Source organism: Zavarzinella formosa DSM 19928 (assembly GCF_000255705.1).
Classification (GTDB): domain Bacteria; phylum Planctomycetota; class Planctomycetia; order Gemmatales; family Gemmataceae; genus Zavarzinella; species Zavarzinella formosa.
On the sequence record NZ_JH636439.1, the window covers coordinates 1,063,731 to 1,121,401 of the forward strand.

Annotated in this window: 47 protein-coding genes (2 of these 47 cut by a window edge); 24 read left to right on the forward strand and 23 right to left on the reverse strand. The window is 57.7% G+C overall.

The genetic code is table 11. The features are described 5' to 3' along the window. Positions 1–56: the 5' end (the start) of a type VI secretion system baseplate subunit TssK gene (tssK, locus tag BGIM_RS48765; RefSeq protein ID WP_020468744.1), read on the reverse strand. The gene continues 1,375 nt to the left of window position 1, outside the view; 56 of the gene's 1,431 nt are visible here — the first part of the coding sequence; it begins with the start codon at positions 54–56; its stop codon lies off the left edge, out of view. A gap of 128 nt (positions 57–184) precedes the next feature. Here tssK and BGIM_RS56965 point away from each other — a divergent pair, with 128 nt between their 5' ends. Beyond that, positions 185–841, forward strand: coding sequence for a DotU family type IV/VI secretion system protein (locus tag BGIM_RS56965; protein WP_029629756.1), 657 nt, complete (start codon positions 185–187; stop codon positions 839–841). A 7-nt stretch (positions 842–848) separates the two neighbouring features. Continuing rightward, positions 849–2,441 carry a type VI secretion protein IcmF/TssM N-terminal domain-containing protein gene (locus BGIM_RS0105245; RefSeq protein ID WP_020468746.1) on the forward strand — a complete coding sequence of 531 codons (1,593 nt, stop codon included), beginning with the start codon at positions 849–851 and terminating at the stop codon, positions 2,439–2,441. A 13-nt stretch (positions 2,442–2,454) separates the two neighbouring features. On the opposite strand, the gene BGIM_RS0105250 is transcribed toward BGIM_RS0105245, so the two are convergent. Further along, positions 2,455–3,561: an acyltransferase family protein gene (locus BGIM_RS0105250; protein WP_020468747.1), complete on the reverse strand. Its 1,107-nt coding sequence runs from the start codon at positions 3,559–3,561 to the stop codon at positions 2,455–2,457. A 105-nt stretch (positions 3,562–3,666) separates the two neighbouring features. On the opposite strand from BGIM_RS0105250, the gene BGIM_RS0105255 reads away from it, so the two are divergent. After that, complete coding sequence (locus tag BGIM_RS0105255) at positions 3,667–4,101, forward strand: DUF6428 family protein (RefSeq protein ID WP_020468748.1); 435 nt, start codon at positions 3,667–3,669, stop codon at positions 4,099–4,101. Between the two features lie 78 nt (positions 4,102–4,179). On the opposite strand, the gene pfp is transcribed toward BGIM_RS0105255, so the two are convergent. Next, positions 4,180–5,511: a diphosphate--fructose-6-phosphate 1-phosphotransferase gene (gene pfp / locus BGIM_RS0105260; protein ID WP_020468749.1), complete on the reverse strand. Its 1,332-nt coding sequence runs from the start codon at positions 5,509–5,511 to the stop codon at positions 4,180–4,182. A gap of 143 nt (positions 5,512–5,654) precedes the next feature. Then, positions 5,655–6,011, reverse strand: a complete 357-nt coding sequence (locus BGIM_RS0105265) for a hypothetical protein (protein WP_020468750.1) — start codon at positions 6,009–6,011, stop codon at positions 5,655–5,657. A 177-nt stretch (positions 6,012–6,188) separates the two neighbouring features. Here BGIM_RS0105265 and BGIM_RS0105270 point away from each other — a divergent pair, with 177 nt between their 5' ends. Together BGIM_RS0105270 and BGIM_RS0105275 are read left to right on the forward strand one after the other, a co-directional pair. Continuing rightward, a complete protein-coding gene (locus tag BGIM_RS0105270) occupies positions 6,189–7,313 on the forward strand; it encodes a S1C family serine protease (protein WP_020468751.1) in 1,125 nt (374 codons plus the stop codon). 70 nt (positions 7,314–7,383) lie between these two features. After that, positions 7,384–8,301, forward strand: a complete 918-nt coding sequence (locus BGIM_RS0105275) for a cation diffusion facilitator family transporter (protein ID WP_020468752.1) — start codon at positions 7,384–7,386, stop codon at positions 8,299–8,301. 6 nt (positions 8,302–8,307) lie between these two features. Here BGIM_RS0105275 and BGIM_RS0105280 read toward each other — a convergent pair whose 3' ends face one another. Together BGIM_RS0105280 and BGIM_RS0105285 are read right to left on the reverse strand one after the other, a co-directional pair. Beyond that, positions 8,308–10,188 (reverse strand): cytochrome D1 domain-containing protein, encoded by a 1,881-nt coding sequence (locus BGIM_RS0105280; protein WP_020468753.1) that lies wholly within the window; start codon positions 10,186–10,188, stop codon positions 8,308–8,310. 199 nt (positions 10,189–10,387) lie between these two features. Continuing rightward, positions 10,388–11,449: a D-alanine--D-alanine ligase family protein gene (locus BGIM_RS0105285; RefSeq protein WP_020468754.1), complete on the reverse strand. Its 1,062-nt coding sequence runs from the start codon at positions 11,447–11,449 to the stop codon at positions 10,388–10,390. 252 nt (positions 11,450–11,701) lie between these two features. On the opposite strand from BGIM_RS0105285, the gene BGIM_RS0105290 reads away from it, so the two are divergent. Next, positions 11,702–14,194: a PSD1 and planctomycete cytochrome C domain-containing protein gene (locus tag BGIM_RS0105290; RefSeq protein WP_020468755.1), complete on the forward strand. Its 2,493-nt coding sequence runs from the start codon at positions 11,702–11,704 to the stop codon at positions 14,192–14,194. 33 nt (positions 14,195–14,227) lie between these two features. Here BGIM_RS0105290 and BGIM_RS56970 read toward each other — a convergent pair whose 3' ends face one another. Genes BGIM_RS56970 through BGIM_RS0105305 form a run of 3 tightly spaced genes read right to left on the reverse strand, consistent with a single transcriptional unit; the run spans position 14,228 to position 16,682 of the window. Beyond that, the gene (locus BGIM_RS56970; protein WP_020468756.1) at positions 14,228–14,866 is read right to left on the reverse strand and encodes a phosphatase PAP2 family protein; all 639 of its coding nucleotides are present in this window, start codon (positions 14,864–14,866) and stop codon (positions 14,228–14,230) included. Beyond that, a complete protein-coding gene (locus BGIM_RS0105300) occupies positions 14,866–15,636 on the reverse strand; it encodes an ABC transporter permease (protein ID WP_020468757.1) in 771 nt (256 codons plus the stop codon). The genes BGIM_RS56970 and BGIM_RS0105300 overlap by 1 nt, the downstream gene beginning before the upstream one ends. A 41-nt stretch (positions 15,637–15,677) precedes the next feature. After that, positions 15,678–16,682, reverse strand: a complete 1,005-nt coding sequence (locus tag BGIM_RS0105305) for an ABC transporter ATP-binding protein (RefSeq protein ID WP_020468758.1) — start codon at positions 16,680–16,682, stop codon at positions 15,678–15,680. A gap of 188 nt (positions 16,683–16,870) precedes the next feature. On the opposite strand from BGIM_RS0105305, the gene BGIM_RS0105310 reads away from it, so the two are divergent. Further along, positions 16,871–17,731 carry a dienelactone hydrolase family protein gene (locus BGIM_RS0105310; protein ID WP_029629757.1) on the forward strand — a complete coding sequence of 287 codons (861 nt, stop codon included), beginning with the start codon at positions 16,871–16,873 and terminating at the stop codon, positions 17,729–17,731. Positions 17,732–17,855: 124 nt separating this feature from the next. Then, positions 17,856–18,329 carry a GNAT family N-acetyltransferase gene (locus BGIM_RS0105315; protein ID WP_063607873.1) on the forward strand — a complete coding sequence of 158 codons (474 nt, stop codon included), beginning with the start codon at positions 17,856–17,858 and terminating at the stop codon, positions 18,327–18,329. 86 nt (positions 18,330–18,415) lie between these two features. On the opposite strand, the gene BGIM_RS0105320 is transcribed toward BGIM_RS0105315, so the two are convergent. Together BGIM_RS0105320 and BGIM_RS0105325 are read right to left on the reverse strand one after the other, a co-directional pair. Then, positions 18,416–18,820: a hypothetical protein gene (locus BGIM_RS0105320; RefSeq protein ID WP_020468761.1), complete on the reverse strand. Its 405-nt coding sequence runs from the start codon at positions 18,818–18,820 to the stop codon at positions 18,416–18,418. A gap of 21 nt (positions 18,821–18,841) precedes the next feature. Then, complete coding sequence (locus BGIM_RS0105325; protein ID WP_020468762.1) at positions 18,842–19,777, reverse strand: DUF1559 domain-containing protein; 936 nt, start codon at positions 19,775–19,777, stop codon at positions 18,842–18,844. Positions 19,778–19,925: 148 nt separating this feature from the next. Between BGIM_RS0105325 and BGIM_RS0105330 the strand changes: the two genes are divergently transcribed. After that, positions 19,926–21,188 (forward strand): amidohydrolase family protein, encoded by a 1,263-nt coding sequence (locus BGIM_RS0105330; protein ID WP_020468763.1) that lies wholly within the window; start codon positions 19,926–19,928, stop codon positions 21,186–21,188. A gap of 76 nt (positions 21,189–21,264) precedes the next feature. Here the strand turns inward: BGIM_RS0105330 and BGIM_RS56975 are convergent, their stop codons facing one another. Together BGIM_RS56975 and BGIM_RS0105340 are read right to left on the reverse strand one after the other, a co-directional pair. Continuing rightward, entirely contained in the window at positions 21,265–24,606 is a 3,342-nt protein-coding gene (locus BGIM_RS56975; RefSeq protein WP_020468764.1) for a serine/threonine-protein kinase, read from the reverse strand. 12 nt (positions 24,607–24,618) lie between these two features. Then, positions 24,619–25,242, reverse strand: coding sequence for a sigma-70 family RNA polymerase sigma factor (locus tag BGIM_RS0105340; RefSeq protein WP_020468765.1), 624 nt, complete (start codon positions 25,240–25,242; stop codon positions 24,619–24,621). Between the two features lie 264 nt (positions 25,243–25,506). Here BGIM_RS0105340 and BGIM_RS0105345 point away from each other — a divergent pair, with 264 nt between their 5' ends. From BGIM_RS0105345 to BGIM_RS0105355, 3 genes are all read left to right on the forward strand, one after another. Then, positions 25,507–25,938 (forward strand): OsmC family protein, encoded by a 432-nt coding sequence (locus BGIM_RS0105345; RefSeq protein WP_020468766.1) that lies wholly within the window; start codon positions 25,507–25,509, stop codon positions 25,936–25,938. A 36-nt stretch (positions 25,939–25,974) separates the two neighbouring features. Beyond that, positions 25,975–26,718, forward strand: a complete 744-nt coding sequence (locus tag BGIM_RS0105350; RefSeq protein WP_020468767.1) for a 3-oxoacyl-ACP reductase family protein — start codon at positions 25,975–25,977, stop codon at positions 26,716–26,718. A 112-nt stretch (positions 26,719–26,830) separates the two neighbouring features. Further along, positions 26,831–27,439 (forward strand): DUF4058 family protein, encoded by a 609-nt coding sequence (locus BGIM_RS0105355; RefSeq protein WP_020468768.1) that lies wholly within the window; start codon positions 26,831–26,833, stop codon positions 27,437–27,439. Between the two features lie 33 nt (positions 27,440–27,472). Here BGIM_RS0105355 and BGIM_RS0105360 read toward each other — a convergent pair whose 3' ends face one another. From BGIM_RS0105360 to BGIM_RS0105380, 4 genes are all read right to left on the reverse strand, one after another. Beyond that, entirely contained in the window at positions 27,473–28,774 is a 1,302-nt protein-coding gene (locus BGIM_RS0105360) for an MFS transporter (RefSeq protein WP_020468769.1), read from the reverse strand. After that, a complete protein-coding gene (locus BGIM_RS0105365; RefSeq protein ID WP_020468770.1) occupies positions 28,771–30,258 on the reverse strand; it encodes a M81 family metallopeptidase in 1,488 nt (495 codons plus the stop codon). Before BGIM_RS0105365 ends, BGIM_RS0105360 begins: the two co-directional genes overlap by 4 nt. Before the next feature lie 11 nt (positions 30,259–30,269). Beyond that, positions 30,270–31,586 (reverse strand): aspartate aminotransferase family protein, encoded by a 1,317-nt coding sequence (locus tag BGIM_RS48785; RefSeq protein WP_020468771.1) that lies wholly within the window; start codon positions 31,584–31,586, stop codon positions 30,270–30,272. A 236-nt stretch (positions 31,587–31,822) separates the two neighbouring features. Beyond that, on the reverse strand, positions 31,823–32,827 hold the full coding sequence (locus BGIM_RS0105380) for a D-2-hydroxyacid dehydrogenase (protein WP_020468773.1): 1,005 nt from the start codon (positions 32,825–32,827) through the stop codon (positions 31,823–31,825). 1,384 nt (positions 32,828–34,211) lie between these two features. Here BGIM_RS0105380 and BGIM_RS0105390 point away from each other — a divergent pair. Both BGIM_RS0105390 and BGIM_RS48790 read left to right on the forward strand, forming a co-directional pair. Then, the gene (locus tag BGIM_RS0105390) at positions 34,212–35,309 is read left to right on the forward strand and encodes an efflux RND transporter periplasmic adaptor subunit (protein ID WP_020468774.1); all 1,098 of its coding nucleotides are present in this window, start codon (positions 34,212–34,214) and stop codon (positions 35,307–35,309) included. Between the two features lie 68 nt (positions 35,310–35,377). Continuing rightward, positions 35,378–38,884, forward strand: coding sequence for an efflux RND transporter permease subunit (locus tag BGIM_RS48790; protein WP_020468775.1), 3,507 nt, complete (start codon positions 35,378–35,380; stop codon positions 38,882–38,884). 536 nt (positions 38,885–39,420) lie between these two features. Here BGIM_RS48790 and BGIM_RS66955 read toward each other — a convergent pair. Beyond that, positions 39,421–40,032 (reverse strand): hypothetical protein, encoded by a 612-nt coding sequence (locus tag BGIM_RS66955; protein ID WP_238537591.1) that lies wholly within the window; start codon positions 40,030–40,032, stop codon positions 39,421–39,423. Here BGIM_RS66955 and BGIM_RS48800 point away from each other — a divergent pair. Next, positions 39,926–41,374: an efflux transporter outer membrane subunit gene (locus BGIM_RS48800; RefSeq protein ID WP_390566151.1), complete on the forward strand. Its 1,449-nt coding sequence runs from the start codon at positions 39,926–39,928 to the stop codon at positions 41,372–41,374. The genes BGIM_RS66955 and BGIM_RS48800 overlap by 107 nt on opposite strands. A gap of 287 nt (positions 41,375–41,661) precedes the next feature. Here the strand turns inward: BGIM_RS48800 and BGIM_RS0105405 are convergent, their stop codons facing one another. Both BGIM_RS0105405 and BGIM_RS0105410 read right to left on the reverse strand, forming a co-directional pair. After that, on the reverse strand, positions 41,662–43,026 hold the full coding sequence (locus BGIM_RS0105405; RefSeq protein WP_052639755.1) for a cytochrome b6: 1,365 nt from the start codon (positions 43,024–43,026) through the stop codon (positions 41,662–41,664). Positions 43,027–43,250: 224 nt separating this feature from the next. Further along, complete coding sequence (locus tag BGIM_RS0105410; RefSeq protein WP_020468779.1) at positions 43,251–44,510, reverse strand: MFS transporter; 1,260 nt, start codon at positions 44,508–44,510, stop codon at positions 43,251–43,253. A gap of 283 nt (positions 44,511–44,793) precedes the next feature. Between BGIM_RS0105410 and BGIM_RS48805 the strand changes: the two genes are divergently transcribed. After that, on the forward strand, positions 44,794–45,081 hold the full coding sequence (locus tag BGIM_RS48805) for an EF-hand domain-containing protein (RefSeq protein WP_020468780.1): 288 nt from the start codon (positions 44,794–44,796) through the stop codon (positions 45,079–45,081). An 83-nt stretch (positions 45,082–45,164) separates the two neighbouring features. Here BGIM_RS48805 and BGIM_RS0105420 read toward each other — a convergent pair whose 3' ends face one another. From BGIM_RS0105420 to BGIM_RS48815, 3 genes are all read right to left on the reverse strand, one after another. After that, positions 45,165–45,458 (reverse strand): hypothetical protein, encoded by a 294-nt coding sequence (locus tag BGIM_RS0105420; protein ID WP_157368622.1) that lies wholly within the window; start codon positions 45,456–45,458, stop codon positions 45,165–45,167. Positions 45,459–45,861: 403 nt separating this feature from the next. Continuing rightward, a complete protein-coding gene (locus BGIM_RS56980) occupies positions 45,862–48,036 on the reverse strand; it encodes a bifunctional serine/threonine-protein kinase/formylglycine-generating enzyme family protein (protein WP_020468782.1) in 2,175 nt (724 codons plus the stop codon). Positions 48,037–48,156: 120 nt separating this feature from the next. Beyond that, positions 48,157–49,242: a mechanosensitive ion channel family protein gene (locus BGIM_RS48815; protein ID WP_157368623.1), complete on the reverse strand. Its 1,086-nt coding sequence runs from the start codon at positions 49,240–49,242 to the stop codon at positions 48,157–48,159. Positions 49,243–49,839: 597 nt separating this feature from the next. On the opposite strand from BGIM_RS48815, the gene BGIM_RS0105440 reads away from it, so the two are divergent. The 8 genes from BGIM_RS0105440 to BGIM_RS0105485 form a co-directional block, all read left to right on the forward strand. After that, entirely contained in the window at positions 49,840–51,093 is a 1,254-nt protein-coding gene (locus BGIM_RS0105440) for an RNA polymerase sigma factor (RefSeq protein ID WP_040888218.1), read from the forward strand. A gap of 206 nt (positions 51,094–51,299) precedes the next feature. Then, entirely contained in the window at positions 51,300–52,067 is a 768-nt protein-coding gene (locus tag BGIM_RS0105450; RefSeq protein ID WP_020468786.1) for a YciI family protein, read from the forward strand. Positions 52,068–52,173: 106 nt separating this feature from the next. Continuing rightward, the gene (locus BGIM_RS0105455) at positions 52,174–52,602 is read left to right on the forward strand and encodes a VOC family protein (RefSeq protein ID WP_020468787.1); all 429 of its coding nucleotides are present in this window, start codon (positions 52,174–52,176) and stop codon (positions 52,600–52,602) included. 91 nt (positions 52,603–52,693) lie between these two features. Further along, the gene (locus BGIM_RS0105460; RefSeq protein WP_020468788.1) at positions 52,694–53,221 is read left to right on the forward strand and encodes a hypothetical protein; all 528 of its coding nucleotides are present in this window, start codon (positions 52,694–52,696) and stop codon (positions 53,219–53,221) included. 490 nt (positions 53,222–53,711) lie between these two features. Further along, the gene (locus BGIM_RS0105470; RefSeq protein ID WP_052639667.1) at positions 53,712–54,818 is read left to right on the forward strand and encodes a DUF1559 family PulG-like putative transporter; all 1,107 of its coding nucleotides are present in this window, start codon (positions 53,712–53,714) and stop codon (positions 54,816–54,818) included. Between the two features lie 33 nt (positions 54,819–54,851). Continuing rightward, positions 54,852–55,763 carry a DUF1559 family PulG-like putative transporter gene (locus BGIM_RS0105475; RefSeq protein WP_020468791.1) on the forward strand — a complete coding sequence of 304 codons (912 nt, stop codon included), beginning with the start codon at positions 54,852–54,854 and terminating at the stop codon, positions 55,761–55,763. Positions 55,764–55,774: 11 nt separating this feature from the next. Further along, positions 55,775–56,248 (forward strand): transthyretin-like family protein, encoded by a 474-nt coding sequence (locus tag BGIM_RS56985; protein ID WP_157368624.1) that lies wholly within the window; start codon positions 55,775–55,777, stop codon positions 56,246–56,248. 22 nt (positions 56,249–56,270) lie between these two features. Continuing rightward, a protein-coding gene (locus tag BGIM_RS0105485; RefSeq protein ID WP_020468793.1) for a DUF1549 and DUF1553 domain-containing protein crosses the window boundary here: on the forward strand, positions 56,271–57,671 show its 5' portion. 165 nt of this gene lie beyond the right edge of the window; 1,401 of the gene's 1,566 nt are visible here — the first part of the coding sequence; its start codon is at positions 56,271–56,273; its stop codon lies off the right edge, out of view.

Sequence of the window (57,671 nt, forward strand, 5' to 3'; positions counted from 1 at the left end):
AAATGGTGCGGACGAAGGAACATCCCCTCGTGCCAGTGGATCGGTCGGTTCGGCATCGGTGATCCCGTCGGGGTCGGCGGCCAATGCGGAAACCGCCCACGGGAATGATACGACGCGGCTTCTCACCTTGGCTATGCGAAACCCCGGCGTAGGATACCGCGAACATTCCCGCCGACGAACCGACATGAACGATTTGCTGGCCCGACAAGTCTACCCGGTTCTCCTGCACGGGCTGAAACTACGCGCCCGGCTGGATCGCCACGAAAGGCCGAATCTGGTGGCCGAGCAGGCCGAACTGAAACGTTTGTTGGGAACCTCTTCGCAACCCTCCCCTTGGGGCACGGGCAAGGATGTGATGGCCTCCGTGGCCGCCCACGAACCGCCTCGCTTCCAAGGGTTGCGTTATCCGCTCGTCTGCTGGCTGGACGAGATGTTTATCGAATCGCCTTGGTCCCGCGAGTGGGACGAGAACAAACTGGAGTCGGCCCTTTTTGAGACGAACATCCGCTATCGGAACTTCTGGGAACAGGCCAAAATGGCCGAGTCTCTTCCGGAATCGGCCGATGTGCTGGAAGGCTTTCTGATGTGTGTTCTCCTCGGTTTTCGCGGCGAATTGGCCGAACGGCCGGAGGCATTCCGCGAGTGGGTGGGCGCCGCCCGTTCCCGATGTTCCAAGGGTTATGGGAAGGAACTCCCGGCCGTGCCGGAACGGCCGCCGACTTCCGATGTGCCAATGTTGCTGGCCGTCGAAGGTTACCGGAAGATGACCAAGATTGTCTGGGCCGGCGTTCTGATTTCGATCCCGGTGGTCACTGCTTTGTTGGTCACTCTCTTACGCTGAGCCGCGAATGATGATTTTCCGCTGGATCGGCAACCTGTTCGTGCCGATGTTTTCACGCCCGAAATTCGCTGCCGCCGTTGTGTGGGTTCTTCACCTGCTGCTGGTCGCCGGGGCGGCCGTCGGGCTGTACTTCGTCGAGGAAAAGTACGGCGTCGCCCGCAACCTTGGCGGCCCGGTGTGGTTCCGGCCGTTCTGGCTCTCCGCTTTGTTTTTGCTTGGTTATGGTCTGCTTTGGCAGGCTTGGTGGGTCTGGCGGTTGATGGCCCCGGAATCCCAAGTGAGTGTGTTTCCCGATTTGGACGAGGAATGGAACCGGATTTTGGACGCCCTCGACGGGGCGGGCATCGGCATCGGGGACACGCCGGTTTATCTCGTCCTTGGCCCGGTGAGCGGGGTGGAGGAAGAGTGGCTGTCGGCCATCCCCGGCGGGCTGGTGGTGGATGGCGGCACGCCGAGCGGTTCTTCCCTCCGTGTGTTTGCCGGCAAGGAATTGATTGCGATCACCTGTCCGGGCGTCTGCTTGCTTGGGGCGGGAATTCGGCTGGAGGTGTCGGCCGCTTCCGCGAGTTCAGACGTGAACGGCTCCATCGGGGCCGACATGGCTTCTTCTATCGGCATCGATGGAGGCACATCAATCGGCCTGAGCCTTGGCGGGGATCTACAGCAGATCCAAAAGATGATCCGCAAGGCCCGTGATGAAAACCGCTCCCTCTCGGAGCCGGAAAAACGCGAGATTCAACGCCTCTCCGGTTCGCCGATTCGCTCGCCGGAGGCAGCAGGGGGCAAGGCCGGTCTTGTCCGCGATCCGGCCGAGATCGAACTGCGCGGTCAACGACTGGCCCATTTATGCCGGATGCTTGCCGCATCGCGCTGGCCGTTATGTCCGCTGAACGGGGCCATCGTCGCCATGCCGTTCGCCCGGCTGGACCGCGAAGATATCGCTCAGCAATTGGGGTTAAACGCCAGCCAGGATTTGCGGGTGGCCGAGGAAACCCTGATGCTGAAGTTCCCGGTGTATTCCTTGGTGACCGGGCTGGACACGCTTCCCGGAGCCAGGGATTTTCTCACCCGGTTCGCCATTGATCGGAAGACCCAACGTCTCGGCAAGGGTTATCCGTTATGCCCTGATCTGCCGCCGGATCGGGCGCCGGATTCCGTCGAGGCCAATAGCAAATGGGTGTTGAACCATCTGTTGCCTTATTGGGCTTTTCGACAATTTCAGACGGAACGCCACGGCGAGCCAACGGAACCGGCCACCAAGACAAACGCGGAGATTTTCCACTTCCTCAATGCCGTGCGTCAACGGGCCGACGCTTTCGGCCGCTTTGCCGGTCGGGTGGCCGCCGGGGAGGGCGTTCGCTTCGGCGGGTGTTACCTGACCGCCCGGATTCAGGAGTTTGGAAACGCCCCGTTGTTCATGGATGAATTCTTCAAAAAAGTGGCTTCCACGCAAGGGGCCGTGGCATGGACAGATGCCGCCTATGCCGAGGATTCCGGATACCGATCCGCGACTCGTTTCGGCTATCTGATGCTGTTCCTGCTGGTCGCGGGCGTGCTTGGTCTGGCGGCCTATGTCGCGTATGATGCCCGGCAATTTTGAGAGGGTTGGAAGTTCAGGAAGCCGCTGGTTGTCCAACGGGTTTTGGAGTTCGCCCCGGCCCCCAATTTTTCAACTTCAAGGCTTGTGACTCCACCAGATGCCAGGAAGCGGCCGCGAAGAGTCCGGTGATGAGCAACGTCATCGCGAAATAAGCCGCGAAGCCATGCTGGTTGAACCCGAACGCGGTCAATGATTGCTGGACCGGATAGCCGTAGATGTAAAACCCATAACTGTAGTCAGCCCGTTTTCCCACGCATTGCAACGGCAGCACACGGGCGAGGTAAAACACGATGTAGGTGGTGGTGAACGGCGCCACCACCGGGAACCATTTCAACGTCATCGCCCCGGCGGCGGCGAGCATGCAAACCAGCGCGAACCATCCCCGAAACCTTGGCTGAAACAAGTAAAATGCCGATCCCATGAGAAAGTGGGCCATTGTACGCGGGAACATGGTGGTCAACGGTCCGCCGGACTTCCAGGACCAGATCAGCCAGACCCAACTCAAGATCAGCAACGGGACGACGGCAGGCCGGCGCAACAATCCAGCCACACCCAGCACGCCGATCAGAAGGTACATCCGAAATTCGTAGGCCAGCGTCCAAAGCGAGCCGTTAATCATGTTTTTTTCGTAGGTGTCCACAAACACATCCGGGATAGTTTTCTTGCCGAGCAACATCCCCCACGGCAGCGGGACTTCATCCTCGCCGCGAGTTGAGAACACTTTGTTCACCACGGGGCGAAAAACTCCCCCGGCCGGTTCGATGGCGTTGCGGATCAAATAATCGGCATTGGGAGGTTGATGGAACAAAGCAGGCAGCACAAGTGCGGAGAGCAGGATGCAAACCCAATAGCCCGGAAATATCCGCAGGCAGCGATGCCAGAGGTAAACCCGGAACGAGTGGGCGCGTTGATAGCTCGCCGCGATCAGCCAGCCGCTGAGGGCGAAAAAGCCATCCACTCCCAAACCGCCGAGGGTGTATGGTTCGCCGGACATCGCGGAAAGAGGTTCCATGCCGACATGGCCGAGCAAAACGGAATGCCAATATAAAATAAGGGTGGCGAGAGCCAGACGCAGGAAGCCGATGCTGTTGTTTCGCGGGTCAAAACGGTCATCAGGCATGCGATTTCTCTGGAATCAAACCGTCGGTCATCCGGGCGGGGAATCACGGTAGATTCTCGGCGGGAGACCGGCTTTGTCAATCGGGCGGACCCGCCTGGAAGAATCATGCTGAACCTTCGACAGTTGGATCGAATCCTCACGGCCAATCCAAAATCGGCGATCCATCTGATGCTTCCCGACGGGGATTTTGTCCCCGCTCATTTTCATGTGACGGAAGTTGGCCGGGTTCACAAGCAGTTTGTGGATTGTGGGGGAACCAAACGGGAATCATTGTCCTGTTTGCTTCAAGTATGGACAGCCGACGACGTTCATCACCGTCTCGACACGACAAAACTCGGAGACATCCTGCGACACACCGAATCGCTGTTTCGCGACGAAGACCCGCCGGTGGAAGTGGAATACGAATCCGGCGTGATCTCTCAATATCCGGTCGGTGGAGTGGAGATGACCCCGGCCGGGTTGCTGCTGACCCTCGGCACCAAGCACACCGAATGCCTGGCACCGGACAAATGCGGCGTGGGCGGCACCGGTTGTTGTTGAATCACTTTTCACAACAAGCACGAAAAAGCCCCGCCGGTTTGGGCGGGGCTTCCAAGACAATTCATTCGACAAGAACAATTACTCGGTGATTGTCGGCAGGAACCGTGCCTTGAACGCTTCCGGGGAAAGATTCGTTAGTCCGGAGAGAGCCTTCAAACTGGCGGCCTCTTCGAGGTCCGCATGTTCCAGACGCACCATGTAACGCAGGGCGCACTTGAAGGATTCGCTGTCCACGTTCACTTTCCGGGGACGCATCCGTTGCGTTTTCGGATCGATCATTTGCTCGAACGGCAGGGGAACCATCCGGCCGTCGATGAAGCTGATGATCGCCCCGTATTGGCTCGACAGATCGCTGGCGAGGAACTTGACCGCCCCGTAACCGAGGTCGCGGGTGTATTCGGCGTCGAAGGGAATCGGGTCGGCCGAGCGGAGTTCGTAACCCAAGTCCTTGTCGATGAAATCCATCTTCTGGCCGAGTTCTTTGAGCCGCTTTTTCAGGTAATCCTTCACAATGCGGCCAAATTCGAGTTCGCCAAGCCGCAAGTGGCCGTGTTCATCCCGTTCGATGCGGCCGTAATGCTTGAGTTCATCTTCGCCGAGGGCCGAGAGAAGACCCTTTTCGCCGATGGATTCGATTAACCCTTCAGCCAGCACGGCCACGCCGTAATCCTTGCCCTGTAGCTTGCGCTTCAAGATAGACCCGATAATCGCGTCAGCGATGCCTTCGAGGGTGATCGACTTGTCCCGGAATTCTTCGGGAATCAAAGTGATCGTCGAAGCGGACGATTTGCCGATGCCCAGCGCCAGGTGACCGGCGGCCCGGCCCATCGAGATGATGACATACCACCGGCCCGTGGTTTTGGCGTCCGCGTGAAGATTGCGGGTGGTCAGCGTGCCGAGGTGGCGGGCGGTCTCGAAGCCGAAGGTCGGTGTTCCTTCGGGCAACGGCAAGTCGTTGTCGATGGTCTTCGGCACATGGCAGACGCGGAGAAACTTGTTCTCCCCCGGTCCGCGAACGGCGCCGGGGCCAACGCGCTTGGCCACTTGTGAACCGGAGAAAGCGGTGTCGTCCCCGCCGATGGTCACGAGGCAGTCAATGTTCATTTCCTTGAGGACGCCAAGCACCTTGGCCATGTCCTTTTCATCTTTGGCGGGGTTCGTGCGGGCGGTGCCTAAAATCGAACCACCGCGATGGTAACTGGCGGCAACGGCATCAACCGTCAGGACTCGGTTTTTAGTCGTGCTGCCTTCCACAAGATGGCGAAACCCGTTTTGGAAGCCGATGACTTCCATGCCGTGGTTCAGGATGGCCTCGATCGTCACGGAGCTGATGACCCCGTTGATGCCGGGGGCCGGGCCGCCGCCGACGAGAATGCCGAGGCGTTTGCCGTTCAGAGGGGAGTTTGCCATATCTGTTTGCGCTTTCCGATCAGGGTAAAAACGATGGAAGCCGCGACGGCCGGGGAATCAGGGAGAGGACCTGAGATTCCGGGGTGGCATCGCGGCTGGCAGGGTATTCACACGCTGTTACAGTCGGGAAAACGACAGATTTTTCAAGGGCTGCCCGAGGGAACCGCCGGCGCCGGGTTCGGTTCCAGCGGTTGAAGCACGCTCAGGGTTTGTTTCTCTTGCGGGTTCAGCACCGTCGTGTTGATGCCCAGTTCCTTCTCGATCCACTTAAAAGCGATGTCTTTCCGATCCACCGGAATCTCGGCCAGCGGAGTCATTTCGCCCACCGGCAGACGGATATCGACGGCCGGCGAGTTTTCCAGCAGTTCACGCGCCGGCGGCAGGTCCGCGGTCGTTGTGACCGGCTTTGCGGCCTTGGGAGCAGGTCGCATTTCGTACCCGGCGCTGAAGGCCATTCCCAGCGAGGCGGCGATCAACGTACCCTGAAAAATCTTGAACATGAGAACGGCCCCGTCCGTGAGGTTTGCGCAAGAGGGGAAAATCCTTCCCCCGAACCAACGCGACCTTACCCAATCCCCCTCGTTTTGTCGAGGCGGGTTTTCGGCAGGCTCTTTTCATTGGGCATGCCGCGTGCATACGATGTGGTACGGGGTCACTTTGTCAACGAAAGCCATGTCATGAAAACCGCCAGTCGATTCCTGCTCGCCGCCGGGATGTTTGCCGTGGCCGGGATGGGAATGTATCGGGTAAAGTCGGTCGAGGCCCAACCCGCCGCGGTAAAAGCGGACATTCCCTTGCTGCCGCCGGTCAACGCCAAGGAACCGGAACTTTCGCCGGAAGAATCCACCAGCATCATTGTTTACGAAAAAGTAAACCGGAGCGTGGTGAACATCACCAACAAGTCAACAAACTTGGATGACTTCCAAGGAGCGGCCGTCCGTACCGGAAGCGGGTCAGGGAGCATCCTCACCAAACAAGGTCATGTGCTCACCAATTTCCATGTGATTGACGATGCAACCACCCTCTCGGTGAATCTTTTCGACGGGTCATCCTATCCCGCGAAGATTGTCGGTTCCGATCCGAACAACGATGTGGCCGTGTTGAAGATTGATGCCCCGGCGGACAAGCTCTTTCCGATTTCATGGGGCGATTCCAACAAACTGATCGTCGGAATGAAAGTCTTCGCCATTGGCAATCCGTTCGGGATGGAACGCACCCTCACGACGGGGATCATCAGCAGCCTGAACCGCAACTTGAAATCCGAGAACAATCGCATGATCCGGGGCGTGATACAGACAGACGCGGCCATCAACCCCGGAAACTCCGGCGGGCCGTTGTTGAACCGCCGAGGCGAGATGATCGGCATGAACACCGCCATTGTGGGCCGGGCCAACCAGTCCAGCGGCATTGGTCTGGCCGTGCCGGCAAGCACCGTCCGGCGGGTGGTGGAGGAATTGATCAAGACCGGCCATATTATTCGGCCGGACATCGGCATTGAGAGCGTCTTCCAATCAAGCCAGGGATTGTTGATTGGCCGGATCACCGAGGAAGGGCCGGCCGACAAGGCCGGATTGAAGGGGCCGCAAACGAAAATCGTGCAACGCGGAGGCACCACCTTCCGGCAAATCGACCGGAGCAAGGCCGACCTCATTGTGGCGGCCGATGGCAAATCGGTCCGGACGCTCGATGAATTGTTGACGGTGGTGGAATCGCACAAACCGGGCGAGGAGGTGGCGCTCACCATCATCCGGGCGGGGGCCAAGCAAACAGTGAAGGTGGGTTTGGTTGAATCTCGCGATTGATTCGGAAACAGCCCGCCATGATTCGGCGGGCTGTTTTGCTTGAGTCCTGGCATGTCATATCTCAATTCAGATGCTCTCCTCCTCGCTCAAATCGTGGCTGTTGCTCTCCGTTCTGGCGGCGTTGCTCACCATCGGCCTAAAATCGGCGGCTTATCTCCTCACCGGCTCGGTGGGTTTGCTTTCGGATGCCCTTGAATCGCTCATCAATTTGATCGCAGCCATCACCGCGTATCTCTCGATGATTTATTCAGCCCGTCCGGCCGATGCGAACCACACTTACGGGCACGAGAAGATCGAGTTCTTCTCGGCCGGGTTGGAGGGGGCGCTGGTCATCGTGGCGGGGCTTGGCATGATTGTCCTGGCCATCCGGCGGTTGTTCCATGATGCTCCGTTGGAGGAACTCGCCATCGGCGGCGGGTTGTCCCTGCTGGCCTCGCTCATCAACGGGGTCGTTGGCGTGTTGCTGATCCGGGTGGGGCGGCGGCACAATTCCATTGTGCTGGAAGCCGACGGCAAACATCTCATGACGGATGTGTGGACAAGCGTTGGGGTCGTCGGCGGGTTGGCGTTGGTCTGGCTGACGAGAATTCAATGGCTTGATTCGGCCGTGGCCATTCTCATCGGCGGGAACATTGTGTTTATTGGTTTCGCATTGGTTCGCCGGTCATTTGACGGGCTAATGGATCATGCGATTGAACCGGCCGAGCAAGAGGCGATTCGGGCGTTGATCCGCGAAAACACCCCGCCGGGAACGGATTTTCATGCTCTCCGCACACGACAGGCGGGGGCGAGGCAGTTTGTCGATTTCCACTTGTTGGTTCCCGGAAATTTTACCGTTCGGGAAGCCCATGACTTGGGGATGAAGGTGGAAGCCGCTTTGACGGCCAAATGGCCCTCGCTGGCGACCACCGTGCATCTCGAACCGATCGAAGATGAAGCCAGCTTTCAAGACAACGCTCTGCGGGGCATCGAACCGCCGGGGCGTTGATCGGCATCATTGACCGTAAACCACTGGTTTCGGCCGATCTTTCACCGAATTCGGCGTTTCATCCGGCGGCGTCTCGTAAGGCAGCGACTTGATGAAGGCCACGAGGTCTTCCAATTCTTCTTTCTTCAAGTGGCTCGTTTTGCCGTGCTTGTCCTTCGGGTTGGCGGTCGTCAGCACATCCATCAAGGTCTTCGCCTTGCCGTGGTGCAGATACGGCGGGCTTCGATAGATGCCGAGCAGCGTCGGTGTGTCGTACTTCGGCCCCATCTTTTCCGAGGAATCATCGCCGGTTCCGACATCGTGCAGGTTAAAGGGTTTTTGAAGCCGACTGTCGGTGTAATACGGCCCGGAATGACAGGTCGCGCAGGCGACGGTCTTGTCGAAGAACAACTTCTTGCCCCGCTCGGCTTCGACGGAAAGTTTGCCCGGCGCGGGGATGTGCGGCGAAAGTTTCGGCTGGAAGCCGTTCGTGTAAATGGCGAGGGCATCCAGATCTTTTGACACGCCCGAGAGTTTTTGATCAAGTTCGCTGGCCGGGAGGAAATCCGTTCGGGGAATGATCGGTCCGTTGTAGAGGCCGCCCCCCTTCATCAGCTTTCCGCGGATGGTGTACTCGAAATCTTGCACTTCATCCCGGTCGGCCGAGTAGTGCAGGGGGTGCGTGTGGGCCAAGCCGAACATTGGCGGCGTTTTGCGAAGCCCCTCGGGGTTTTCCCACACCCGGCCGTCTTGGGCGCCGTCCGGGTGGCAGGAGGAGCAGGAAATCCACTTTGCCCGTGACATCGGGTAGGTGGAGGTTTGGAACAACACTTTGCCGCGAACCCACTCCGGTGATTGCTTGGGGGTGGTCACCTTGATCGTGCCCGATTTGCGGACCCCCTTGCTTGTATCGAGTACCGTCAAACTGAAATCCATCGTGGCGTAGACATACAACTCTTTGCCATCCGGGCTGAACCGCAACGAGCGGGGATGCGAGCCGACGGAGATCACGCCGGTGCGATCCACTTCCCGGTAATCGTCGTCGATCACTTCGGAGAAGTTCATGTCATTCGTCCCCGCGTAGAGCGTGAAAATCCGCTTCGCGTCGGGGGTGACGGCCGATTCCCAAGGGTTGGCGGTCACATAAACACCGTTGAACGTGTCCAGCGAGATGGCGACCCGCCGCTTCTTGTCCTTCTGTTCCGGGGTCAGGGTGCAGATGGAGAGTTCCGGGAAGATTGAGCCGCGATCATTGAACACATGCGTGCGGGACCGGATGTGTGAGAGATATGCCTTCGGCCGCTTGGGGTTCAACACCACATGCCGACAAAGATTGTCGCTTTCGCGGCCGGGCCAAGTGTCGGCCACTTTGCCGCTGGCAAGATCGATGGCGGTGAGCGTGCCGGTGTAAAAGTTCGTCACATACAATTTTTGATCGTCCGGGGAGATGGCAATCCCGCGCGACCATTCGCCGGATTTCATCGTCCGGGTGACTTCTTGTTTGACCAAGTCAATTTCGCTGATCGTGCCGGGGTAGTCATGCGAGACGAAGGCCCGTTTGCCGTCCGAAGAAGTCACCACGCCGTAAGGCTCGGCGTCCGTCTTCAGGGTCTTCACCACTTTGCCGGTTTCAGTGTCCAAGATCACCACTTTGTCGTCGCGGTACACGCTGGCGATGGCCAGGGGGCCGTTGCCCATCCAAGCGACGCCTTCGGGATGATCCCCGACGGAGACCTCACGCACGGCTTTCTTCGCCGTGAGATCCACCAGTGTGATCGTGCCGTTGTCCGTGTTCGTCGCCAGCAACCGTTTGCCGTCCGGGGACACATCAAGCAGGCTGTTGGACGAACCGGCCGTTGCCACCGTGGCAACAAGGAGGAGCAGGGGGCAACTCAAGCGGAATGTCATGCGGTACCTCGGTCGAGGACGAGCGAAAACGGACACCTGACCGACGAGTGAATGCCGGTGGAATCCGTTGCAAGGGTGGGGCATGAGTATTGTCATGCGCCCGACAATCACATTCAACCGGGTTGATGGCCGTGAGGTGAAAAAGTGGGAAAGGAAATTGATCGGCAGGGAAACAGATTCCTCCCCGCCGATCAAGCGGTCACAAGGCTTTTTCTGCCGGACGCGGAGGCACTCGGGCGGGCATCCGTCGGCTCAAGGCATTGCGCACAATGCCCCGAATGAAGTCTTCGTGAGTGCGTCCCATCGCCGTGATCCCGTCGATCAGCGCGATGCTGTACAAATACGGGTTCGGGTTCACTTCAAGGATATACGGCTCATTGTCAGGCGTGAGCCGAAGATCGATCCGGCCATAGTCCCGCAGGCCCAAAAGTTTGTAGGCCGCGCAACAGATGGCCGACACTTTTTCCATCAGCGGAGAGGGCAGAATCAGGCCCGTGTCCAAGGGGGTCGCATCGTATTCGAGCGATTGTTCATCCCACTTGGCCGCGAAGGAATAAATGGGCCAATAATCTTTGCCCTTGACGTGATCGAAGCGGATTTCCGCAAGCGGAACCACTTTCAGACGATGCCACGGCGGGCCGTCACCGGGTTCCTCGAACACATTCACATGGAACTCGCGTCCCTCAATGAACTGCTCGACCAGCACCGGGCCGCCGTATCGCTCGAAGATATACGCGGCGCGGGCTTCCAGTTGCTTTTGGCTGGTGACAACGGCTCCCTGATCGATCCCCACGCTGCAATCCTGGCAGGCGGGCTTCACGATGGCCGGCCAGCCTTTGGTCCAGGGGATGGCCGGCAGTTCATCAACGATGGCGAACGCGGCCGTCGGCAGGCCGGCTCCCTGGAGCATCATCTTCGTGCGGATTTTGTCCCGCCCCATCGCAATGGCGTAGGCGGGAGAGCCAGTGAAGGTGATGTTCAGCCATTCGAGCATGGCCGCGTTGGAGATCTCGGTTTCGGTGTGGTCGGCTTCTCCCTCGAAGAGGTTGAAGACCACGTCCGGCTTCCAAGTGCGAAGTTTCTTCAACAGTTCGCGGGGCTGACGGGAGTAGGCGATCCGTGCCGTGTTAAAACCACCCGAGGCGAGAACCTTCTCGACTGATTCGGAAGTGGCGACGATGTCGTGCTCCGATGGGGCATCCGGATGATCGACCGGAAGGACCGGCTCGTTGTACGCGACAAGAACACGTGGCGAACGCATGCGCAAGAAAGACCTCCGACAAGACACGTCATCCGCGGGCCACGGATGACAACGGAACAATTGCTTCCATCATCTTTCCCGCTGAATCGATTCTTGGCCAGCGCATTTCCACTGAGAATGACGGGAATTCCGTGAAAATTATCCGCGCAGGTTGAACACGAGCCGACGAAAAAGCATTGCCTGACGCCCCTCTCATCGGTTACCTTATCCAAATTGGAACCCGCCTTCTTTCCGCTTTTTTGTGAACCCGCCATGCGATTACTCTCCGTCTTGTCGCTTCTCCTGTCGGCAATTTTCGTTCAGGCCGCGGAAACCGTGGTGATCGATTTTACGCGGGAAATCAGGCCGATTTTGAACAATTCATGCTTCGCCTGTCATGGCCCGGACGAGGCCCAACGCAAGGCGAAACTCCGGCTGGATGTGCGGGACGAGGCGGTTCGCAAGGCGATCATTCCGGGCAAGGGAATCGACAGCCCGGTCTACAAGCGGATCATCAGCAAGGAGGCCGATGAGGTGATGCCTCCCGCCCATGCGAAGAAACCCGCGATCACCGCCGCCCAGGCCGAATTGGTGCGGAAGTGGATTGATGCGGGCGCGAAATTCGACGAGCACTGGGCCTTCGTCAAGCCGGTCCGGGTAGAACAGCCGATGGTGAAAAACCAATCATGGGTCAAAAATCCGATTGATGCGTTTGTCGCCCGTGAGCATGAAAAACAGGGGTTTTCGGCTGCCCCGCCCGCCGACAAGCATACGCTGCTCCGCCGGCTGAGCTTCGACCTGACCGGGTTGCCCCCCACCCCGGCGATGGTTGATGCCTATCTGAAAAACGCATCAGCCGATGCCGATGCGTTGCTGATCGAAGAACTTCTCAAATCGCCGCACTTCGGCGAACGCATGGCCGTGATGTGGCTGGATGCGATTCGCTACGCGGACACGGCCGGTTACCACAGCGACAATCATCGCGATGTTTGGATGTTCCGGGACTACGTGATTCGATCTTTCAACGAAAACAAGCCATTTGATGTGTTCACCCAAGAACAGCTCGCCGGGGATTTGGTTCCCAAACCGACCAACGAACAGCGGGTCGCCTCTGGCTACAACCGTTTGCTGATGACCACCGAAGAAGGGGGCGCGCAAGCGAAGGAATACACCGCGAAGTATGTCGCCGACCGGGTTCGGAATTCTTCAAATGCCTGGCTTGGCGTGACGCTCGGTTGTGCCGAGTGCCACAATCATAAGTACGATCCGTTCACCCAGAAGGACTTTTATCGTTTTGGCGCATTCTTCGCGGACGTGGCCGAGACGGCCGTCGGGCGCCAGCAGCAGACGCCGATCGTGACTCCAGAACAAGATGCGGAGATCAAAAAGTTCGATGCCGAGATCGCCAAGGCCAAGACCGAATTGGCGGCGGCCAAGATCGACGAAGCCGCCATCACGAAATGGGAGCCGGAAGCCAAAAAGAATCCCAAGGGACTCCCCAAACCGGTGACGGATGCCCTGAATGTCGAAGCCGACAAACGAACCGATGCCCACAAGAAAACGTTGCAGGATCACTACCGCAACGTGGCCGCCCCGGAGACAGAGGCGATCCGCAAGACAATCACCGAAACGACCGCGAAGAAGGAACAGTTCGTCAAATCGCTTCCGCAAACTCTGATTTCCACGAGTTCGTCGCCCCGCATGGTCCGCGTCTTGCCCCGTGGGAACTGGCAGGATGATTCGGGGGAAGTGGTCACTCCGAATGTGCCAGGCTTTCTCCCCCCGACCGAGCGGGCGGCCAAACTGGCTGAGAAAGAACGCCTGTCGCGGGCCGATTTGGCGAAATGGCTTGTGGCACCCGAGAATCCGCTGACGGCCCGTGTGTTCGTCAACCGTCTGTGGAAAATCGCCTTCGGCCAAGGCTTGGTGCGCAACATGGACGATTTCGGCACACAGGGAACGCCGCCAAGCCACCCGGAACTTCTCGACTGGCTGGCCACGGAGTTTATCCGCAGTAAATGGGACGTGAAGGGACTGCTGAAGTTGATGGTGTCCTCCAATGCATACCGACAATCGTCTGTTTCCTCGAAGGCGCTTCGGGACAAAGACCCCGGCAACATGTGGCTGGCCCGGCAAAACCGGTTCCGTCTTGATGCCGAGTTCGTCCGAGACAACACGCTGGCCGTCAGCGGGCTGATTAATCGCAAGATCGGCGGGCCAAGCGTGAAGCCCTACCAACCCGCCGGTTATTGGTCGTATTTGAACTTCCCGACGCGAGAATGGCAGAACGACCGCAATGCCGATCAATATCGCCGAGGATTGTACACCTACTGGTGTCGTAGTTTCCCGCATCCGAGCCTGTCAGCCTTCGACGCCCCGAGCCGGGAAGAATGCACCAACGAACGAACACGCTCCAGCACGCCGCTTCAAGCCCTTGTTCTGCTGAACGATCCGACCTATGTGGAGGGGGCGAAGCTATTCGCCGAACGGATCATTGAAAACGGCGGCAAGACCACGGCCGAGCGGTTGAACTTCGCCTATCGACAAGCGCTCACCCGCCCGGCGAAAGCGGAAGAAGTGAAAGTTTTGGAAGAGATTCTGGCCAAACACCTCGCCGAATATCGCGGTGACTTGGAAGGGGCCAAAAAACTCCTCGGCGCTGGATTCTCTCCCATGCCAGCCAAGGGGGACATCGCCGAACTGGCAGCGTGGACATCCGTGAGCCGTGTGATTTTGAATTTGCACGAAGCAGTCACGCGGAACTGACGGGCGGTCAACAACCGTTGACCGGAGGCACCTTCATCGCCCTTGTTTCAATCCCCTTGGGCTCCCGAGGGATATCAACAGACACACATAGCTCAAGCCAAGCGTCGTCCCCGCCACCACGTCCGAGACGTAATGCGCCCCGTACAACGGCCGGCTCGCGGATATCCCGAGAATCATCAGCGCTAACACGGCCATCAGGGGCCAGCGATAGCGTTTGCTGGGAAACAATCGCCAAACGACGAAAATGCTTAGGCCGTAGATGACCGCTGATCCAAAGGCATGTCCGCTCGGGAAACTGAATTCGCCCAAATCCAAAAACGGCGGCCGGGGGCGGGCGTATTGGTTTTTCAGCAACGAGATAATCCGATACACCGACCATTGCCCCGCGGCAAAGGCGGCGGTCAGTCGCCATTCCCGGTGAAGAATGAGGATCAAGAGATTCAAGCAGCCAATCGTAATGATGAAATCGCCAACCCCGAGATTGGTAACGAATACGATCACCCGATGGAGTTCAACACTTGAGAGTCCGAATTGGTAAAGCGGTTCGGCCTTGGCGTGATCGAATTGAGCAAGCAATCCATTGGCTGATATGTCCCAGCCGATGAGCAAGAAGAGCAGCCCGCCAATGACGGCGGGAATCAGCCAGGGAATTGTAAACAAGCGACGGATCATCAGACGTCTTTGCGGGAAAAGACCAGCATTCCAAAGACACCGGCCACGATAGCCACGATGGCTCCGCCGGCGACCCAGTCCGAGAGGGACATCAGATCATAGCTGCCGCGAAGCACGTTCGGCAATCGGGAAAGCATCTTCTCCGGGGTCGGGAAGGTGTTTGGCAACAGCGTCATCAGGATGCCGGTGCCGTACAGGAATATCCAAAGAATGGTGATTCCCACCACCGTGCTGTTGGCCACGGCGCCAACGGTCACGCCGATGGCCACGACAGCCGCGAGCATTGCCGAGAGTGTCATTACTCCGGCCATGCTTCCACGGAAAGTCAGATCGTCGGCCAGCAGAAAATGAAACGCGACCAGCAGAATCAAGGACATCGTTGAAAACGTGGCGATCACCACCAACGTGCGGGCGTGCCACTTCGCCATGAAGTATTGGTATCGGGAGATGCCCCGGCTCAGCACGGAATCCGCGAGCGTTCCCTTCTCGGAGGAAATAGCGCTAACAGACAGCACAACGATGAGGGCCAGGCTTCCCAAGGCGATCACCCGGATCAGATCTGATGTGTGGACGGCCGACGGTTGGACAATCCCTGCTTCCCGATGGACGCCGAAGCGGTAAAGCAAAAAGCCCCCGGCCGCGAGAATGGTGACGACCACCCAGAGGCGATAGACCCAACTGCGAAGCGTCTGCCGGATGTCCGTCCGCAACACGGCCCAATACGGCAGCCAGCGGCTATACCTGATCGGGGCGACAACGGCGGCATCCATGTGTTTCTATTCCCGGAGAGCTTTTGCTTACACTTGAGGTTTCACGCCGCCTCGGCGGGTTGATAAAGCCTCGTGAACCCGCGTGATTCTTCTTTTTCCACAAGGTCCAGATACGCTTGTTCTGTTTGCTGGCCCACGCTTCGCACGCTGACCAAGGTGACCTTGTTCTCGTTCAGAATGTTGAAAATCTTGGCGAGGATACCCGTGTTGATGTTTTCTTCGTTCAGCAAGATTTCCAGCCGACGTTGCCGGAGCATCGCCTGCTTGATGTCGGTGTTCCCCTTGAGGGCTTGCACGGCTTTGCTGATGGCTTTTTGGTCGCCTTCCAAATCGAGTTCGTAATGGTTCTTGCGGATGCGGCCTTTGAGGTCTTGCAGCGAGCCTTGGAAAATCAACTGCCCTTGGCTCAGCACGGCGGCGTGATTGCACACCTCGTCCACGTCGCTGAGATTGTGGCTCGAAATGATGAGCGATTTTTCGTGGGCGAGTGTCTTGATGAGTTCCAGCATCGAGCGACGGGCTTCGATATCCAACCCGTGCGTCGGTTCATCCCAGATCAGCAATTCCGGTTCGTTGATGAGGCTGGCGGCCACCGCGAGACGGCCGGTCATCCCCGGTGAAAACTGGCCGATATCCGCCCCGGCGTGGGACAGCAAATCGACCGCCCGGATCAAGGCCGCAAATCGTGGCTTGCGAATATTGATCGGCAGGCCGAACAGCCGGCCCATGTAATCCAGATACGTGATGGGCGTCATGCCCTTGGGAAACTGCGGGTTCGTGGGGATGTAGCCAATCCGGCGACGATGCGCGGCCGAATTCGGCGTCATCGGTTTGCCGAAAACTTTCACCCACCCGGCCGTCGGACGATGCAGCCCGAGGATGAGCCGAAGAAACGTCGTCTTCCCGGCCCCGTTTGGCCCAAGCAGACCCAACACACAGCCCGGCTCAATCGTGAGGGAGACATCATTCAGGGCAATGTGGCGGTTCTGGTAAATCTTCGTGAGATGACCGGTCTCGACGACGTGTTCGCTGTCGGACCCGTTCACGTTTCGCCCCTCTTTACGGAACCTCCCCGAAGATCGGAGAGAAGATCACGGCCATATAAACCGGGCAAGGAAAGATGTCCAGAGCAATTTCAACAGAACTTCAACCGCCAGTCGGCCTGGCTCCACTTGTCTCCAACGCCCGTTCGCTGAGAATTCCCCTGTCGCCCCCGATTGCCAAGGAACGCACCATGAGCGAAGAGAAGCCCAGCCAGAAGATGTCGATCAGTCGCCGCGAATTCGCCGTGACAACGCTCGCCGCCGGCTTTGCCCTTTCGACCCAGCCGGTCGCCGCCGAAACGATCACCACCGACGCCACCGGCCTGACGGCTGGCGAGGTGAAAATCCCCGTCAAAGACGGCACCATCCCGGCCTACCGGGCCGTTCCGGACAAAGGCGGGCCGTTCCCGACCGTGCTGGTCGTGCAAGAAATTTTCGGCGTCCACGAGCATATCAAGGATGTGTGCCGTCGGCTGGCCAAGCTCGGCTATCTGGCCATCGCCCCCGAGATGTACGCCCGTCAGGGCGATGTCTCGAAACTGGAGTTGCAGGAAATCATCAGCAAAGTCGTCTCAAAAGTGCCGGACGCCCAGGTGATGAGCGATCTCGACGCGACGGTGGAATGGGCCAAAAAGACCGGTAACGGCGATACGGCGAAGTTGGGCATCACCGGTTTCTGCTGGGGCGGGCGAGTCGTGTGGCTGTATGCGGCCCACAACCCCAACCTCAAGGCCGGGGTCGCGTGGTATGGCCGTCTTTCCGGGGCCGGGAAGGCGACCGAGTTGCAGCCGAAGTACCCCATTGATTTGGCGGGTGAGGTCAAGGCCCCGGTGTTGGGGCTGTATGGAGAGAAGGACACCGGCATCCCGGTCAAGGATGTCGAAGCGATGCGGGCGGCCCTGAAAAAGGCAGACAAGCCGGGCGAAATCGTCGTTTATCCGGAAGCCCCGCATGCGTTCTTCGCCGACTACCGGCCGAGCTTCCGGAAGGAAGCGGCCGAGGATGGTTGGAAGAAACTGAAAGAGTGGTTCAAAAAGAACGGCGTCGCCTGACCCGCAAGCGACTATCTAATGGCGCTGCGGGCAGGCTCTTCTGCCCGCAGCGCATGATTCTCCGGGTAGTGATGCTCAAGGCGGAGAAGTCAACGTTGCAAGAGCGACACACATGGGGATCAAAATGAGCATGGATTCGCCATTTCAAATCATTCAAGTCATGGCTGAACAGGTTGAATTGATCGTTCCGCTGTTCGACGCCTATCGGCAGTTCTATGGTCAGCCATCTGACATCGACGGTGCCCGCCCGTTCTTGACCGAGCGGTTGCAGCGTGGCGAGTCGGTGATCTTGGCTTTGATTGAGAACGCGCGGGCACTGGGCTTCACACAGCTTTATCCCTCTTTCTCGTCGGTGTCCATGAGGCCAATTTGGATTCTCAACGATCTGTACGTCGAGGAGAAGGCAAGACAACGAGGTGTTGGTGCTCGCCTCCTGCATGCCTCCCGAGAACACGCCATGAAAACGGGCGCCATCCGGCTTGAATTGTCCACAGCGGTTACGAATACCACCGCTCAGTCACTCTACGAACGCGACGGTTGGCGGCAGGACACGGAGTTTTTTCATTACGAATGCGAACTGCCACGCACCAGATTGTGATGCGAACGTCCGGCCACATGGCATGACGCGGCGGGAGAATCACAGGCCGGAAAAACTAAAAAACCACCGAGTTGATATGCTTGGAATCACTTGCCCGCCAATTCAAAATCTTTGTTGTTCTTGCCGCTGATCACATTGAATTTGAGTTCCGAACGGCTGTTGAACCGGGGAGGAACGGCTTCTTCAAGTTCCTCGGCACTGTTGGGCTTCGCCGGGCCTTTCCGGTTCTTGGGCCGGGGAGAGGTGATTTCCACTCTCGTCTCGCCCACGGCAACCTCTGCGGAATAGATCCCATTGGTGATCTGGGCGCCCGCCGTTGGCGAGTGTCCGTCAAGCGGCACGAAGCGAATCGAACCCGTCGTGAGTTCTTGCCCGTCAAGTGTGACCCGGCCGGAGACGATGCCGGTTTTCGGATCGCCGGACCCGCAACCAAGCGCCAGTAATAGGGCTAAGAAAACGCTCGACCGGGAGGCGTCAAACAGAGAGATCATGTTGATTCTTGGAAATCAGGTTTAGAAATTGGAGGAAGGCTCGCCTCCCGACATCGTGCCCAGCGCGCTCCAAATGCCGGATGAGATCGACTTGGGAGCAAATCGCACGCTTCCGTCGGCCAGCAGAACATTCACGCCCCCGGTGTGCCGGCTGCGGGCGGCCATTTGCCGGTTGCCTCCGTTGACACACGGCATGGCCGGGTCGGTGTAGGTCTGGCAGGTGTTGACATCGCTGACGCTGGAATTCGGTGTGTTGAGAGTCATGAAACCCGGTCCGGCGTGATCGTCATTGGTCATGTCGCCGCGATTGTCCACATCGTCGTCGCCTTTGCCGACGAGAATTTCGGACATCAATGCAGTGTTCGACAAGCCATCCGTGATGGCGGCAAACGGCGTCTGCCGGGGATTGGCGGTGTTGTCCTGGCTGTCATATCCGAAGATGCCGAACGAGGACGATGGCACCGGGATGGTCGTGGCCGACCGGGTCACATTCCCCCAACTAATGGCGTAATTCACCCGGACCCGATAGTAGCCGGGACTGCTGTTGGTGGCCAGCGCGCCCGGCCGGTCACTGGGGCAATAATACAGCGGCACTTTCTGGCACAATGCGCCCGTGTAAACGTTAAAATCAATGTTGGGCGACTCGTAAAAATTCTTCGTGAAATCGTATTTGTTGGCTAATCCCGTCTGTTCGATGTAAGGGAACATGAAGGGAATCCATGTCTGACGCAAGGGCGAAGAGACGGCGCCGAGGGGCAATTTTCCGTTGGAATCGTGGTAATTATGAAACCCCAAACCCCATTGCTTGAGGTTATTGGTGCATTTCATGCGGTTGGCCGCCTCGCGAATCTTTTGGACGGCGGGGAGCAACAGACCAATCAGAATGGCAATGATGGCGATCACCACCAGCAGTTCAATCAAGGTGAATGCCGACCGACGCGATGAAGGGCGAAACATAAGGCCACACCTTTTGCCGGAAAAGTGGAATGTCGTTGCGGGGATTCGTGAGGTTAAGCGATCTTCGGCGAGGAGTCAATTCAAAAGCATTATCGGAATACCAGCGACGCTAACGCGGCAGGGCATTTCGTCAGACGGAGTCGAACAAATGCACGGCGACAACTTGCGAATCCCTTTGCTCCGGGACCGTCATACGCATCCGCTCCTCTACGCCGCCCTCCATGAGGGCATCAATTTGAATGACGAAAGCGCCGACCCGGCGTGGACCAACGACGAACTTCGGAATCACACAATCCTTCGGATTCGTGAGCATGCCCGGCGCGGGCTTACCGGTTGGGCGGTGGCGCAAGGATGGAATAGCGGGCGTTATTCGCTTGCGAAGGAAGAGTTCGATGACCTGCCGCCGCTCGTTATTTTCAACCTGTCGCTGCATGATTTTGTCGTGAATGATGCCGGCCGGATGCTGCTCCGGCAAAACGATTCTGAGGTGGCGGCCAATCTGGACGACCCGAACTGGGTTGAACGGAACTTGCGAAGGATCCTCAACGTCTTCGCCAACGAAGGGGCCTCGCCTGAACGGCTTCGGCGATTCTTCAGCTGGCTTTTGGTGACACACGGCGTTTTCCATGCGGAGGAAATGCTGCTTGTCGACGAAAGGGAAATCCGGTTGTTCGAGGAGGCCGGTCTTGTCGGGCGCACCCGGTTCTGGGCCGCGCCGGAGCAGTACGAAAAGCTCTCGCCCGACATTCAACAAAAGATCCACGGGATCAAGATGTTCACGGACGGCGCCTTGGGCGCTTGGACGGCCGCACTCAACCGGCCTTATCGGGAGTCGCCTCATCTGGGTTCATACCCACAAGGCATGCTGATGTATGAGTCTGACGAACTCATTGGCATCCTTCGGCGATACCTTGGCACAGGCAAGCCAATCGCCCTGCACGCCATCGGCGACCACGCGATCGATCAAGTCGTCGCGGCGGTGGAAGCCGCCGGCCGGCCGGACTTGGGCGAGATCAGGATCGAACACGCCCAACTTATTTCCGAATCATCAGCGCGGCGGGCGAAAGCCTTGGGGATTCTGCTGTGCATGCAGCCGAACTTCTCGGACGACTCCGTCCACTACGACAAGCGGTTGCCGGAGAAGTATCCGGGGATGAATAATCCGTTTCGGATGTTGATCGACCGGGTTGGCTATGTTCCCGGCAAGGATCTGCTGTTTGGTTCCGACGGAATGCCGCATGGCTTCCGAGAGGGACTTCGTCAGTCCCTCTTCCCTCGTTACGAGAGCCAATCGCTGACGGTGGACGAGTTCGTGGCCGGGTACTGCATGCCGGACGACGGGAATGGTCGTATTGAAGTGCGGATCGATCCGAATGACAGATCAGTTTCAGGGCGAGTGGTGATTGGATGAATGACGGCCATTCCTCCGGACGATCCGCGGACGTCGATTGGCGGCGTCAATCGCGTCACTATCCGGGCCAATTCTTTTACTTTTCGCTTTGGGCGATCACCAATAACACGGTGACCTCGTCCCAGAGGGCGAGGCTATCCATTCGCTCTTCATCGCTTATCTTGGCTAGTTCGGAAGGTTGGCGCAAGGCCGACAGGTCCGGGTCGGTTTGCAATTGGGTCAGCTTTCGTCGCACGAGTTCGCGGCTCTCTTCCGAAGCGCCATTCAAGACCTTGGCCCATGTCGCGAGTTCCGCTCTCAGCCATTGCCTTGCCTGATCTCGCCAGTGTGACTTCGCCAGTTCACTGAGATTGGCCGCACCTTCTCCACGACCACCGCCTGTCAGAGCGGCCGCGCGGGCGGCGAACAAACGAAGACGGCCAACATGGTCGTCAGCCAGACGCGGGTTGTCGGCGAAAGCGGCCATGTATAATTGGGACAGTTCGCGTGAGCGGTTTTTGAACTGGCAAATGCCCGCAAGAGTCAGTCGCTCCTCGTTGTCTTGAGGTTGATGTTTCCCTTCGAGGAAGGCCGTCAGATTCGGGAGGATCATCCCCTCGGCTTCTCGACGGAGAATGTGGAAAATCCAACTGTCCTGTTCGGTGGCTTGACTTGGCCGCCAATCATACGCCGAAACAGCGGCCGCGAGCGTTTTTCGCGCCTCGACTGTTTGTCCGCTTTGATGCAAAGCCATTGCAAGAACAAGGCGAGGGGCGGGACCGAACACGCGGGCGGCATCGCCCCGCATTGTGGAAATAGCCCGGTCATAACGCCCCTGGCGATATTCTCCCAGCCCTTGGACGAACAAGAAGAACGGATAAGCTCCCCCGTATGCCGACCGGTCTGCGGTCATGGCGAATGCGGCAAGAGCGGCGGCTTGCCGCATTTCGGTCTCCGTTCCTGACAGGAGCAAACACGTCCTCGCCGTTCGTTCCGCTTTGGTTGGAAGGCCCGTGTCACCAAACTTGGCAAGCAGAGCCTGCCGGGCGATGCGGTAGGCATCCTCCCGGCCCAGAAAAAGAAGATACTCGGCGTAACCGTACCAGCTATCATGATCCGCCGGATTGGCGGCAATCGCCGCAGGCCACACGGCCAGCGCCTCCTCTGTTTTCCCATGTCGGATCAGTGCGGATCGAAGTATCTTTTGAGCCTCGGCATGCCTTGGCTCCGTGGCGACCGCCAGCCGGTATTCGGCAATCGCCTCCGCAGGCCGACCGGTGGCTTCAAGACTGAGGCCAAGAACAATATGTGGAGGGGCCGCGTTGGGATTGAGTCGAATGGTCTCGGGCGCGCGAGCAATGGCCTCCGCATGCCGGCCGGCTGTCATTAATGACATGATGAGATTGTTCCAGACTCCGGGGGCGCCCGGATCGAGTCGCACCGCTTCCTGAAAGTAATCCACGGCCTCTTCGTTCCGCCCGGCCCGCCGCAACACAATCCCGAGGTTGTTATGGATGAGGGCCGCCTCCGGCCGGACCGCGAGAGCCGCTTGATAAAAGCGAGTTGCCTCCTTTAAGTTGTCTTTCCGCACATATAGCTCGCCCAGGCGGATGTTTACCCAATAATCTTTGGGGTGGGCAAGTTGAATCTTTTTCAGAAACGGTATGGAATCTTCGCCAGACTCGTGCAAATAAAGGGCGAGGTTCATCATTAAAGTAACGGACTGTTCGTCAGCCGGAGCGGCCAACGCTTCTTTGACAACTTTGGCGAGGGTGGCTTTTGATTTCACGGTCTTCGGATTGCGGGCCAAGTCCCTCCAGCCATCGGAGTACGCATCGGCTTGTTTCGCCACACTGAGCAGCCACAAGCGACGCCGCTGATCTTGGGCACAAAAGGCCCAATTGTCGATCGCTTCCACCAACGCCTTCTGTATGCTCGAAGCCCTGAGTTTCGCCGCGAATTCCTCAGCCGAATCGTTGACCTGGCCCAAGCCAGCCTCGCGGAAAACGGCCGCATATTCTTCATCAACTCGTGGAAACGAACTGGCGCCTCCGACCGTGTCCAACCCGTTTAAGCGGATTTTGTCCAGCCGGGAGGCGAGCGCCAGATTTTTCACCCCCTCGTCCATGCGGTTTCGCAAGGCGGCCGGTGTGCGGTCTCCCAGCCGGCCTTTCGCCCGTTCCAGTGCGGCATAGGCTTCGGGCCATGAAGACTTCCCAAGAAACGCGTTCATTTCCTGTAAGTCTGCGTCAGCGGCTCTCGCCGTGGCCGCCCGTTCCGAGGTCAGCCACAGACCGCCCCCCAAGGCCGCCAGTATCAACAGCATGCCAGCCGCCAGCGCCACAATCACCGCCGGTCGATGGCGAATTTGACGAAACATCCGCGCCAGCCGACCCTCCGGCCTCGCTGTGATCGCCTCTCCCTTCAAGAAACGATCAAGATCTTCCGACAACAAGGCGGCCGAGGAATAGCGATGTCCCGCTTCTTTGTGCAAACATTGAAGACATATCGTTTCCAAGTCGCGGGGAACTTTGTTGTTGAGCCGTGATGGCAATGCCGGATCTTGGGTAATCACCTGTCGAAATGTCTCGGCCGGGGTCTCCGCCCGGAATGGCGGGCGCCCGGTCAGCAATTCGTAGAGAATCGCCCCGAGGGCGTAAATATCCACGGCGGGTCCGACGGCGGCCGTTTGCCCTCGCGCCTGTTCCGGCGACATATAACTCGGCGTCCCGATGGCCGCGCCGGTTTGGGTCAGCCCCGCCTCACCGTCAAGTCTTCGGGCCAGCCCAAAGTCGGTGATTTTGGGAGCGCCATCGGCGGTGAGAAGGATATTCCCCGGCTTTAGGTCACGGTGGACGACTCCGCCCTGATGGGCAACTTCGACCGCCTTTGACAGCGTGGAGACCATTGTGGCGGCTTGTCGCGGTGACAAGGGTTTTCCCGCGAGCTTTTGAGCCAGGCATCCCCCTTCGACATACTCCATGGTGAAGTACGCCCGTCCGTCTGTGTCGCCGATGTCATAAAGCTGCACGATATTCGGATGCCGCAGACAGGCCACCGCTTCCGCTTCCCGTTGGAAGCGGCTCCGTTCAGCTTGGCCGGCGTATGCTCCGGCGAGAGTCATTTTCAGCGCGACGGGGCGATTGAGTCGAAGGTGCCTGGCCCGGAAGACGACCCCCATCCCGCCACGCCCAAGCAACCCTTCCACCTCGTAGCCGGGGATTTGCGGGAGGGCGGTGTTCTCGGTGGAATAATCCCCCTCCGGGTCGGACGATGGCGGGAACATCGCGTCAAGATCGGCCTCCACCCGGCGCATTCGCCGCCAGCGATCCCGGACAACCGGCAGCAACTCCGGGCAATCGACGCACACTTCGTCCGGTGTGGCTTGCGAGTCGAGCAGTTCATCAAGCAACTGCCGCACTCGTGGGTCTTCAATCATGTGACGGGTTCCTCAAGTTTCGCCCGACTCAGGGTTCTCCTGAGCCGGGCGAAGATCGTCCAGCATGTCCGCCAACAGTTGCAACGCCCGACGCAGCCGCCGCTTCACCGTCATGGACGAGACTCCGAGCACTTGGGCCGCCTCGGGCTGTGTCATTCCCTGAATCCGCACCAAGTCGAATGCCTCTCTCTCATGCTCCGGCAATCGTTCAATCGCCTCCAGCATGCGACGGCCATCCGGAGTGATCCCGGAATCGCTGCCATCAAATGCCGGCATTTGCCCGTCTTGCAATTCAACGGCGCGGGGCTGTTCATCCAAGCGTCGGGCCAGATCATTCAATTCCCACCGCATGTGCTGGGCGGCCAGGGCGAAGAACTGGCGCACGTTCGCGGGTCGGGCTTCTCGCAAGGCTTTGAGCAGGCGTTCCACCACGGAACTTAGCATCTCGTCGGCTTGCAGATTCAGCGGCGGGCGTGTCAGCCGGGGATAACTTCGATGCAAGAGAACGGCGCAAAGTTGATGCAGACGACGAACGGATCTTTCCAAAAGCGCCCGCACAACCGGTTCGGCGGGCGAATCACCGGCCAGTTCCACCAAATATCGTTGCACGGCGTCGGTGGTTTGTTCCGTGTTCATGGCGACTCCCGTCCGCAAGGCGGCAATGGGTGATGATTATACGAAGGCCGCCTGTTACCCCGTCACGCTTGGTTAAACGACCGGGGAAGAGGCGAACAGGCCGCTTGGGGGAGGGGCGCCGGAGATGAACAACTTCCCATTTCCCGGTCCTTGAAGAGCCGCTGCACGGACTTGAAAAAGCCGCCGAGTTTGTTGTGCGTTTGCCTGCCGGGCTTTAATATCGCCCATGTCAGAAATGTGGAAACCATCACAGGAGAAACAGCAATGAAGATCAATCGAACAGGATCGGTGTCATGGAAGGGTGGAATCAAGGATGGCAAGGGAGCCATCACCACCGAGAGCGGCGCGCTGACGGCTTACCCCTACGGATTCGCCAGTCGTTTTGAGGGGCAGAAAGGCAGCAACCCGGAGGAACTGATCGCCGCCGCCCATGCCGGCTGTTTCACAATGGCGCTTGCCCTGATTCTCGGGGAAGCCAAACTCACAGCTGAGCAGATGGACACCTCGGCGGTTGTCACCTTGGAACAGGTCACGGATGGCTACGCCATCACTGCTGTCCATTTGACGCTCAAAGCCAAGATTCCCGGCGTGGATCAGGAGACTTTTGAAAAGCTTGCCGCCGCCGCCAAAGCCGGATGCCCGGTATCCAAACTCCTCAATACCAAGATCACACTCGACGCCACGCTGACGGCCTGACCACACACAAATGCCTTGCGGCACCGGAGAAATCAAATGTCCAAAGAACTTGCGGGCAAAGTCGCCCTCGTCACCGGCGGTTCTCGCGGGATTGGCGCCGCGATTGTCAGACGTCTGGCGCAAGACGGCGCGCATGTCGCTTTCACATATGTCAGCCAGCCTGAGAAGGCCGCTGAAATGGCCAAGGCGGTTCAGACTCTTGGAGTCCGCGCGCTTGCCATCCGCGCCGACAGTGTCGATCCGACGGCCGTCGTCGCGGCCGTCGAAAAAACGGCCTCCGAACTTGGCGGCCTCGATATTCTCGTCAACAACGCCGGAGTGGTGGCCGTCGCGCCAATCGAAGAATTTAAACTTGAAGACTTTGACCGGACAATGGCCATCAACGTGAGGGCGGTGTTCGTGGCCACACAGGCGGCGGTCCGTCACATGAAGGAAGGTGGTCGCGTCATCACCATCGGCAGTTGCAACGCCGACCGTATGCCTTTCGCCGGAGGCGCGGTGTATGCCATGAGCAAATCCGCGTTGGTGGGTTTGGTCAAGGGATTGGCCCGCGACCTCGGCCCGCGCGGCATCACCATCAACAACATCCAACCCGGCCCGGTGGACACCGACATGAACCCGGCCAATGGTCCTTCGGCTGAGGCACTGAAGGGATTCATGGCCCTGAAACACTACGGTCACGCGGAGGATGTCGCCGGGATGGTCGCTTATCTCGCCAACTCCGGCGCCGGTTTCGTGACCGGAGCCAGCCTGACCATTGATGGCGGTTTCAATGCCTGACCTCGCAGGCAAGAACCGCCCATCATTTGGGGCCAGTCATCGCTTGGGGTTTTGCCAAAACGATCCTCTGGTTTCGATTCGCCAAGCGGGTTAGAATTTCACCGGAGGTTTCATGCCGCTTCGCGATCATTTTCGGCCGCCTGTTAGCACCTTGGCTTCGTGGGAAGAATTGCATGGAGCGTGGCCCGGCCTGATCGCTTTTCGTCTGAATTCGATTCTCCCTCCCGAATACCGAAGCGGAATCAAAATTCATTTGGGAAATCTCGACACGGAAGAACTGACGCCGCCTGAATACGAAGTTCGAGTCTACGATCAACGCAAAACACGGCGATTGGTTGCCGCCGTCGAGATTGTCAGCCCTCGCAACAAAGACAGGGCCGAGAGCCGGGATGCGTTTGTCTCCAAATGTCACGCATTGTTGCAAGAAGAAGTTTGCGTGGTGATCGTCGATCCAGTCACGGAACGGTCGGCGAACTTATACGCAGAACTGGCTGATCGATTGGGGGCCAATGCCCCGACAATTGCCGGAAATTCAATTTATGCCGTGTCCTGCCGCTCGTTGAGTTTTCGAGACCGGCATCGGGTGGAAGCATGGCAACACACCCTCGAAATCGGCTCGCCACTGCCAACTTTGCCGCTTTGGCTGACAGATAATCTCTATGTGCCATTGGAATTAGAAGCCACCTACGAAGACACTTGCCGGGGGCTTCGCATCGCGTGAGCCATTGATCGCGCAAGCTCGATATCAGCACATTCACCCAGCTTCCAGCGGCTTTTCCGCATTAATCAGCAGTGCCATCCCGAGTGCTAGCCCAAAAGACGAAGCGGCCGTCACAAACACGGCCGACCAGCCAAACTCACGTTGAACCAGACCCAACAGTAAAGGGCAACATGCCGCCCCAAAGTTGCCCCACATGTTCCCCCATCCAAGCACAGGGCCGGCCCGATGGCCGCCGATGTCTTGCGCAATGGCCCACATCGCCGGGACCGCCAGGTCGGTCCCGATGGTCACGACGCACAGAGCCGCAATAACCGCCCATGCAGAATCGGCCGTGGCGCAGAACAGATACGCGGCGGCACATGCGAACATCCCCAGGACGATTGGCAGAATCCGACCGCGTTGATGGCCCAATTTGCGAATCCACCAGTCAGTCAGAAACCCGCCGACGAACATTCCCGCGCAACCGACAAATCCAGGCAACGATGACAACAGCCCTTTTTCGCCGCCTGTCTTGAGGTGGACGGTTTGCAGATAATCCGGCAATTGTGTGATGACGAACGCCCAGCCGAGATTGATGAAGAATTGCATCAAACTGAAAGCCCAAAGCGTGCGACTGCCCAAGAAGAGCATCAGCGGCGGCCGTCTCGGCGCCAAGTTTGTCTGGATGCCGACCGGTTCGGGCAACGCCGCCTCGGCCGCATTGGTCCACGGATGCTGGTTTGGGTGATCGCGCACTACCCAATAAAAGACGACAGCCCAGAGCATTCCGGCTGCTCCGAACATCACCAAGACCACGCGCCAGCCCGGAACCACATCCCCATTCCAGATTGCAACACCGGCGAACAAGGCGACGAGCAACGGGGTAATCAACTGTCCCAAGGCGGCGCCAAACCGGCCGCCGAACGAAACCATGCTGTTGGCAAATCCCCGACTGGCGATCGGGAACCAAGATTTGACAAGCGACGCGGCATTCGGATATGCGCCGGCCTCCGTCACCCCCACGGCAAGCCTCGCGCCCAGGAGGGCCGCCAATCCGCCTGCCATGCCCGAAACCAACGTGAAGAACGACCAGAGAAAAAGGCACATGGCCATCATTTGGCGATGGCCAAAACGGAGGCCGAGAACTCCGGCCGGGACTTGTGAAAAGGCATACGACCAAAAGAATGCGCTTTTCACCCAGTCCATTTCCTCCGGGGAAATGTTGAGATCACGCTGAATGTCTTTTGACACTTGAGCGATGCACACGCGGTCCACGTACATGAATATCGCCATCATGGCGGTGACGGCGAGTACAAGGTAACGGACCGACGAGGGTTTTTCAGTCGTGGCGTTCAATAGGTGGTATCCTCATCCCACGGCCATAACGGGCGGGGGATCTGGCGATATTCATATTTCCAGAAATCCGGCGGCGAGCAACCGGGTGCGTTGACCACTTTGATTTCCCTGGCGTGCGCGGAATAGGACGCCCGGAAGCCGCAGGGGCTTTTGGCGATTAACACGCCGGCGTTGAACGCATCCAACCCCGCCGTTTGAAACAGAAGCGGGGAGAAATGCGGCCCGGATCGCGAAGTCACGACGATTCGGACATCGCCATGACTCAACACGACCGAGGAACCCATATCGATGGCCATGTTGCGGGCCAGATGCCCCGACATCACGAAGCGGGCATCAAACAATCGCTCGATGCGTGTCTCCAGCGACAAAGGTTTTGAGAACCGATGATCGCGAACACCCCCCAGCGGGCCGGGATGAATCGCGCCCTCACCTAATCGCCGACATTCGTTGACAACCTCCGGGGAAACAAGCGTGACGAGCACCGGTCTTTTCCAACGATATTCGATTAATTCTCTCAGCAACCAAGTGCTGTCGCCGGGAGAGCCCGAAGTTGTCGCATCGGCGCAATCACTGAGAACGACCAATCCTTCGGCATGCAGGTCGTGAGCAAGCCGAACGGCCTCGGCCGCATTCATTAACTCGATGAGATACTCATGGCGGCTTCCCCAAAGATTGGCCGCCAATTGGTCGGCCAATCGTGAGGATAGTGCCGGGTCGTTGTCCGTCACGATGATGACGGCGCTCCCAAGGTCGGGGATGTCGAGCCAAGGCTGGACCGTGGCCAACCCGGCGGCCAGCACACCCGGCTGGATTTCCAAGAGTTCCAATTTTTTGCGAAGCCGATGGCTGACACTGGCCGGGTCTTGGGTATTGGCGCGTTCGACCGGCGCGACCATCGGCAGTTTGCGGAAGGCCATCGCCGGTCGAACGCCCTCAATCAGGATTCGGCGCAAAATCCGGGCGGCGCGTTGGCCCGATTCAAACACATCAATGTGCGGGGCTGTGTGGTACAGGACCAGTGCATCCGCATTTTTGACCATTCGCTCTGTGATATTGGCATGGAGATCGAGCGTGGCCACCAGCGGAATTTTTGGCCCGATTCGCTGCCTGACGGCCTCCAAAACGGCCCCTTCCACATCAGGCTCGCCCGCCGACACCAAAGCTCCGTGCAAGGCGAGCAGAATGGCATCGCAGGGACCGGCCGCCTCAATGGCCGCGAGCAATTCATCACGCAACCAAATGAACGTTTCAGCCGTGGCCGTGCCGCTCGGCCAGGATGGCAACCGCACCAAGCCGACAATCTCCGGAGTCTCCGGCCATCTTCGCAACGATTGAATGAAGCCGCCCAGTTCGTTGGTGTCAGCCATGCGTTCAATTAGTTCCGAACCGCGAATGACGCCGAATTCCTCGAAATCGCGACGTGTGGTCGGCGTCGGGTTGAACGTGTTGGTTTCCTGCCAAAGCTGGCCGACGGCAACGCGCATTCCAGGTTCCTTCAAGAGGGGCGGGAGAAGTCTGTCAACGCATCGTCAAGTCGCTGAAGAACCGCATCGACATCTGCTGTGGTTGTGGCTGCACAGAAGCCGTGATGGCAGGCCGCGCCGCCGTAATCATGGAAATAGACTCCTCTGCCGATGGCTGCGCGAATGAAGCGGAGCATCTTTTCCCGTTGATGTCCGACAAGATCGCGGTAGTTGCGGATCGGGCCTTCCACGCCGAAATAAATCCCGAACCGCGCGCCCAATCCCTGAACCCTCGCCGGGATTTGACGACGGGCGAATAGCGAGTTCAAACCACCGTATAATCGCTCGGCAAGCGCATGGATGTGCTGGTAAAATCCGGGTTGCGTGTAAGCCCGCACGGCGGCCAATCCGGCGGCCACGGCCACGACATGCCCGTTGTAAGTTCCGCTATGCTGGCAATCGCCTGTCGGCATGAGGCGGTCCATGATGTCTTTTCGCCCGCCGAACACGCTCAAGGGCTGGCCGCCGCCGACCGATTTGCCCAGCGTGCAAAGATCCGGCGTGATGTTCAGATATTCCTGCGCGCCGCCCGGTCCCATGCGAAAGGCACTCAGGACTTCGTCGAAGATCAGCAACACGCCGGTTTCGGTTGTCAGTCGCCGGACAAGTTTCATGAATTCAGCGGAGGGGATGATGCAACCGGCGTTGTAATAGATCGGCTCGCAGATGACGGCGGCCAGTTCATGGGCATGTCGCCGGAAGGTTTCCTCGAAAATCTCCGGGCGGTTGTACGGAACCATGACGAGGTTCTGCTCAAGACCCGCTGTCATGCCGGTCGAGCCGGGAAACGGATTAGGGGAGTTCTCCGGCCCCAGTTGATTGACGGGCGTGCCGATCGAGAACATCACCTGATCGTGATATCCGTGAAAATTTCCCTCAAACTTGATGATCTTCTGCTTGCTCGTGAAGGCTCTGGCCAGACGCAGGCAGTGCATTGTTGCCTCGCTGCCGGAACAGGTGAGCCGCACCCGGTCGAGGCAAGGGACTGTTTCACAAAGCAGTTTGGCAAACTCGGCATGTAGCTCATTTTCATAAGAGCAGGGCGCGCCGCGATCGAGAGCCGAATCGATGGCCTTGCGAATTCGCGGGTCGCCGTGGCCAAGCAGGGTTGCCCCGTGGCTGCAACACAGGTCGATATATTCCTTGCCGTCGAGATCCCACAACCGGTTCCCTCGGGCGCGATCAAAGAGCAGGGCGTGTCCCAAGGCTTTGTTAACGCGGGTCGATGAAGACACTCCGCCCGCCAGATACTTGCTTGCTTCGTGAAATTGATCAATCACGCGACTCATCAAGGTTCCTTCATGACATCGGAAAGGGCTGGAGTGAATCCGTCAACCGGATTCGGCTGGGAGAGAGGAACGAGATTATCACCGAAGACGCCGTCATTCCACATCGAAACTCAAAAACGGGCAATTCCTTTCAAATCATTCTTTCCATCTGAAATCCTTGAGCTGATTGTGGTCGGCAAGCCGTCTTGAATTGGCCCGGAGGAAGGCCCACGCCACATGTGAAAGATGCGTTCCATTCAGTACCACTTTTCTTTGTCCACCACATTGCACAACGGCTTTCCTCGCACGAAACGACCGATATTATTGAGGAGCGTTTCCAAATGGCGGCCGGCGATGCGCGGCGAGTAGCCGGCCACGTGCGGAGTCAAGATAACCCGCCCCGGCATGTTCCACAGGGCGTGGCCGGCTGGCAATGGCTCGGTTTCAAAGACATCCAGCGCCGCGCCAGCGATCTCTCCCGCCTCCAATGCCGCGACAAGGTCGTCCAGCACGACGACGGCCCCGCGGCCAACATTGATGAGGTAACCGTCGCGTTTCATCTGCCGGAATTGTGGCCGACGAAACATTGCCGCCGACTGCGGCGTGTGTGGCGCGGCGATCACGACATAGTCACTTTGTCCCAGCAATTGCGGCAGATTTTCCAATGGCCAGAGCGCCGAGACCTCCGGGGGGCAATCCATTGGCTTCGGGTCAACAGCAATGACGCGCACCCCGAACGCGGCGGCACGCCGCGCGACCTCACGGCCGATCGCGCCCAAGCCGACGATGCCCAGTGTTGTGTCGGCAAGGTGGCGGTGGGCGCGGTCGATGTCGCCGACGGTCCCCGGTCCCGAGGCGAAACCAACCCTCGCGGTCTCCCCGCCGACGGGGGCCCATTGGCCGGCCGCTGCTTGAAGGATGTAGACGTGCAGATTTCGGGCGAAGCAGATGACATACCCCATCACTTGGTCGGCGATGACGTCGGAGAACAAGCCGCGCATGTTGGTCAGCACGCATGGGTGGGAAACGAGTTCGGGAAAGAGGTAGTGTTCGAGGCTGGCTGTCGGTGCCTGCACCCAGCGCAGCCTCGGCGCGGCCGCGATCAGCCCTGGAGTGATTTTGCCGAAAAAAGCGTCGGCTTCGGGAATATGGAGGAGGGCGTGTGTCTCATCAATGGCGTTCACCACCGCCATTTGTCCGGCGGCGGCCATGATTTGGCCGAGGCGTTCAGGCTCGACAGACGGGTGGATGACGAGTTTCATCAGAGTCTCCGTGGTGACACATCATTTGTGAGAAGGGAGGGTAGGTAGTCGGGCATGTTCAAACGGCACTTCTTTGTGATGTACAAAAATCTGTCACGCATCGCGATGCGCAAATACTTTGCCACCTGAATCTGCCAGAGTGTTTTGACTCAACCGATGAAACTGGGCTTTGGGATTAGAGATTTCTGGCATCCGCTTGTTCGGTCGAAGGCAGACAGCCAAAGTGATCGTGGAGAATGGTGTTGGAATGACCAGACTGATCTCAAACCAACCATACAACGATTGAGAATCTCATCTCAAACTAAGATATTCTGTCTGTAAATTGAATATTGAGATTGGTTGCTGTTCACAAAACAGCTCATTTTTACATCTAAATATGCTCAAAACTTAGGCATCTTTCTTGAAAGACATACTGTCTTTTGAAAACAGTCGAATTTGTCATCTTCGCGACATTGCAGGTATTAGAGTATGTAAAATATTTTAATGTAATATCTTACGTCGAATGTTGCCATTGGTTTTTCCTCCAAAAAGCGGCGAGTGAGGCGAATCACCCGATCTGCTCATGATCGGCGCGCGACATGAATGATTCGATCCTTTAAGTTTTTAAAAAATTTGGTGCGTTTTTTGCTTCCTCACAGTCAATTGCACAATCTTTTCGATGACTATTGGAAGGATAGTCATCTGATCTTTTGATGTGTGTGACTGTCGTTGGGAGCAGACGTGTGCTTAACCGCAGGGTGTCGAAGAGGAAACGCGTCATTCAATTTGAACGACTGATCGTTTCATAACAACAAATTAATTTACACTTACATCCGATTCACGGTTAAAACTCTCCTGAGCAAATCGCAGCAAAGGATTACGATGGTGCTGAGTTTCGCGAACGGGCGGCTATTTCTAACTAACGGGCTTTCGTGGCAAGGCTCATCAAACGGGTCGCCGCTGTGGTGCCTGCTTGTCGCGGACGGCGACCCGGTGCTTGACTGAACTCGACTGATGCCGGTTTGGGATTGGTCAAGTTGCGGGGGCAATTGCGGTGAGAATCAGTTCTTGTGGGAGTTCGCGACGGTGCCGCCGGAATCGGCCTTGTTCGGGAACAATTTCGGCCCACCATCCAGTGGCGATCAATCACGGGGATCAGAGAGCATCTGGCAACTGGTGCGGAGTCTGCGGACGTGCCAAGGAAGTGGATGATGGCCGTTGTGTGGCTAACCGCGTCACAGTCGGTCGGGTAAGGCGTGGAAGCAAGACAGCGAGCAGCGGTTGGGCTTCGGTGAATGGAACCATCGTGGCGCCCAAATCGGAGTGAAACCCAATCCTGCCACCACAAATGGCCCGGAAAATCGTCTACAGTCAAACTAAGAAACAATCAGGGGAAAAATAAATTATGAAACTCTCGCTAGTTCCAGCCATCATCTTGGTGCTGATTTCACTTTCCATGTCTGCTTGCAACCTGCATAAGGAGGGAGAGGCTCATCAAGAGCACCATAAGTTTGTGCTCACCAGTCCGGTTGCCAAGGATGTTGTCATCACCCAGCAATATGTCGCCCAGATCCACTCGCAGCGTCACATCAATGTCCGCGCTTTGGTGGGCGGGTATCTTGAAGAGATCCAAGTCAAGGAAGGTCAGATGGTGAAAAAAGGGGATTTGATGTTCAAGATCCTCCCAACTCTTTACCTGGCCAAACTGGACGCCGAGTCGGCGGAGGCGGATCTCGCGCAACTGGAATACAACAACACCAAAAAGTTGGCCGATGAGAAAGTGGTCTCTCCGAATGAAGTGGCGCTGTTCCAAGCCAAACTGTCAAAGGCTCTGGCCAAGAAGAAACTGGCGGCAGCCGAATTGAATTTTACTGACGTCAGAGCTCCTTTTGACGGCATCATCGACTGTTTGCTTCAGCGAGAAGGCAGCCTGATCAAGGAAGGGGAAGACCTCACGACCTTGTCTGACAACAGCTTGATGTGGGTTTATTTCAATGTCCCCGAGGCCCGCTACCTCGAATACATGGCCAGCCTGGGTCAGGATCAAGATCCGCGAATCGAACTCGTGCTGGCAAACGGCAGCACCTTCCCGCATGCCGGCAAGATCAATGCGATTGAGGCCAAATTCGACAACAAGACCGGCAACATCCCCTTCCGCGCGGATTTTTCAAACCCGGACCGCCTGTTGCGTCACGGTCAAACCGGCACCGTGTTGATCCACCGGACGTTGCATAACGCCATTGTTATTCCCCAGCGGGCGGTTTTCGAGATTCTCGACAAGCGGTACGTTAAACTTGTTGGCAAAGACGGCAAGGTGCATCAACGAGAGATCGTCATCCAGAACGAACTGGACGATATCTTCGTCATCAAGAGCGGACTTGATGTGAATGACAAGTTCATTCTCGAAGGGGTCCAACAAGCTTTTGAAGGTCATGATGTGGAAGATGCCGAGTTTCGCAAGCCCGAAGAGGTGATGGCAAACCAAAAGAATCATGCCGAATGACCGCGGCATGGCGGCGGTTGCTTCCCCACTCTCCCCGATACGGAACCTGACGAGATAATCTCAGAACTATGTTCACAAAAATCCTCTATCGACCGGCCTTGGCGATTGTCATCTCGATTATCCTCTTGTTTCTGGGGGGGCTGGGCATCAAATCCCTTCCAGTCTCTCAGTTTCCTTCCATCTCGCCGCCGACCGTGATGGTGTTCATCACTTATCCCGGCGCCAGCGCCGAAGTTTTGGTTGACTCAACGCTGGTTCTCTTGGAACGATCCATCAACGGCGTGCAGGGCATGCGTTACATGGCCTCCAGCGCCACGAGCGCCGGCGAAGCCACGATTCTGATCTATTTCGAGCCAGGCACAGACCCGAACATTGCGGTCGTGAACGTGCAGAACCGGATTGCCATTGTGAAGAACTTGCTCCCTCCTCTCGTGCAGCGGGAAGGGATCATCGTCAATCAGGTCATGCCGAGCATGTTGATGTATGTGAACGTCTACAGCACGGACAAAGACGTCGATCAGAAGTTCCTTTTCAACTTCGCCAGCGTCAACATTCTGCAAGACATCAGACGGGTTAATGGCATCGGGAGCGCCACGATTCTCGGCAGCCGCACATATGCGATGCGCATCTGGCTGGATCCCGAACGAATGCGCCAACGCAATATCTCCACAGAAGACGTCATGAAGGCTCTGGCGGAACAGAGCGTTATTGGTTCGCCAGGGCGGCTTGGTCAGGCCACGGGGATGACGTCACAATCCATCGAGTACGTTCTGACCTACAAGGGACGTTTCAACGAGGAAATGCAATATGCCAACATCATTCTGAGGGCCGATCCCGACGGTAAAATCCTGCGGCTGAAAGATGTCTGCCGCGAAGATAAAAAAACCGACGAGTTGGCTGAGGAAAATGTTGTCAAGCTGGAAGACGAAAAAAAGGCTGTCAAACCAGACGAGAAAAAGAAAGAAAAAAAGAAAGATCCAAAGAAAGGCGTTGAACTGGGTTCTGAGTTCTTTGACATTTACTCGGACATCGACGGCAATCCCTCGGCAGCCATCATTCTCAAGCAAAACCCCGGCACCAACGCCGCCGAGGTTATTGAGAAAGTCAAAGAGGAGCTTGAGCGGATCAAGAAGGAGTCATTCCCTCCCAAAATGGACTTCGAGATCAGCTACGACGTCGCCCGCTTCTTGGACGCCTCCATCGAGAAAGTGCTTCACACTCTGTTGGAAGCATTCATTTTGGTGTCTTTGGTGGTCTACATGTTCCTCGGGGATTTTCGTTCCACATTGATCCCGACTCTGGCCGTTCCTGTGTCGCTGATCGGGGCCTTCTTTTTCATGCTGTTGCTCGGTCTCTCGATCAACCTGATCACACTCTTTGCAATGGTGCTGGCGATCGGGGTGGTGGTGGACGATGCGATCGTGGTGGTGGAGGCGGTGCATGCCAAGATGGCTGAGAAGCACCTATCACCTTACCGGGCGACGATGGAGGTGCTTCACGAAATCAGCGGCGCCATCATCGCCATTACGCTGGTGATGACTGCCGTCTTCGTGCCCGTGACATTTATTCCCGGACCGGTCGGCACCTTCTACCGCCAGTTCGGCCTCACGATGGCCACGTCCATCGTTCTCTCGGGGTTGGTGGCTCTGACGCTCACACCGGTTCTCTGTGCGATGATTCTCAAGCCTCATGCAAGCCATGGGAGCCATGTGAAACGCACAAGAAAACAACTTTTCTTGAACATCTTGCTGTATGTGCTTTTTGGACTTCCGGTGTTCGTGGGGCTAAATTATCTGCTGTTCCATCTGTGGGGGCCGTTGGGCTTGTTGCTCAATATTCTCCCGTTGGTCAGGCGTCCCTTTGACCGGTTCATTGAAAAATTGACGGCTGGTTACGCCGGGGTTCTGCGATGGATTGTCACGATCCGGCCGCTCTCCATGGCCGTCGTCGTCGGCTTTGCGGTTGGCATTTACTTGGTGAATACGAAACTTCCGTCCGGTTTTATCCCCGGCGAGGATCAGGGCATTCTCTATGGGATTATCCAGACGCCTCCCGGCTCGACGCTTGAGTATACCAACTCCAAGTCTCACGAATTACAGGCGATCGCGAAGGAGATCGAAGGCGTCACCTCCGTCTCTTCGCTGGCCGGTTACGAAGTGCTGACCGAGGGCCGGGGGTCAAACGCGGGAACCTGTATCATCAATTTGAAAAACTGGTCCGACCGCAAGAAAACATCTCGCGAGATGATTGAAGAGCTTGAGGAAAAATGCAGCAAGATCTCCAATGTTAAACTTGAGTTCTTTGAGCCGCCCGCCGTGCCGGGTTTCGGCGCCGCCGGCGGTTTCTCCATGCGTCTCCTCGACAAAAACAGAACGAACACGACCGATTACAAGCGGCTCGGAGAAGTGACCGACAAGTTCATGGAAGGTTTGCGCAATCGCAAAGAGTTGGCGAACCTGTTCACCTTTTATAACAGCAACTATCCGCAGTATGAGTTGATTATCGACAACGACAAAGCCATGCAGAAGGGGGTGTCGATCGGAAGGGCACTGGACAACCTGAACATCCTCGTTGGCAGTACCTACGAGCAAGGCTTCATCCGCTTCGGCCAGTTCTACAAGGTCTATGTCCAGGCCGCGCCGGAGTTCCGGCGCTACCCCAAGGATTTGGAGGACATGTTCGTCAAAAACGACACCGGGGAAATGGTTCCCTATTCCGCTTTCTTGCAGATCAAGAAGAAGCAGGGCTTGAACGAGATCACCCGCTATAACACGTATCCCTCCGCCTCCATTCAAGGCGCCCCGGCTGCCGGCTACAGTAGTGGTCAGGCCATCAAGGCGATCCAAGAGGTTGCCGATCAGACGCTGCCTCCGGGTTATAGCATCGGCTGGGAAGGCCTCTCGTTTGACCAGGCGAAAGAGGGGAACACGGCTGTTTATATCTTCTTGATCGTCGTGGCCTTCGTCTATCTCGTGCTGGTGGGGCAATACGAAAGCTTTATCATCCCCTTGGGGGTGATCCTGTCGTTGCCTGTCGGGATCTTCGGTTCCTACTTCTTTCTGCAGATCTTGGGTTTGGCCAACGACGTCTACGCCCAGATTGGCTTGGTGATGCTAGTCGGTTTGCTTGGCAAGAACGCGATCTTGATCTTTGAATTTGCCGTGCAACGCCGCCGGGATGGTTTGTCCCTCAAGGATGCGGCCATTGAAGGGGGGAAATTGCGATTCCGGCCGATTCAGATGACCTCCTTCGCATTTATCGCCGGTCTTCTTCCGCTGGTCGTCGCCACGGGGGCCGGTGCGATCGGAAACCGCACCATCGGCACCACGGCCGCCGGCGGGATGCTCGTGGGCACCGTGATCGGCGTCTTGGTGATTCCCGGCCTTTACTACTTGTTTGGCAAGATGGCCGACGGACGCAAGCTGCTCAAGGACGAGTCGGATGAACCTCTCAGTGAGATTTTTGAACACAATCCATTGGCGCCATCCGACAGCGACCACGCGCACAAGGCGATCAATATCGTGCCTCCGCCGAAACCAGAACATCCATCTGGCGGTGGTGGAGCGGGGCACTGACATCTCGGCAGGTTTTAATTGAGCGACCAACTCAAACAACTCATCTCAGTCCGGGATGGAGAAGTTGGTGGTGGCTCGAAGTGTGTGATTTTACAGGATGAGGGGGATGCGGAGACATCCCCCGTATGCTCTTGTTCCGCTGCATTGGGCCATTCACGTGGCCTGTAATGAGTGGAACCGATCCGGCGTTTCCTCGTCGCAGGCACGGTCGTCAGTTCGTCGCGAACCCGTAATCCAATCAGACTCCGAAGCAAAGAGTTGGGATTCGCCGTCACATTTCTATGGGCCAGCGTCAGGCGCGCCGCTTGTGTCGCCTGACTCAAACCCTCCATTAATAAATAACAAACAATTCCGGAGTCTGACCGACTTTCGCACTGTTGCCATCACCTTCGCCATCTTATGCCAACAGCCCAATCAACTTTAGCGAAACACATGTCCATCCCTGATCTTCTCAACGGATTATCCATCCAATCGGAATCGTAATGCCTGTCCGTTAATGTTTACCACAGGGTGCAGCCGATATTTACTTCGGGAAGTCATCCGGCGTCGCCGAATTGAGCGATGCGCCGGTTGGTCACCGAACGACCGGGGCGACCATCAAACGCGCGACGTGGTGGTGGCAGGCCGTCGGGGTTGCTGTCCGGCAAGGCTGCCGACAGCAGATCTTCATAGAACTGGCCGACTGGCAATCGATGATGCGGCCGGGTATTCCGACCACTCTCGAAAGCCCGCATGACCTGATCGCCCCGCTCTCCAGGCGGACCGGGTGGATTGTTCGGCAGGATGCCGCCAAGCGCAAACTCCTCAAGGATGAGACGGATGAACCGCTCAGTGAGATTTTTGAACTCAAAGCGCGTGTGGCACATGATTGCGAAAGCGATCGGTTGCGGCATGCTGCTGGTTCTGCCGTCCTGTGCAATACCCGATCTGCGTTCACCGGAGCCGGGGCCGGATCTGCCGGGAGGCTTCAAGGGGCCGATCGGCCCGGATAACCCTCCCTTGGATGAAGCGGCCGCCGCGCAAAACTCATCCCAGACCGGGATCCGAGATTTTTTTAATGATCCGCTGCTGACGAATCTGATCGACCAGGCGTTGATCGGGAACCAAGAGTTGAAGTTATTGGAACAAGACGTCCAGATCGCCGCCAACGAGATTCTGTTCCGACAAGGGGCGTACCTTCCCTTGGTCACCATCGGGGGTGGCATTGGGATGGATAAGTCCAGCAAATATACCCGACAAGGCGCCATCGACGACCAACTCAGTATTACCCCCGGTCGGCGCATTCCCAATCCGCTGTCTAATTTCCAAGTCGGTGCCAACTTCTCCTGGCAGGTTGACATCTGGAGGAAACTGCGGAATGCCAGGGACGCACAAGAGTTGCGATTCTTCGCCACCGGCGAAGGACGGAACTACGTCGTGACCCGTTTGGTCGCGGAGTTGGCCGAGAATTATTACGAGTTGATGGCGCTCGACAGACGGCTTGAGACGCTGGATAATACTATCGACCTTCAGGAGCAAGGCCTCAAGATCGCCGAAGCCAGGAAGGTCGCGGGCCGTGGCACCGAACTGGCTGTCCAGCGTTTCCAAGCCGATGTTCGCAAGAATCAGGCTGAAAAACTGCTTATCAGGCAGGATATCATCGAGGTCGAGAACCGCATCAACTTCCTCGTCGGTCGTTTCCCGCAGCCTGTCGAACGCAAGACAACGGGCTTTTACGATCTGAACAGTCAAACCATCAGCACGGGGATACCCGCCCAGTTGTTGAAGAACCGGCCCGACATTCGCCAGGCCGAGCGTGAGCTGGAGGCGGCCGGGCTTGATATTCTCGTCGCCGAGGCCGAGTTCTATCCCTCGCTGGACATCACCGGCGGACTTGGCTTCCAAGCGTTTAATCCAAAGTATCTGTTCAATCCGGAAGCTTTTGCCGCCAATGCGGCCGGCGACTTGGTCGCGCCATTGATTAACAAGAAAGCGATCCAAGCCGTCTATATGACCGCGAATGCCAAACAATTGCAGGCCGTTTACAACTACCAACGTGTGGTCCTCAATGCCTTCACCGAGGTTGTCAACCGCGTGAACAAGGTGGAGAACTACCGCAAGAGCCTTGTGATCAAGAAGCAACAGTTGGAATCCCTTGTGGACGCCGTCGAATCCGCCAGAAAACTTTTCTTTAATGCCCGCATCGAATATGTGGATGTGCTTTTGGCCAATCGCGACCTGATGGACGCGAGAATGGAATTGATCGAGACCAAAAAGCAGGAACTGACAGCCATTGCAAGCGCCTATCAGGCTCTCGGTGGCGGCGATTTGTTGTCGAACCCCTCTGGCAGTGTGCCGCAACCGGCGCCCGGTAATGTTCCGCAAGTTCTGCCAGGTAATATGCCGCAGCCGGTGGTGCCCGGCAATATGCCGCAGCCGGTGGTGCCCGGGAAACTGCCGCAGCCCATGCCTGGCAATGTGCCGCAACCGGTGCCTGGGAAGCTGCCGTAATCTCCACCTTGAGAGTGGGGAGTGCGTGAATGAAAAAAGCTCTGTCAGCTTGACTGACAGAGCTTTTTTCATTCACGCCGATGGGATCAGACTTTGGAAGTTTTCACTCATCGCATTTGCCTGTCCGGTCGGACCATTGGGACATCACCCTTCCCACATTCGGCATTCCTTCTTTAACGCAGCTATTATCCTCGAACGCTTCCAAGTTCACCAAGCTCAGAACGGCAGGTTTTGCCAATCGTGTCGTTTTGTTTCTCAAAATCTGATCGGATTGCAAAATCCTGAGCTTATAACGCCCGGAGGAAAGCCACGAGATCTTTTTTCTCCTGAGCGCTCAGTTTCAATTCCAACACCAAGTTGAAGAACTCGACCGTGTCATCCAGCGTCATCAGACGATCATCGTGCAGATAGGGAGGCGAGTCCTTGATGCCGCGGAGCGGGAAAGTCTTGATCGGGCCATCGGCCGACGCCTTGCGGCCGTTGACCGTGATCTCCTTGAAGAACCGCTCGACCTTCAGGTTGTGCATGAGGTTGTCGGTGTAGTACGGCGGCGTATGGCAGGTGGCGCACTGACCCTTTCCAAAGAAAATCTCCTGGCCTCGCAACTCGTTCTCAGTGGCCTTGGCGGGATTGAGCTTGCCGAAGACATTCAGTTTCGGCGCGGGCGGGAAGTCGAGCAAGGCTTGGAATTCCGCCATGAAATGTACTTGGCTGCCGCGTTCTAGGACGTTTGTGCCTTTCCTCGCCGCATCCGCCGGAATGCCATCAAAATAGGCGGCACGCTGCTCAAACTCGGTGAAGTCTTCCACGGTCTTGAGCGCCCGTTGGGAGCCGAAGAGGCGCTGGACATTGACACCCCGCAACGTGGGGGTGTCGATCCGGTGGCGATGCTCATTTGGCCGGATGTCGCCGACCGTGTGGGTGGAGGCGTTCGTATGGCCATTAGCGTGGCAGTCGAAGCACGCGGCGCCTTGATGGGCCTTCAGGCTCCGGCGATCCTCGGTGGCATTGAACTGTTGCTGGGGGAACGGCGTGACCAGCAACCGTAGACCTTCGAGTTGTTTCGGATTCAGAATGTCCTTGAACATCTCGTTGAAGTTGGTGAGCGTCACCAGCTTCCCTTTCGACACGTCGCCCAAGTCGGGCCGCGTCGTCAAGTAGATCGCTGCCGGGAACTCGGGCAGGAAGTGATCCGGCAGGTCAAAATCAAGGTCGAAACGAGTCAGGTCACGGTCGGTTTGTTTCTTGGTCTCTTCAATGAGGAATTTGGGGAAGATCATGCCACCTGCCTCATGGTGGGGGTGTGGCAAGGGAAGGAACCCGGCCGGCCAAACGGACTTGTCCTTGATCTCTTCCGGCGTCATGCCGGCGAGCTTTTCCCAAGTCATGCCGGCGGGCAGTTTGACGCGCACGCCCTCTTGCACCGGCTTGCCCCGAGACATGACCGTCTCTTTGGAGGGCCGGTCCGCCAGATCATAACGTTCCGCGAGCAATGCTTGTTGCCTTGCTGCAAATTTGGGCTTCTCCGTTTGAAGTCGCTTGACGAGCGAGGGGAAGTCTTCCTCCTCCGCCCAGGCAGTCAGCGCCAAGCCGACAACCGCCGTCAAGGACAGTGTGGCGAAGGCCCATTGGATTCGAGACCTGGCTGGCATGGAGAGCTCCATTGAGAATGAGTTGTGTCTGATTCCCGTGACGCACGCACGGTCGAAGGCTGCGGCACAATGGCGAGGCACGCCTCGGCACTGAGGCGTTAATAAAAGTATAGACTGCCTTACGCATCAAAATCCCGCGGGTCATGCCTTGTCCATGACTCATCGGCATTTCGCCGAAGTCCGGCCGCCGACCGGCTCTCTCGAATTGCCGGGGCTTTGACGATTCAGCCCAGCCGGTCCGCCTTGCGAAGCGACGGAAACAACCATGCCCACAGCCCCGTCACGAACAGCGAACCGGCTCCCCCAAAGGCCACCGCCCCGACCGGGCCAAGGAACCGGGCCGTGACCCCGCTCTCGAACTCCCCCAACTCATTTGACGCCCCGATGAACAATGTCGAAACGGCCGACACCCGTCCGCGCATCCGATCCGGAGTGGCAATCTGCACCAAACTCTGGCGGGTGAACACCGACACCATGTCCGCGCCCCCCAGAATCGCCAGACACATCATCGAAAGCGGCAACGAACGCGAATAAGCAAACACAAATGTCATCAGCCCGAACACCCCGACCGCCATGAACATCTTGATTCCAATGCGGCTGCGAATCGGCCGGATGGCGAGGCACCCCGCCATGAGCAACGCCCCGACCGCCGGGGAACCCCGCAGCAAGCCGAAACCTTGCGGCCCGACATCCAACACGTCGCGGGCGAACACCGGAAGCAACCCGGTCGCCCCGCCGAGCAGGACGGCGAACAAGTCGAGCGAAATCGCCCCCAACACCAGTTTGTTCTCCCAAACATAGCCAAGACCCTCCCGGATCTGGGCAACCCGCGACCGCCCTGCCTCAATGACCGGCCGGGTGTTGGCTCGAATCATCAGCGAGCAAATCGCCGCGCAGAGGTACAACCCCGCACACACGCCATATCCGAGAACCGGAGAGACGGCACATAGCATGCCGCCAAGGGCGGGGCCGGTGATGCTGGCCACCTGGGCGACCAGTGAATTGGTGGCGATCGCGCGAGGAAGCAACCGAGGAGGCACCAACATCGGGCCGAGCGCGCTTGCCGTTGGCTGGAAGAACGCCCTCGCGCTGCCGAACAACGCGGACAGGGCAAAGACCGGCCACAACCCTCCGCCGAACTCGGAATGGAAAGCCAGTCCCGCGGAACTCAGGAGTTGGGCCAGATAACACAATGTCAGGATAAGACGGCGGTTGTACCGGTCAGCCGTTTCACCCGCGACAAGAGTCAGGCAGAACAGCGGGAGGAACTGGGCCAGGCCGATCATGCCCACCGCGAACGATGCTTCCGCGACAGACATCGCCTGGCGGGCGATTTCGTAAACCTGCCAGGCGATGATGACGGCCTGCGAAGTGTTGGCGAGGGTGCCGAAGAATCGCCCGGTCAGGTAAAACACATATGGGCGGCGACCCAACAGCGATGAATTGTCATCAACCGACTGATCCGGGGCGGAGATAAGGGGCATTCGCCTGTTTCCGGGGTGAACATGGCTCGCATCATTGGCCATCGAACAAAGTGAACGGCGGCAGCGGATCATCCTACGCCGACCGCCCTCGTCGCCAACCGCTTCCTTCCGCTCAGAATCCAACAGCAATAGGGGATGTTCTCGCCCGAAGGCGACCAGGCAAATCGAATGATCAGATCGCAATGGCTCTGTCACCGCACGAACGGTCCGAAAATTGCACATCATTCAGGAAAGGAGCCTCTAACTCTCAAGGACTTTGGGATGGCACGACCGGAGAACCACCATGATTATCAACGAACACCGACATATGATCGTCGATCAGATAACGTCCTTTGTGAGTGACCGATTCCATGGCGATTACAAGGCCGCCTTCGATGACTACGACATCAACGGAGACGGATTGATTGACAAAGCAGAGTTGAAGAGATTGTTGACCCACGCCGGAATCGGCTCCGGGTTGACTCGCTGGCTTTGGGCAGACGGCATCATCGCAGAGACGGACATGGACGGAGATGGCGCCATTTCTTGGCAAGATTTCATCGGAACATACGAAGCGGAATTACGAAACTGAATTTCCATGAAGGCATGCGAAGTTGTTCAATGCTGTGCGGCACGATCTACCCCATTCCACCAATTCGGGTAACACGATGCCGCTCAATTTTCCCGGATCACGGGCTCGTCCGCATCGTCTGTTTTGCCGGATTTGACCTTTGACACAAACTCCCGCAGTTTTTCCATGCCTCGTTCCGCGACACCCCGCAAGTCTTCGACATGTCTTGCGGCTCTCGGATCAGGCCCGATGCAACCGGTCAAAATCGCGGCATAACCCTGAACTGACTGGAGGATGTGAAGGACATCCATCGCCAAGGCCAGCGAGTCGCGTACAGCCTCGGCACGGATCCGGTTCTCGGCTTGTTCGGTGAGCTGTTTCGCTTCGTCAGGCGTCATGGTTTGGTCCGGGAGAGGTTCATTGAAAAATGATAGTTCATGCAAGCGAGGCATCGTCAACATCTTCCCAATTTCGGCCCCATCGATCTGATGTCCGTTTCGGAGTATCGACATTAAAGTCGCTTGAATTTTGCCCAATCACTCACCAGAGCAATCAAGCGAGTTTTGGTTGTTTGAACCTGAAAAAGCCGTGAACGAAGACAACATCAGAAGAATGGGCAAGCTGCGAAACATTACGTTTCTCGAAGGATGACATTACTTCCCCGAGCAGGGTTGAAGCCATCTGCCGTCTCGCTAATTCTCTTACTTGGCCGTCGCAGGGACGTGATGGCTTCGGGGGTGCGGCTTGGGCCGTTCGCCATGGATGGCAGCCCCCGTTTTCATTTCTTGCGGCCATGCGTGTTTAATCCGCCGGGACGATTACCAAGCGGCAGCCCAGAGTTGATCGCCGGTCTGCCGGTCCACACGCGCCGAGAAATGAACACCGGCAACTGGCGGCGATGTCCACCCAGCCACCGCCTTTGGTCGCCTTGATGTCGCTTCCCGGACTGTAGGCATTGTCGCACCACTCGTTCACGTTGCCGACCATATCGTAAAGGCCCAATGGGTTCGGCTTGTACGAACCCACCTTGGCCGGACGTTGAAGCCCTTCCTCCGGACCGGAAAAGACATTCGCCTGCTCAGGTGCCAATTGATTTGTCGGCTTGGCGAAGTAAAAATCAAACTCACTGTTCGACTTGTCCGCCTGCGGCCCGCCACGGCAGGCATACTCCCATTCCTGACTCGTGGGCAGGCGGTAGATCCAGCCTTTTTGGCCATCCTTTTTGTTCAATAGCGTCAAGAACGCCCGCGTTTCATCCCATGACATGTTCTCGGCCGGGAAGCGTTTCAAATCCTCTTCCTTGATGTCCTTCACTGCAACTTGGCTATCGCCCGTCCGCGAGAACTCACTTGGATTCTTTCCCGTTATCTTTGTCCATTCCTCTTGCGTCACTTCGTATTTGCCAATGTAAAAATCGCGGGCGAACTCGGCCTTGGTGTGTCCCGGTGCCCCGTCGCCACCGCCGAGCCATCCGGCTCCCTTCGGAACCTTCACGAACTCCATGCCGAGCGAGTTCGCGAAAGTCGGCGGTAAGGGGGCTGTCTTCGGATTGCCAAGCAACGCGGTCACCGGTTTGCTTTTTTCTTCAGGAGCCACGACGACCGGTGGCTTGCCCTTGTCATCGGGAGCCGCTCCGATCGGCGGCTTGTCCTTGTTGTCGGGAATTGCAAGGGTTGGAGACTTGCCCTTGTCGTCGGGAAATACGACAGCCTTAGACTTGTCCTTATTGTCGGCAGACGCCGCCACAGGCTGGTCGGGAATTTTGGTTTTGGCTTCAGGTTCCGTGCCATCTTTGCTCATCTGCTTAATGACAATAAACCCGCCGACCAACAGCAGCAACAAGACGGGCGCGGCGATGAGCCACGCTTTGCTTCTTCCCGCCCGGACGGGTTCTCTCTCCGATTTGGGCGGAAGCATCAACGGCGTTTGGGAGTCGTCATGAAGAAGTCGTTGCAATTCCTCGGCGACGGCCCCGGCGGTCGGCGGGCGTGAGTCGCGATTTTTTTCCAGCAAGCGGTGGATCAGAACGGCGAGGCCCGGCGGGCAGTCAGGCCGCAGGGTCATCACCCGCTCTGGTTCCTCGGTGGTGACATTGATCAGGGTGGCCAACACCGTCAGGCCAATAAACGGCGATTTGCCCGTCGCCAGTCGATACAGCAGCACACCCAAACTAAACAGGTCGCATCGGTGATCGATGGGGCCGCCATCCGCTTGTTCCGGGGCCATGTAGGCCGGGGTGCCGATCAGTGCGCCGACGCCGGTCATGTCGCTGTCGGTTTCGGTCGGACGCACCAGGCCGAAGTCAAGGATCTTCACCCGGCCGCCCGGAGACTCCAGCCACACGTTCGCTGGCTTGATGTCCCGGTGGATCATTTTTTTCGCATGAGCGGCCGCCAAGCCAAGGGCAATTTCGCGGCCGATCCGCATGACCCCTTTCCAGTCAAGCGGCCGACCGGCTTTCAATGAGTCTTCTAGTGATTCGCCTTCCAGCAACTCCATGGCCAGCCATGTCGTGCCATCCGGTTCTTGGTCGGCGGCGTAAATCGTGGCAACGTGGTCGTGCTTGACGGCCGCCATTGCCTTCGCTTCCCGCAAGAAGCGGGCGCGGGCTTCCGGGTTGGCCGAAATCTCCGGCCGCATCACTTTGACGGCGACCTCGCGGTCGAGCCGGGAATCCATGCCCAAGTACACGGTCCCCATGCCTCCCTGGCCGAGTTTCCTGCGGATCGCATACGCACCGAGTTTCGTCGGTTCCGGGGCGGACGACGGGACAGAGGAGGCTGACCCGGCCGATCTCGGTTGCGTGAAAGTGCCCGCCACGCCCGATTCAAAGTTGATGCTTTGCAAAACCCGAGCCGCCTCCGGCGACAGTTCTGACGCTGACCGGCAGAAGTCCTCCGGCGTCAGATTTGGATTCTGGCTGCGGGCGGCCAGAAACTGCTTGACGGCTTGTTCCGGCGTGCTTCCTGGTGTCATGGCTCGCGTCTCCGTGAATCAAAGCAGGATACCAGACTGCGAACCAAGCGGGAATGATAAACGCAGGGCTAAGAATCAGTGAGGATGAAAAAACATGAGCCCGGATTTTGAACCCATTCATTAATCATGGCCTGCCTGGCGATCCCCAAGCCCGGCGGCGGCCGCTTCCGGAGAAAGGCTTCCATTCTTTTGACTGCCGACCGCTTCCACCCGGCGCAAGGGTAAATGTCCCTGACCGCGTGATTGCAGCCATGTCAGCAATTGCTCACGGACATAACACCGCAAGTCCCAAAGTCGGCCGCTGTCTGAGGCGCTAATCAAGGCCCGGAGCTCCACTTTGTCTCCGGACAGATCGGTGACTTGGAGATTTTGGGTCTTGCCGTCCCACAAATCGCTTGCGTCCAAGACTCGTTTTAACGCATCACGGAGTTCTTGCACGGGAACGGTGAAGTCGGCGTATAGCATGACCGTTCCCATCATCTCCGATGATCGTCGGGACCAGTTTTGGAATGGTTTTTCCACAAAGTAACTCACCGGCAGAATCAACCGGTGAAGATCCCAAACCTTCACGACAACGTGAGTGAGATTGATCTCCTCGACGATTCCGAATTCGCCCTCGACCACCACTGTGTCGCCAATGCGAACCGGCTCGGCAAAGGCCAGTTGCAGACCGGCCAGCACATTGCCCACCGTCCGTTGAGCCGCCAGCCCGAGAATGACGCCAGCCACGCCAGCCGAGGCCAGAAGACTGACGCCGACCTCTTGAACCGCTCGAAATTGGAGCAATGTCAGGGCAACGCCGGCCACGCCAAGCAAGAATTGAAGGATTCGAGAAGGCACGGAGATTCGCGTGGTGATGGAGCGGATCTTCCCCGGATCTTTGGTCCGGCCGACCAAAACGGCCTGCAGATATTCCTTTGTCACCCCGACCAGCCGAATCGCGAGCAGAGTCGCCACGGCGGCCAGAACGATATTGCAAACAGTCCGCACCCCGCCGCCGTACTCCGCCGGAAATTCAAGCACTTCAATCCCGATTCTTGCGGCGGCAACCATGATAATGAGGCCGACGGGGGCGGTGAGGCGGCGTTCAAATCCTTCAGCCCAAACGACGCTGGGCACATGCGCCCGCATTCGACGCAATATGAGGAGGGAAGGCCATCCAGAGAGCCAGCCGATCAGCCAGCCGAATGCGGTGAAAATACCCAAGGCGGCCCATCGACCGGCGGTTGCCCCCAAGAATGTCGGACCGCCCAACCAGATATTTGTGGGGTCCGAAAACCAGTTTGATATTTGCGCCAGCATAAGGCCGCCACCCTCCGATCAATCGACAACACAATGAAGGGCGGGGATAGCAAAATCAGCGCCGAGTGACTCACAATGAAAGAATGGCATTTGCTTTTTGCTCTTGATTGGCCCCAATCCGGAAGAAAACGCAGCAGTGGATGAAGGGTTCTTCATTCTGAATATTTCTCAAGGCCGATGAGTCATCGCAACCGTGGCCCATACGAAGGAAACCCTTTTCCTTGATGGGGGAACCTCGCTTCATGGCCTCATGAAATTGTTGACGCCAAGTCGGCTGGCGGGCGTGAGCCAGTTGCCTGATGGAAGAATCGACGCGCGGGCCTGTGATCGAATAAACAATTTCACAACTGACATTTCACTCGCATGGGTCGCACATTACTTTCTCACTCTCCCACTTCATCCATGAGGAGGCACATTGGAAGTGCCCCATAAACGGTGGGCACATTCTCGCTTCATCATTCGTGACGGCAGTTGCGAATGATGAAGCGACTCAGACGGGAGATGAGCAACGTGCCACCATCCGCAACGGACATCCATCAATTGATCGAGGAGACATACCGCTCCGAATCTCGTCGTGTGTTCGCCTCGCTTGTGCGGTTTTTGCGGGATTTCGATCTGGCCGAGGAAGCCATGCACGAGGCGTTTGCGGCGGCGGTCGAACGATGGCCGCGGGAAGGTCTTCCGGACAACCCGCGGGCTTGGCTGGTATCCGCCGGTCGGTTTAAAGCCCTTGACGCGCGCCGCCGTCTCAGCCACTTCAACACTCTCCAACCGGAACTTGCCGGAAGATTGGCGGAAATCGCCGAGTCCAACACCGCGCGAGTAGACCGGGCGATTGAAGACGACCGCTTGGGGCTTGTCTTCGCCTGTTGCCATCCGGCGATCGATCTTTCGGCGCAGATTCCACTCACGTTGCGGGAAGTGTGCGGGTTGACGACGGAAGAGATTGCCGGGGCATTCCTGACCCTGCCGGCGACAATGGCCCAGCGGATTGTGCGGGGCAAGGCCAAGGTCCGCGACGCGGGTATCCCCATTGCCATCCCGGCGGCCGACGAGCTTTCGGAGCGATTGGGATCAGTGCTGACCGTCATCTATTTGGTGTTCAACGAAGGTTATTCAGCCACCTCGGGCGAAGCGATCACGCGAGCGGATCTGTCGGGCGAAGCCATCCGCTTGGGGAGGCTCGTGGTCGAGTTGTTGCCCGAACCGGAGGCCATTGGCCTGCTCGCGCTCATGCTTCTCCAAGAGTCCCGCCGACGTGCGCGATCAACGACGGACGGCGACATCATTCTCCTTGAGGAGCAGGACCGCTCTGCATGGGATACCCGCCTCATTGCGGAAGGGCGGTCCTTGGTCGATCAATCACTGAAAGCCCTGAAATTTGGACCTTACACGCTACAGGCGGCCATCGCCGCCGTCCATGCGGACGCACCGACGGCGGCGGCCACCGACTGGGGGCGAATTGCATCTCTATATGACGCCCTGATCGTCTTGAACCCATCGCCAGTGGTGGAATTGAACCGGGCTGTTGCCGTGGCGATGCGCGATGGTCTCGCCGCCGGATTGAATGTCATCGATTTGATCCTAGGTCGCGGCGACCTCGCCGAATACCATCTTGCCCACGCTGCCCGCGCCGATTTGCTTCGCCGATTGGGAAGAAAAGATGAAGCCCGTGTGGCCTACGAACGGGCGCTCACTTTGGCGCAACAAGAGCCGGAGCGAAGATTCCTGATGAAGCGACTTTCGCAACTCTGATGATTCCACCGCTCGCATGACTTGCTCCGCGCCGGTGGCCGCTCGTCGCCGTCAGGCGTTTGAAAAAAAATCCGACTCATGTCGATTGGCGGCCGACCCGTTCGACTAATGGGTGACGAGCGGGACGGCAGGTTTGGGATTATCACTTGGTCGAACAAATTCGACATGAAATCGAGTGCAATCGTTAGATATCACGGGGGAATGCGATGAAATACATGTTGCTCATGTACGGCGGCGAGAATTGCTGGACGGACGAGGAACGCAAAGACTGCATGATTGGATGCCTGAAGATCTGTGAAGAACTGGCCGCCCAAGGGAAATTCATCGCGACCTCACCGCTTCAACCAATCACCACGGCCGCCACGGTTCGCGTGCGGGATGGACGGACGCTCATCACCGACGGTCCGTTCGCCGAAACCACGGAACATCTTGGCGGTTACTTTGTGCTTGATCTTGCCGACATTGACGAAGCGATTGAGATCGCCAGCCGACTCCCGCCGATCAACAAGGGTACGGCCGAAATCCGGCCGTTGCTTTCCATCGATGGCTTGCCACCGGCACGGCCGTTCCCGGTCGGCTCCGTTGACCCAAATGGCACACCGTACATGCTCATTTGTTACGACGATGAAACCAAATGGCGGGAAGCCGACTCGTCAGTTCTGCGGGAAGCGATGGTGGAAGCCGCCTTGCTCGCCCGACGATTGAGTGACGCCGGAAAATACCTGAATGCCTCGCCGCTCCAGTCGGCCTCGACGGCTGCCTGTGTGCGGGTACGCGATGGCAAGCGGCAGGTCACCGCTGGCCCGTTCGCCGAAACGCATGAAGTGCTTGGCGGCTTCTACCTAATTCTGGCTGAATCCCACGAGGCGGCACTCCGTGTCGCAGCCCAGCATCCCGGCGCCCGGCTTGGCTCGGTCGAGGTGCGACCGCTGTTCGATTTTTCCGAGTTGCAATATTCCGTTTCGATTTCGTGAGCCATGTCGATTTACGACCGGCCCGTTCGACTAGTTTGCGGGTCGAGAGAAGGACAGACCAACGAGTCGCCCGAGATTCATTACCAACCACATAACGAGGTTCAAAATGCCTGACACCACCATCTCGCCGTACTTGTTCTTCGGAGGCCATTGCGAAGAGGCCATCGAATTTTACCGCACGGCCTTGGGCGCGGAAGTCGACATGATGATGCGGTTCGATGAAAGCCCGGAGCCGACCCCGCCCGGAATGCTTCAGCAAGGTTTTGAAAAGAAGATCATGCACGCCTCGTTCCGCATCCGGGGGATTTGCCTCATGGCCTCCGACGGATGCGACGACAAGTCGAAGTTCGATGGCTTTCGGCTCGCCCTCACGCTCCCGACCGAGGCCGACGCGAAGCATTCCTTTGACGCGCTCGCCGACGGCGGCAGCGTGCAGATGCCGCTCGCCAAAACCTTTTGGTCACCCTGCTACGGCATGGTCACCGACCGTTTTGGTTTGGGCTGGATGGTGATGGTTCTCAATGCCACATGCTGATGGTGTTGACGCCGAGATGATTTGATCCTTGCGCACAACCCCGCACTGGCGGGAGTTCTGTTTCGCCCCTTTTTCTAAATTGGAGTTTGAGATGATGAAGCAAATGATGATCGCCGGACTGATGCTGGTTGTCGCTTCCGCCGGTCGTGGCGAAGAAGCAACCGCCAAGGCTCAACCCGCCGACCAGAAGTTCGAGAAGCTGAAGAAATTGGTCGGCACTTGGGTGGAGGCCGACAAGGATGGCAAACCGACCGACAAAGTGGTATCGGTCGTCAAAGTGACCGCTGGCGGCTCTGCCATTCAAGACACACAGTTTCCGGGCCAGCCGATGGAGATGGTTTCGGTCTACCATTTGGACAAGGGTGATCTCTTGATGACCCACTACTGCGTCTTGGGCAACCAACCGCGGATGAAGGCCGACCTGACCGCCCCGGCGAACCAGATCCGCTGGAAGTTCGCCGGTGGCACGAACTTGGACCCGGCCAAGGACACCCACATGCACGGGGCGACCGTCACCTTCCTTGATGACGATCACATCGAGATTGCCGGAGAAGCCTGGGAAGGCGGCAAGCCGTCCGAGAGCCACTGCGGCCAGATGAAACTCGTCCGCAAGAAGTAAGTTTGTCGATGATGATCCGAACAGAACATGGAGGTCTGGATCGGCGGGGGCCGTCAGAACAGCCCCGCTGATTTCTTACAAAGGCCCTGCCTCACACATGGCGTGAGGCAGGGCTTAAAGTCGGAGCGGACAATCAAACCGCATTGGCCATCACATTCATTTCCTCTTCGGCGATCATGGCGAATTTTTTGTCTGCCGCCCCCGCGTTTTCGGACTGTCGGAGATGCAAACTCCATCCATCAATCATTGGCTTGGTGGCCACTTCTTGATCGGCATCGACCAAAAAATGTTCTGTCTTGTGTCAGATCATATGTGTCCGACCCAGAGTCCGTTTTCAGAGGGACCTGCTTCAGAATCGGCGTGATTTTGTCGGTAATTTCCGCGAAACAAGCTTTTTTTCGATCACATCTGGTTTGGAAAAACGTTCTGAGAACCGGTTCTTCTCAGCGTTTAATCATTCGGCATGAGAAATGCCTTAGTGTTGGCCGTCATGCGAAACCGCTGCGAAAGCGGAGTGGGGTTGATTGATTTTCCTCCCTCACCCGGCCGGTTGAGTCTTCCCCTCTGCGTGCGTGTGACACTCATATCCAAGGTGTTTTTCTCCAAGGGATTCCGCACCATGAAGCCGTTTCACGGTCGTCGGGGGTTCACGCTCATTGAACTCCTTGTCGTCATTGCGATCATCGCCATTCTGATCGGTTTGTTGCTGCCGGCCGTTCAGAAAATCCGGGAGGCCGCCAACCGGATGAAATGCTCCAACAATTTGAAGCAGATCGGCCTCGGATTCCACAACGCAGCGGCGGCCAATGACAGCGCCTTTCCGGCGGTGAATTACACCGTGACGACGGGCAGCATTGTGTCGGTGAGTTCGGCCCTGCGAACGGTGTTGCCATACTTGGAACAGGACAATGCCTATCGAAATTTAGACCTGACGCTTGGCTTCTCACATCCGAATAATGCCGCCTCCATCGGCACCCGGATTTCGGGCTTTATTTGTCCGAGCACTCCCAACGGCGGGCGAATGATTACGGGGACGGCCACCGCCGCGAACGGCGGGCTGGCTTATTCGGCCGCCCCGACGGATTACATCTTTTGCAATCAGATCACCGCCAATGCCGCGGTGATCGCCGAACTGACCGCCTACAACCCGACCATTTATCCAGCCTCCGGAGCCACCGGCACAGGGGACAGTGGCTGGAACACATACATTCTCCAAAGCACTCCCCGGCCTATTTCCGCAGTCACCGACGGTTTGTCGAATTCGTTCTTGGGAATCAACGAAATCGCGGACAAGCCCAATGTCTGGCGCGCCGGCAAACTCTATTCGACTGCAACCACCAACACAAGCGGGTCCGGGGCTTGGGCGGCTGATTCTTACAATTCTCCCCGCAGTTATTTGGCGGATGGTTCAGCCGCTCCCGGACCTTGCATGATGAATTGCTCGAATTCAGCGGCGGTCTACAGTTTCCACACCAATGGGTGCAACTTTGTCATGGGTGATGGTTCCGTGCGATTTCTGACGCAGGGCACGGACAAATGGGTGGTCTATGCCCTCATGACTTGCCACGCCGGCGAAACGTGGGGCATGTTGCCGTAACTTGTCCAATCATTACCCAAACGGATGACAACCATGAATCAGAATTCATGCCGGAACGGCCGCACAGTCGTCTCCCTTGTGGTGACGCTGACGCTGACGGCCGGGGTGATTGGCGTGACCCTTCCGGCCATCGCCAAAACCAAAACCGACGCCGACCGAGAACGATGCCGGGATAACTTCCGAAAGATCGGCCATGCGGTCATCGATTATGCCGACCATCACGATGGCCGGTTGCCGGGCGTCTATTCGGCCAGCGCCACCAGCGGGGGAATCTTTCCGCAGATTTTGACGTATCTCGGCGAAGGGAAACTGGCCAAATCATTGGAAAGCACTGGCAAGCCCTGGCACGACCCGGCCAATGCCGAAACGATTGCCACCCGGTTGACAGTGGCCCAATGCCCGGCCACCCCGGAACCGGATCGTGTGCTGAGTGGAATGCGCGAGACCCACGCCTTCAAGGCGGCCCCGACGGATTACACCGGCGTGCCGCTCATCACCGAGGCCATCCGGGACATATTCCCGCCCGGCCATGATCGTAGCGGAACCCTTGCTTACAACGACACCGACCGCCGGACCTTTGCGGATGTGAGCGACGGACTTTCCACCACGTCAATGGGCATCGTGGAAATCGCGGACAAACCCAATCGGTGGAATCTCAACAAGAAAACCACCCGCGAAAACATGGGCAATGGGGAAGGCACTTGGGTGGCGAACGGCTTCAACGCCCCGCGTGGATATTCGTGGGACGGCACCAAGGCTCCCGGCCCGTGCGCGATGAATTGTTCCAATTCGGCCGCTGTTTATAGCTTCCATCCGGATGGTTGCAATTTCCTGATGGCCGATGGCTCGGTGCGGTTTCTGAACAAGAGCATTGATGTGTGGCTTTTCTACGCGGTTCTCACCCGGCGCGGCGGCGAAATGCTCCGCGAGGCGGATTTTGAATAATGAGGAAAATCATGAAGATTCGCCCCGAGGGGTGGATGCTATTGTTGGGTGTTGTTTTGTTCCCGACAGGTTGCTCTGACACGAAAAAGGAGAAGCCCGTCTTCAAGGTTCATGGCAAACTAACTTTCGAGGGCAAGCCAATGGCCAAGGTGGAAATCGCTTTCGTGGCTGTCGCCCAAGACCAACGGGAAGTCCAGCCCAGAGCCACGGCCGACGAAAATGGTATGTATGTGCTGAGTGCCTATCGCGATCAGGATGGCGCTCCGGCGGGCGAGTATCTGGTGACGATTTACTGGCCGGGGCCGCGAAAGCCCTCGGTCAAAACGGATACGAAAACCGGGGGAGCCGCACCCGATAGTCCCGAGGCTGAGGATGAAGCAATGGCTCCCGACCGCCTGAAGAACGTCTATCGGTTCGCCCACACCACCAAGTTGAAGGCCGCCGTGGCTGAAAAAGACAATGAGATCGATTTCAAACTTCCCTGACGCACTCCGGAGAGCAAACCAGATGAGACGACGATTGGCATTGGTCGGCATCCTCCTGTTCGCATCCGGCGTGATGGCGGGTGAAACGGGAGTGCTGACCAAAAAAATAGACGAACGACTCGCCAAGGTTTGGAAGGAAGCCGGTGTCGAGCCATCGGCGATGACCGACGACGCCACCTTTCTCCGGCGAGTGTCGCTTGACCTGATCGGCCGTATTCCGACGGTCGCGGAGTCGCGAGAATTCCTGGCCGATTCCCGGCCGGACAAGCGATCCCGATTAGTGGACAATCTGCTCGATTCTCCCGGCTACGCAAACCACTTTGCCACCTCTTGGCGGCGAACATGGATGCCGCAAGCCGACACGCGGCAATTCTCCCGGCTCGGGGATGATTTCGAGGACTGGCTGGTTTCCCGCTTGCGGCAGAACACAGGTTATGACCGGATGGTTCAGGAATTGTTGACCGTCCCAACCGGCACGGCCTATCGCCGGGGTTTCCAACCCGTCTCGCCGGAGGCTTCCCCAGTGGGGTTCTTCGTGGCCAGCGAGCAAAAGCCGGAGAATTTGGCAGCCAACACCGCCCGCGCCTTTCTTGGAATCAATCTCGATTGCGCCCAATGTCATAACCACCCCTTTGCCCGGCGGACCCGCGACCAGTTCTGGCAGACAGCTGCGTTCTTCGCCAAGCCGACCGGCGGTTCCGACACGATGCCGGCCAAACTGGAACTCGGCATCCCGGACACCAAAAAAACCGTTTCGGCCAAATTGCTGACCGATGGAAAACTCAACTGGCCCGTCAAGCTGGAAACCGACACCGGCCGGGAATTGTTGGCCAAATGGGTAACCGAGAAAGAGAATCCGTACTTTGCGAAAAACGCCGTCAATCGTCTGTGGGCACACTTCTTCGGCATTGGCATCGCGGAACCGCTGGATGATCTCAGCGGAGATAACCCACCGAGCCATCCCGAATTGCTGGACGATCTGGCGGCTTCGTTTGCCGAAAGCAAATATGACCTGAAATCGATCATCAAAAGTCTGGTGTTGAGCCGGGCCTACCAGCTTTCCAGCACGGGAAGCCCTGCCTCGATGGGGACAGACGAAACCCGCCTGTTCAACCGGGCGCCCGTTCGCGGTCTCACCGGGGAACAGTTGTTCGACAGCCTTCGCCTCGCCGCCGGATTGCCGGCCGAGCGGAGCGACCGTGTGGACTTCACCGCCGAAATCATGAACCAAGGCGGAACTCGCGGTCGCAAGGCGTTTGCCGCCCGTTTCTTGATTGATCGCCCCGTGACGGCGCAACGCTCCATTGTGCAGGCCCTGTCCCTGATGAATGGCCGATTGACCGGTGATCTCTCCACAGCCGACAAAAGCCCGGCGTTGGCCGCGGCCGCCGATGCCCCGTTTTTGGACACCAAGGGCAAGGTT

Coding starts and splice junctions, on each gene's coding strand:
- BGIM_RS56975 (WP_020468764.1), bottom strand. CDS start 24,606: ATGATTGAAGACCCACGAGTGCGGCAGTTGCTTGATGAACTGCTCGAC.
- BGIM_RS56980 (WP_020468782.1), bottom strand. CDS start 48,036: ATGACACCAGGAAGCACGCCGGAACAAGCCGTCAAGCAGTTTCTGGCC.
- BGIM_RS56970 (WP_020468756.1), bottom strand. CDS start 14,866: ATGATCCGTCGCTTGTTTACAATTCCCTGGCTGATTCCCGCCGTCATT.
- BGIM_RS0105410 (WP_020468779.1), bottom strand. CDS start 44,510: ATGCCCCTTATCTCCGCCCCGGATCAGTCGGTTGATGACAATTCATCG.
- BGIM_RS48805 (WP_020468780.1), top strand. CDS start 44,794: ATGATTATCAACGAACACCGACATATGATCGTCGATCAGATAACGTCC.
- BGIM_RS0105245 (WP_020468746.1), top strand. CDS start 849: ATGATGATTTTCCGCTGGATCGGCAACCTGTTCGTGCCGATGTTTTCA.
- BGIM_RS0105250 (WP_020468747.1), bottom strand. CDS start 3,561: ATGCCTGATGACCGTTTTGACCCGCGAAACAACAGCATCGGCTTCCTG.
- BGIM_RS0105390 (WP_020468774.1), top strand. CDS start 34,212: ATGAAACTCTCGCTAGTTCCAGCCATCATCTTGGTGCTGATTTCACTT.
- BGIM_RS0105270 (WP_020468751.1), top strand. CDS start 6,189: ATGAAAACCGCCAGTCGATTCCTGCTCGCCGCCGGGATGTTTGCCGTG.
- BGIM_RS0105315 (WP_063607873.1), top strand. CDS start 17,856: ATGAGCATGGATTCGCCATTTCAAATCATTCAAGTCATGGCTGAACAG.
- BGIM_RS0105455 (WP_020468787.1), top strand. CDS start 52,174: ATGCCTGACACCACCATCTCGCCGTACTTGTTCTTCGGAGGCCATTGC.
- BGIM_RS0105350 (WP_020468767.1), top strand. CDS start 25,975: ATGTCCAAAGAACTTGCGGGCAAAGTCGCCCTCGTCACCGGCGGTTCT.
- BGIM_RS0105265 (WP_020468750.1), bottom strand. CDS start 6,011: ATGTTCAAGATTTTTCAGGGTACGTTGATCGCCGCCTCGCTGGGAATG.
- BGIM_RS0105320 (WP_020468761.1), bottom strand. CDS start 18,820: ATGATCTCTCTGTTTGACGCCTCCCGGTCGAGCGTTTTCTTAGCCCTA.
- BGIM_RS0105420 (WP_157368622.1), bottom strand. CDS start 45,458: ATGACGCCTGACGAAGCGAAACAGCTCACCGAACAAGCCGAGAACCGG.
- BGIM_RS0105380 (WP_020468773.1), bottom strand. CDS start 32,827: ATGAAACTCGTCATCCACCCGTCTGTCGAGCCTGAACGCCTCGGCCAA.
- BGIM_RS0105280 (WP_020468753.1), bottom strand. CDS start 10,188: ATGACATTCCGCTTGAGTTGCCCCCTGCTCCTCCTTGTTGCCACGGTG.
- BGIM_RS0105405 (WP_052639755.1), bottom strand. CDS start 43,026: ATGCCAGCCAGGTCTCGAATCCAATGGGCCTTCGCCACACTGTCCTTG.
- BGIM_RS56965 (WP_029629756.1), top strand. CDS start 185: ATGAACGATTTGCTGGCCCGACAAGTCTACCCGGTTCTCCTGCACGGG.
- BGIM_RS0105355 (WP_020468768.1), top strand. CDS start 26,831: ATGCCGCTTCGCGATCATTTTCGGCCGCCTGTTAGCACCTTGGCTTCG.
- BGIM_RS0105300 (WP_020468757.1), bottom strand. CDS start 15,636: ATGGATGCCGCCGTTGTCGCCCCGATCAGGTATAGCCGCTGGCTGCCG.
- BGIM_RS0105450 (WP_020468786.1), top strand. CDS start 51,300: ATGAAATACATGTTGCTCATGTACGGCGGCGAGAATTGCTGGACGGAC.
- BGIM_RS0105275 (WP_020468752.1), top strand. CDS start 7,384: ATGCTCTCCTCCTCGCTCAAATCGTGGCTGTTGCTCTCCGTTCTGGCG.
- BGIM_RS0105330 (WP_020468763.1), top strand. CDS start 19,926: ATGCACGGCGACAACTTGCGAATCCCTTTGCTCCGGGACCGTCATACG.
- BGIM_RS0105345 (WP_020468766.1), top strand. CDS start 25,507: ATGAAGATCAATCGAACAGGATCGGTGTCATGGAAGGGTGGAATCAAG.
- BGIM_RS0105475 (WP_020468791.1), top strand. CDS start 54,852: ATGAATCAGAATTCATGCCGGAACGGCCGCACAGTCGTCTCCCTTGTG.
- pfp (WP_020468749.1), bottom strand. CDS start 5,511: ATGGCAAACTCCCCTCTGAACGGCAAACGCCTCGGCATTCTCGTCGGC.
- BGIM_RS56985 (WP_157368624.1), top strand. CDS start 55,775: ATGAAGATTCGCCCCGAGGGGTGGATGCTATTGTTGGGTGTTGTTTTG.
- BGIM_RS0105325 (WP_020468762.1), bottom strand. CDS start 19,777: ATGTTTCGCCCTTCATCGCGTCGGTCGGCATTCACCTTGATTGAACTG.
- BGIM_RS48790 (WP_020468775.1), top strand. CDS start 35,378: ATGTTCACAAAAATCCTCTATCGACCGGCCTTGGCGATTGTCATCTCG.
- BGIM_RS0105255 (WP_020468748.1), top strand. CDS start 3,667: ATGCTGAACCTTCGACAGTTGGATCGAATCCTCACGGCCAATCCAAAA.
- BGIM_RS0105440 (WP_040888218.1), top strand. CDS start 49,840: ATGAGCAACGTGCCACCATCCGCAACGGACATCCATCAATTGATCGAG.
- BGIM_RS0105290 (WP_020468755.1), top strand. CDS start 11,702: ATGCGATTACTCTCCGTCTTGTCGCTTCTCCTGTCGGCAATTTTCGTT.
- BGIM_RS0105470 (WP_052639667.1), top strand. CDS start 53,712: ATGCGAAACCGCTGCGAAAGCGGAGTGGGGTTGATTGATTTTCCTCCC.
- BGIM_RS0105310 (WP_029629757.1), top strand. CDS start 16,871: ATGAGCGAAGAGAAGCCCAGCCAGAAGATGTCGATCAGTCGCCGCGAA.
- BGIM_RS0105340 (WP_020468765.1), bottom strand. CDS start 25,242: ATGAACACGGAACAAACCACCGACGCCGTGCAACGATATTTGGTGGAA.
- BGIM_RS0105460 (WP_020468788.1), top strand. CDS start 52,694: ATGATGAAGCAAATGATGATCGCCGGACTGATGCTGGTTGTCGCTTCC.
- BGIM_RS0105365 (WP_020468770.1), bottom strand. CDS start 30,258: ATGCGCGTTGCCGTCGGCCAGCTTTGGCAGGAAACCAACACGTTCAAC.
- BGIM_RS48785 (WP_020468771.1), bottom strand. CDS start 31,586: ATGAGTCGCGTGATTGATCAATTTCACGAAGCAAGCAAGTATCTGGCG.
- BGIM_RS0105285 (WP_020468754.1), bottom strand. CDS start 11,449: ATGCGTTCGCCACGTGTTCTTGTCGCGTACAACGAGCCGGTCCTTCCG.